At 64.1% G+C, this 54,838-nt stretch carries 41 protein-coding genes and 1 pseudogene (1 of these 42 running past the window's edge); 23 read left to right on the top strand and 19 right to left on the bottom strand.

Annotated elements, in window-relative coordinates; all coding sequences use genetic code 11:
• Nucleotides 1-2,474 carry the 3' portion of a PAS domain S-box protein gene (locus tag FJ424_RS22345; RefSeq protein ID WP_140655388.1) on the top strand. It extends 1,582 nt beyond the left edge of the window, so only the last 2,474 of its 4,056 coding nucleotides appear in the window; its start codon lies off the left edge, out of view; it ends in the stop codon at nucleotides 2,472-2,474.
• Between the two features lie 248 nt (nucleotides 2,475-2,722).
• Here the strand turns inward: FJ424_RS22345 and FJ424_RS22350 are convergent, their stop codons facing one another.
• Nucleotides 2,723-4,681: an acetoacetate--CoA ligase gene (locus tag FJ424_RS22350; RefSeq protein ID WP_140655386.1), complete on the bottom strand. Its 1,959-nt coding sequence runs from the start codon at nucleotides 4,679-4,681 to the stop codon at nucleotides 2,723-2,725.
• 265 nt (nucleotides 4,682-4,946) lie between these two features.
• Between FJ424_RS22350 and FJ424_RS22355 the strand changes: the two genes are divergently transcribed.
• A complete protein-coding gene (locus tag FJ424_RS22355; protein WP_140655383.1) occupies nucleotides 4,947-6,824 on the top strand; it encodes an AsmA family protein in 1,878 nt (625 codons plus the stop codon).
• 34 nt (nucleotides 6,825-6,858) lie between these two features.
• Here the strand turns inward: FJ424_RS22355 and FJ424_RS22360 are convergent, their stop codons facing one another.
• The 6 genes from FJ424_RS22360 to FJ424_RS22385 all read right to left on the bottom strand — a co-directional run bounded on the left by FJ424_RS22360 (nucleotide 6,859) and on the right by FJ424_RS22385 (nucleotide 13,919).
• A complete protein-coding gene (locus FJ424_RS22360) occupies nucleotides 6,859-7,677 on the bottom strand; it encodes an ABC transporter permease subunit (RefSeq protein WP_140643701.1) in 819 nt (272 codons plus the stop codon).
• Nucleotides 7,674-8,636 carry an ABC transporter permease subunit gene (locus tag FJ424_RS22365; RefSeq protein WP_140655380.1) on the bottom strand — a complete coding sequence of 321 codons (963 nt, stop codon included), beginning with the start codon at nucleotides 8,634-8,636 and terminating at the stop codon, nucleotides 7,674-7,676. The genes FJ424_RS22360 and FJ424_RS22365 overlap by 4 nt, the downstream gene beginning before the upstream one ends.
• A gap of 9 nt (nucleotides 8,637-8,645) precedes the next feature.
• Nucleotides 8,646-9,785, bottom strand: coding sequence for an ABC transporter ATP-binding protein (locus tag FJ424_RS22370; protein WP_140655377.1), 1,140 nt, complete (start codon nucleotides 9,783-9,785; stop codon nucleotides 8,646-8,648).
• 80 nt (nucleotides 9,786-9,865) lie between these two features.
• Nucleotides 9,866-10,963 carry a polyamine ABC transporter substrate-binding protein gene (locus FJ424_RS22375; RefSeq protein WP_140655374.1) on the bottom strand — a complete coding sequence of 366 codons (1,098 nt, stop codon included), beginning with the start codon at nucleotides 10,961-10,963 and terminating at the stop codon, nucleotides 9,866-9,868.
• Nucleotides 10,964-11,300: 337 nt separating this feature from the next.
• Nucleotides 11,301-12,266, bottom strand: a complete 966-nt coding sequence (locus tag FJ424_RS22380) for a DMT family transporter (protein ID WP_140655371.1) — start codon at nucleotides 12,264-12,266, stop codon at nucleotides 11,301-11,303.
• 210 nt (nucleotides 12,267-12,476) lie between these two features.
• The gene (locus FJ424_RS22385) at nucleotides 12,477-13,919 is read right to left on the bottom strand and encodes an XRE family transcriptional regulator (RefSeq protein WP_140655369.1); all 1,443 of its coding nucleotides are present in this window, start codon (nucleotides 13,917-13,919) and stop codon (nucleotides 12,477-12,479) included.
• A gap of 252 nt (nucleotides 13,920-14,171) precedes the next feature.
• Between FJ424_RS22385 and aceA the strand changes: the two genes are divergently transcribed.
• The 3 genes from aceA to FJ424_RS22400 all read left to right on the top strand — a co-directional run bounded on the left by aceA (nucleotide 14,172) and on the right by FJ424_RS22400 (nucleotide 16,432).
• On the top strand, nucleotides 14,172-15,461 hold the full coding sequence (gene aceA, locus FJ424_RS22390; protein ID WP_140655366.1) for an isocitrate lyase: 1,290 nt from the start codon (nucleotides 14,172-14,174) through the stop codon (nucleotides 15,459-15,461).
• Nucleotides 15,462-15,515: 54 nt separating this feature from the next.
• On the top strand, nucleotides 15,516-15,758 hold the full coding sequence (locus FJ424_RS22395) for a hypothetical protein (RefSeq protein ID WP_027168360.1): 243 nt from the start codon (nucleotides 15,516-15,518) through the stop codon (nucleotides 15,756-15,758).
• A 290-nt stretch (nucleotides 15,759-16,048) separates the two neighbouring features.
• Nucleotides 16,049-16,432: a response regulator gene (locus tag FJ424_RS22400; protein WP_140655498.1), complete on the top strand. Its 384-nt coding sequence runs from the start codon at nucleotides 16,049-16,051 to the stop codon at nucleotides 16,430-16,432.
• 17 nt (nucleotides 16,433-16,449) lie between these two features.
• Here the strand turns inward: FJ424_RS22400 and FJ424_RS22405 are convergent, their stop codons facing one another.
• The gene (locus tag FJ424_RS22405) at nucleotides 16,450-17,157 is read right to left on the bottom strand and encodes an HAD family hydrolase (protein WP_140655363.1); all 708 of its coding nucleotides are present in this window, start codon (nucleotides 17,155-17,157) and stop codon (nucleotides 16,450-16,452) included.
• A gap of 241 nt (nucleotides 17,158-17,398) precedes the next feature.
• Here FJ424_RS22405 and FJ424_RS22410 point away from each other — a divergent pair, with 241 nt between their 5' ends.
• The 3 genes from FJ424_RS22410 (at nucleotide 17,399) to FJ424_RS22420 (ending at nucleotide 21,277) form a co-directional block, all read left to right on the top strand.
• The gene (locus FJ424_RS22410) at nucleotides 17,399-18,832 is read left to right on the top strand and encodes a glutamine synthetase family protein (RefSeq protein WP_140647700.1); all 1,434 of its coding nucleotides are present in this window, start codon (nucleotides 17,399-17,401) and stop codon (nucleotides 18,830-18,832) included.
• Nucleotides 18,833-18,842: 10 nt separating this feature from the next.
• On the top strand, nucleotides 18,843-20,129 hold the full coding sequence (locus FJ424_RS22415; protein WP_140655361.1) for an FAD-binding oxidoreductase: 1,287 nt from the start codon (nucleotides 18,843-18,845) through the stop codon (nucleotides 20,127-20,129).
• 257 nt (nucleotides 20,130-20,386) lie between these two features.
• Nucleotides 20,387-21,277 (top strand): SH3 domain-containing protein, encoded by an 891-nt coding sequence (locus FJ424_RS22420; RefSeq protein ID WP_140655358.1) that lies wholly within the window; start codon nucleotides 20,387-20,389, stop codon nucleotides 21,275-21,277.
• Here the strand turns inward: FJ424_RS22420 and FJ424_RS22425 are convergent.
• Nucleotides 21,261-22,580: a Mur ligase family protein gene (locus FJ424_RS22425; protein ID WP_140655355.1), complete on the bottom strand. Its 1,320-nt coding sequence runs from the start codon at nucleotides 22,578-22,580 to the stop codon at nucleotides 21,261-21,263. The two genes, FJ424_RS22420 and FJ424_RS22425, sit on opposite strands and share 17 nt — an antisense overlap.
• 105 nt (nucleotides 22,581-22,685) lie before the next feature.
• Nucleotides 22,686-23,432, bottom strand: coding sequence for an SDR family oxidoreductase (locus FJ424_RS22430; RefSeq protein ID WP_095765639.1), 747 nt, complete (start codon nucleotides 23,430-23,432; stop codon nucleotides 22,686-22,688).
• A gap of 306 nt (nucleotides 23,433-23,738) precedes the next feature.
• Between FJ424_RS22430 and zwf the strand changes: the two genes are divergently transcribed.
• The 3 genes from zwf to edd are packed head-to-tail and all read left to right on the top strand — an operon-like array spanning nucleotide 23,739 to nucleotide 27,789.
• Nucleotides 23,739-25,208 (top strand): glucose-6-phosphate dehydrogenase, encoded by a 1,470-nt coding sequence (gene zwf / locus FJ424_RS22435; RefSeq protein WP_140655352.1) that lies wholly within the window; start codon nucleotides 23,739-23,741, stop codon nucleotides 25,206-25,208.
• Entirely contained in the window at nucleotides 25,190-25,906 is a 717-nt protein-coding gene (pgl, locus tag FJ424_RS22440) for a 6-phosphogluconolactonase (RefSeq protein WP_140655349.1), read from the top strand. The genes zwf and pgl overlap by 19 nt, the downstream gene beginning before the upstream one ends.
• A 59-nt stretch (nucleotides 25,907-25,965) precedes the next feature.
• Nucleotides 25,966-27,789, top strand: coding sequence for a phosphogluconate dehydratase (edd, locus tag FJ424_RS22445; protein ID WP_140655346.1), 1,824 nt, complete (start codon nucleotides 25,966-25,968; stop codon nucleotides 27,787-27,789).
• Nucleotides 27,790-27,842: 53 nt separating this feature from the next.
• Here edd and FJ424_RS22450 read toward each other — a convergent pair whose 3' ends face one another.
• From FJ424_RS22450 to FJ424_RS22465, 4 genes are all read right to left on the bottom strand, one after another.
• Nucleotides 27,843-29,489 carry a VWA domain-containing protein gene (locus FJ424_RS22450; protein WP_140655343.1) on the bottom strand — a complete coding sequence of 549 codons (1,647 nt, stop codon included), beginning with the start codon at nucleotides 29,487-29,489 and terminating at the stop codon, nucleotides 27,843-27,845.
• Nucleotides 29,490-29,577: 88 nt separating this feature from the next.
• Nucleotides 29,578-30,576, bottom strand: a complete 999-nt coding sequence (locus FJ424_RS22455) for a GlxA family transcriptional regulator (protein WP_140647709.1) — start codon at nucleotides 30,574-30,576, stop codon at nucleotides 29,578-29,580.
• A gap of 19 nt (nucleotides 30,577-30,595) precedes the next feature.
• Nucleotides 30,596-31,495 carry a bifunctional methylenetetrahydrofolate dehydrogenase/methenyltetrahydrofolate cyclohydrolase FolD gene (folD, locus tag FJ424_RS22460; RefSeq protein ID WP_140655340.1) on the bottom strand — a complete coding sequence of 300 codons (900 nt, stop codon included), beginning with the start codon at nucleotides 31,493-31,495 and terminating at the stop codon, nucleotides 30,596-30,598.
• A 218-nt stretch (nucleotides 31,496-31,713) separates the two neighbouring features.
• Complete coding sequence (locus FJ424_RS22465; RefSeq protein ID WP_140655337.1) at nucleotides 31,714-34,242, bottom strand: GumC family protein; 2,529 nt, start codon at nucleotides 34,240-34,242, stop codon at nucleotides 31,714-31,716.
• Nucleotides 34,243-34,441: 199 nt separating this feature from the next.
• Here FJ424_RS22465 and FJ424_RS22470 point away from each other — a divergent pair, with 199 nt between their 5' ends.
• Nucleotides 34,442-35,737, top strand: coding sequence for a lipopolysaccharide biosynthesis protein (locus FJ424_RS22470; RefSeq protein WP_140655334.1), 1,296 nt, complete (start codon nucleotides 34,442-34,444; stop codon nucleotides 35,735-35,737).
• Nucleotides 35,738-35,863: 126 nt separating this feature from the next.
• On the opposite strand, the gene FJ424_RS22475 is transcribed toward FJ424_RS22470, so the two are convergent.
• The 3 genes from FJ424_RS22475 to FJ424_RS22485 are packed head-to-tail and all read right to left on the bottom strand — an operon-like array spanning nucleotide 35,864 to nucleotide 38,747.
• A complete protein-coding gene (locus FJ424_RS22475) occupies nucleotides 35,864-36,787 on the bottom strand; it encodes a DUF6492 family protein (RefSeq protein ID WP_140655331.1) in 924 nt (307 codons plus the stop codon).
• Nucleotides 36,784-37,578: a WecB/TagA/CpsF family glycosyltransferase gene (locus FJ424_RS22480; protein ID WP_140655328.1), complete on the bottom strand. Its 795-nt coding sequence runs from the start codon at nucleotides 37,576-37,578 to the stop codon at nucleotides 36,784-36,786. Before FJ424_RS22480 ends, FJ424_RS22475 begins: the two co-directional genes overlap by 4 nt.
• A complete protein-coding gene (locus tag FJ424_RS22485; RefSeq protein WP_140655325.1) occupies nucleotides 37,575-38,747 on the bottom strand; it encodes a glycosyltransferase family 4 protein in 1,173 nt (390 codons plus the stop codon). The genes FJ424_RS22480 and FJ424_RS22485 overlap by 4 nt, the downstream gene beginning before the upstream one ends.
• A 170-nt stretch (nucleotides 38,748-38,917) precedes the next feature.
• On the opposite strand from FJ424_RS22485, the gene FJ424_RS22490 reads away from it, so the two are divergent.
• From FJ424_RS22490 to FJ424_RS22515, 6 genes are all read left to right on the top strand, one after another.
• Nucleotides 38,918-39,916, top strand: a complete 999-nt coding sequence (locus FJ424_RS22490; RefSeq protein WP_140655322.1) for a glycosyltransferase — start codon at nucleotides 38,918-38,920, stop codon at nucleotides 39,914-39,916.
• On the top strand, nucleotides 39,885-41,204 hold the full coding sequence (locus tag FJ424_RS22495) for an O-antigen ligase (RefSeq protein ID WP_140655319.1): 1,320 nt from the start codon (nucleotides 39,885-39,887) through the stop codon (nucleotides 41,202-41,204). The genes FJ424_RS22490 and FJ424_RS22495 overlap by 32 nt, the downstream gene beginning before the upstream one ends.
• 138 nt (nucleotides 41,205-41,342) lie before the next feature.
• A complete protein-coding gene (gene proC, locus FJ424_RS22500; RefSeq protein WP_140655317.1) occupies nucleotides 41,343-42,158 on the top strand; it encodes a pyrroline-5-carboxylate reductase in 816 nt (271 codons plus the stop codon).
• A gap of 321 nt (nucleotides 42,159-42,479) precedes the next feature.
• On the top strand, nucleotides 42,480-43,886 hold the full coding sequence (locus tag FJ424_RS22505) for a PTS transporter subunit IIC (protein WP_140647719.1): 1,407 nt from the start codon (nucleotides 42,480-42,482) through the stop codon (nucleotides 43,884-43,886).
• A gap of 188 nt (nucleotides 43,887-44,074) precedes the next feature.
• Complete coding sequence (locus FJ424_RS22510) at nucleotides 44,075-44,536, top strand: PTS sugar transporter subunit IIA (RefSeq protein WP_140655314.1); 462 nt, start codon at nucleotides 44,075-44,077, stop codon at nucleotides 44,534-44,536.
• 14 nt (nucleotides 44,537-44,550) lie between these two features.
• Entirely contained in the window at nucleotides 44,551-44,838 is a 288-nt protein-coding gene (locus FJ424_RS22515; RefSeq protein ID WP_140655311.1) for a PTS sugar transporter subunit IIB, read from the top strand.
• 7 nt (nucleotides 44,839-44,845) lie between these two features.
• On the opposite strand, the gene FJ424_RS22520 is transcribed toward FJ424_RS22515, so the two are convergent.
• On the bottom strand, nucleotides 44,846-46,186 hold the full coding sequence (locus tag FJ424_RS22520) for an NAD(P)H-dependent oxidoreductase (protein WP_140655309.1): 1,341 nt from the start codon (nucleotides 46,184-46,186) through the stop codon (nucleotides 44,846-44,848).
• 410 nt (nucleotides 46,187-46,596) lie between these two features.
• Between FJ424_RS22520 and FJ424_RS22525 the strand changes: the two genes are divergently transcribed.
• Genes FJ424_RS22525 through FJ424_RS22540 form a run of 4 tightly spaced genes read left to right on the top strand, consistent with a single transcriptional unit; the run spans nucleotide 46,597 to nucleotide 52,152 of the window.
• The gene (locus FJ424_RS22525; RefSeq protein WP_140647723.1) at nucleotides 46,597-48,045 is read left to right on the top strand and encodes a TolC family protein; all 1,449 of its coding nucleotides are present in this window, start codon (nucleotides 46,597-46,599) and stop codon (nucleotides 48,043-48,045) included.
• Between the two features lie 38 nt (nucleotides 48,046-48,083).
• Nucleotides 48,084-50,216, top strand: coding sequence for a type I secretion system permease/ATPase (locus FJ424_RS22530; RefSeq protein ID WP_140655306.1), 2,133 nt, complete (start codon nucleotides 48,084-48,086; stop codon nucleotides 50,214-50,216).
• A gap of 15 nt (nucleotides 50,217-50,231) precedes the next feature.
• Nucleotides 50,232-51,521: an HlyD family type I secretion periplasmic adaptor subunit gene (locus FJ424_RS22535; RefSeq protein ID WP_140655304.1), complete on the top strand. Its 1,290-nt coding sequence runs from the start codon at nucleotides 50,232-50,234 to the stop codon at nucleotides 51,519-51,521.
• Complete coding sequence (locus tag FJ424_RS22540; RefSeq protein WP_140655301.1) at nucleotides 51,511-52,152, top strand: ribbon-helix-helix domain-containing protein; 642 nt, start codon at nucleotides 51,511-51,513, stop codon at nucleotides 52,150-52,152. The genes FJ424_RS22535 and FJ424_RS22540 overlap by 11 nt, the downstream gene beginning before the upstream one ends.
• A gap of 86 nt (nucleotides 52,153-52,238) precedes the next feature.
• On the opposite strand, the gene FJ424_RS22545 is transcribed toward FJ424_RS22540, so the two are convergent.
• Complete coding sequence (locus tag FJ424_RS22545) at nucleotides 52,239-53,189, bottom strand: transglutaminase-like cysteine peptidase (protein WP_140655299.1); 951 nt, start codon at nucleotides 53,187-53,189, stop codon at nucleotides 52,239-52,241.
• A 322-nt stretch (nucleotides 53,190-53,511) separates the two neighbouring features.
• Between FJ424_RS22545 and FJ424_RS22550 the strand changes: the two are divergent.
• Nucleotides 53,512-54,838, top strand: a pseudogene (locus tag FJ424_RS22550) (hypothetical protein); the annotation flags it as partial.

Consider the following 54,838-nt stretch of genomic DNA (forward strand, 5'->3'; position numbering starts at 1 on the left):
TCGAGCAGCCACGCTCGGAACAGACCGAACAGCCGAAGCCTGAAGACCCCTTCCAGGGTGAAGTGCCGGCATTGACCATCGTGCCGAAGCCGGAGCGGCGCTTTGCCGACAAGGTGATAAGGCTGGCCGAGCATCGCCAGCCGGCCAACGACAAGCAGCCGGGAAGCGACACGCCGGCAAATCCGAGGAGCCTGTCGATCCTCGAGCGCAGCGCCTTCCGCGAGATCGGCGAGCGGCTGCGCAAGGACAGTTCCGCCCCTGCCGAGGAACGCGCCCCCGAAGCCGACAAGCAGCCAGATGCGGCCGCCGCCGGCGAGGGCGCGGCGACGGTGAAGGAACCGGCCAACGAAGCGAGGGCCGACGCAAACCAGCCGCTTGCGCCCGACACAGCGGAGGACGACGGTTCCGAGCGGGAAGCGAGCTTGGCATCCGCAGCGCAAGCCCCGGAAGCCGATGACGCGAAGGCCGATGCGGAGACCGCGGAAGCGGAGACCGAAGCGGAAGACCTGGAAGACCTGGCGCGGCTCGATGGCATCAATGGCGCCGCCGAGGCAGACGACACCGGCCAGGCCGAGACCTCGGCGGTTTCCGGCTCGCTGCTCAACTATGCCGATGGCGAGAAACCCACGGAAGACGCCGGCGTCGCGCCGGTTTCCCAGCCCGAGCAGACAGAGGGCACCCGTCAGGCCGACGAATCTGCTTCCACGGAACCGCGGCAGACGGTCGAACAGCCTGAGGCAGAGCCGGTCGCGGCCGGGCAGTCCGGCCCCGATGCGACGGCCAACGACGACAGCATGACCGCCGACGATTTCCGCGATGCGCAAGACAATGAGGATTGGGCAGGCTCCGACGCGAATACCGCGGCGGCGGAAGAACAGCCGGAAGAAGCGGCAGCGCCAGCGCGGACGCGCCTCGACGTGCCGCCGCTCAAACTGTCGGGTTTCGTACCGTCCGCTTTTTCGACCGGAGAGGAAGCCAGGGCGCCCGATATACCCATCCTCGCCAGGCTGCCGGTGCCGCTGCTCATCCATTCGGGCGACGTGCTGCATTATGCCAACGAAGCCTTCCTCGAACTCACCGGCTACGGTGCGCTGGACGATCTCGCGGATGCGGGCGGCCTGGGCGCGCTCTTCGCCGATCCATATGCCGAGGACACCGCGGCGGACGAAAGCGACCACTCGCTGAAGCTCAAGACCCGCAACGGCCAGGAATTCCCGATCGATGCGCTGCTGCGCTCAGTGCCGTGGCGCGGCGGCAAGGCGCTGATGCTGGTGGTGCGGCGTTCCGGCGAGGACGACGCGGCGCATTTCACCGCCGCCAATGACGAACCGGCGCTGCAGCCGGACGTGCCGGAACTGAAGTCGCGCATTGCGGAAATGCGCACCATCATCGACACCGCCACGGACGGCGTCGTGCTAATCGGCCGCGACGGCGACATCCGCTCGATCAGCCGGCCGGCGGAGGCGCTGTTCGGTTTCGACAGCGACGAGGTCGCCGGCAAGCCCTTTGCCTCGCTGTTCGCCATCGAGAGCCAGCGCGCGGCGCGCGACTATCTCGCCGGCCTTTCGGAGCCGGGGGTGGCGAGCGTCTTGAATGACGGTCGCGAGGTCATCGGCCGCGAGGCGCAGGGACGTTTCATTCCGCTGTTCATGACCATCGGCCGGTTGCCCAACGACAGCGGCTTCTGCGCCGTGTTGCGCGACATCACGCAATGGAAGCGTGCCGAGGAAGACCTGACGCAAGCGCGCGCGGTGGCCGAGCGCGCCTCCTCGCAGAAGACGGATTTCCTGGCCCGCATCAGCCATGAGATCCGCACCCCGCTCAACGCCATCATCGGCTTTTCCGAGCTGATGGTGGACGAGAAATTCGGCCCGATCACCAACGACCGCTATCGCGACTACCTGCGCGACATCAACCGCTCGGGCAACCATGTGCTCGACCTCGTCAACGACCTGCTCGACATCTCGAAGATCGAGGCCGGTCAGCAGGAGATGGATTACGAGGCGGTGTCGCTCAACGACACGCTGGCCGAGACGGTGGCGATGATGCAGCCGCAGGCCAATCGCGAACGCGTCATCATCCGCTCCAGCTTCGCCTCGCGGCTGCCGGAAGTGGTGGCGGACCTGAGAAGCGTGCGCCAGATCGCCCTGAACGTCCTGTCCAACGCCATCCGCTACACCCAGGCCGGCGGCCAGGTGATCGTCTCGACCGCTTACGAAGCCTCGGGCGATGTCGTCATGCGCGTGCGCGACACCGGCATCGGCATGACCCAGGCCGAGATCGAGCAGGCGCTGAAACCGTTCAAGCAGATCAATGCGTTGAAGCGCGGACGCGGCGACGGCACTGGCCTTGGCCTGCCCCTCACCAAGGCCATGGTGGAGGCGAACCGCGCCCGTTTCGCCATCACCTCGACGCCTGGCGAAGGAACCCTGGTCGAGGTCGCCTTCCCGTCGACCCGCGTGCTCGCGGAGTAACCTGCCGACGAGTCGCGCCAAAGAAAAAGGCGTCCTGGAGGACGCCTTGAGAAATGGGATGCTGTCACAACGGGGGCTTGAGCTGAACCTCAGGGACGAGGAACGGGATTTCTCCCTCAAGTTACACGCGACTATCGAGGTCGTCCCTTAACAAGTCCTTACCGGGTGCCAAAAAAATTTACGAATGTGTACCACCCGTGAAATCTAGGTAAATTCGCCGGACAGATTTCGTTAACCACGACATGCCGTCAGCTTGCAAGCTGCGGCAGGTCGCGGAACAGCTCCAGCGCCTCGGGATTGGCGAGCGCTTCCTTGTTCTTCACAGTGCGGCCGTGGACCACGTCGCGCACCGCGAGCTCGGTGATCTTGCCGGACTTGGTGCGCGGGATGTCTGTGACGGCGACGATCCTGGCCGGCACGTGACGCGGGCTGGCGCCGGTGCGGATCCTGGCGCGGATGCGCTTTTCCAGATCCTCGTTGAGGGTCACGCCAGCAGCCAGCCGCACGAACAGCACGACGCGCACGTCGTTGTCGAAATCCTGGCCGATGCAGAGCGCCTCGAGGATTTCCGGCATCTGCTCGACCTGGTTGTAGATCTCGGCCGTACCGATCCTGACCCCGCCCGGATTGAGCGTGGCGTCGGACCGGCCGTGGATGATCATGCCGTCATGGGCCGTCCATTCGGCGAAGTCGCCATGGCACCAGACATTGTCGAAACGCTCGAAATAGGCCGCGTGATATTTCTTGCTTTCGGGGTCGTTCCAGAAACCGATCGGCATCGACGGGAAGGCTCTGGTGCAGACAAGCTCGCCCTTCTCCTGCCGGATCGGCTTGCCGTCGTCGTCCCAGACGTCGACCGCCAGGCCAAGGCCTGGGGCCTGGATCTCGCCACTCCAGACCGGCTCGGTCGGCACGCCGAGCACGAAGCAGGACACGATGTCGGTGCCGCCCGAGATCGAGGCCAGATGCACGTCCTTCTTGATCCCGTCATAGACGAAGCGGAAATCCTCCGGCGACAATGGCGAGCCGGTGGAGGAGATGGTGCGCACGCTCGACAGATCGTGGCTCGCGATCGGCTTCAGACCGGCCTTGCGCACCGAATCGATGAATTTGGCCGAGGTGCCGAAATAGGTCATCTTCTCGGCATCGGCGAAATCGAACAGCACATTGCCGTCGGGGTAGAAGGGCGAGCCGTCATAGAGCAAAAGCGTCGCACCCGAGGCGAGGCCCGAGACCAGCCAGTTCCACATCATCCAGCCGCAGGTGGTGAAGTAGAACAGGCGATCGCCGTCGAGCAGGCCGGCATGCAGCCGGTGCTCCTTGGCGTGCTGGATCAGCGTGCCGCCGGCCGAATGCACGATGCATTTCGGGATGCCGGTCGTGCCCGAGGAGAACAGGATGTAGAGCGGATGGGCGAAGGGCAGCCGCTCGAAGCTGACAGTCCTGGCGGCAAAGGGCGAAAGCGCCTCTTCGAGCGCGGCTGCCTTGTCGATGGTGGCGGCGACATCGCTCGAGGTACCGAGATAGTCGACGATGAGCACCTTGCGCACGCTCGAGAGTTTCTCGGCCACGGCGCGCACCTTGTCGGCTACCTCGATCGCCTTGCCGTTGTACCAATAGCCGTCCGGCGCGATGAAGACGACCGGCTCGATCTGGCCGAAGCGGTCGAGCACGCCCTGCTCGCCGAAATCGGGAGAGCATGACGACCAGACGGCGCCGACCGAGCTTGCCGCCAGCATCGCCGCGATCGTCTCGGGCATATTCGGCATCATGGCGGCGACGCGGTCGCCGGCCTTGACGCCGAGCGACAGGAAGAGCTGCTGCAGCCGCGAAATCAGCGTATGGAGCTCGTTCCAGGAGAGCCGCCGCTCGACCTTGTCCTCGCCGCGGAAGACGATGGCCGGGCCGCCGCCGGTCTTCTGCAAAAGGTTCTCGGCGAAATTGAGCCTAGCGTCAGGAAAGAAGCTGGCGCCGGGCATCCGCTCGCCGTCGACGAGGTGCCGCTCGCCCTTGTCGCCGACAAGCCCGCAGAAATCCCAGACCAGGCTCCAAAAGGCTTCGCGGTCGTCGATCGACCAGCGATGGAGTTCGGCATAGCCGGAGAACGACAACTCGGCCTTCGCTTGCGCGGCCTTCATGAACGCGGTCAAAGGCGCTGCGTCGATCCGCTCCTGCGTCGGGGTCCACAAAGGTGTGTCGGCAGCCATGATCGCTCCTCCCAAAGCGCGTCGCGTTCGAGCCAATTAAGCTCATCGTCGCATCTGCCATCGTCCCAGAAACGGCGCGCGATTGCGGATCGGGATCGTGCAGACCGCTTATGCATATTGCAGCGCAGCAGAGCAAGATTTTGTTCGGACGAGCCACGGCTGTCGCTGCGCAAATGCCATCGCAAGGCCATAAAGACTTGAAAAGCGTCGGCGCTCGGTTACACCCGTCGGACGATTTGTCGGCAATGAAAGCATACGGGGCGAAATGCCATCATCTCTGATCCGGCGCGGGGTGTGGGCGATCGGCCTTGCCGTGCTTGTCATCACGCTCGCGGTCGCGGCGCTGCCGCTGATTGCCTCGACCCGCATCGTGCGCGACCGCATCGCCTGGGAATTGAGCGCCTGGAGCGGCTTCAGGGTGACGATCGACGGCTCGCCGCGCATCGAGGTGTGGCCGAAGTTCCGCGCCATTCTCAGCGACGTGACGCTGTCGCAATGGACCGAGACCGACGCGCCGCCGGTGGTCGAGGCCGATCGCGTGGAAGTCGATCTGTCCGCCATGGCGGCCTTGCAGGGCAACGTCGCCTTCTCGACCGCGAGGCTGGTGCGCCCGACGATCAGGGTCCAGCGCATGGCGAGCGGCTTCTATCTGCCGCCGCTTCCGACCGGGGGGCGCATCACGCGCTCGATCGATACCGCGCGCGGCGTGGTCACCGCCAACCCGCAGAAGCCGGATCTCGGCAAATTGCCGTCCGATCCGTTCGGCACCGTCGAGTTCCGCGATGGCCGCGTGGTGACTTCGGTCGACGGCAAGGACGCCGAAGTCCTGAGCAGCCTGAACGGCCAGGTGAACTGGGAGGCGATGAACAGCGAAGCATCGCTGACCGCGACCGGGATCTGGCGCGGCGAAAGCGTGCAGCTCGATTTCTCCTCGACGAAACCGCTGGTGCTTTTTGCCGGGGGAGCCGCGCCCGTCACCCTTTCCTTCAAGGCGGCGCCTGCGACATTCTCCTTCGACGGAACGGCCTCGATCTCGGACAATGCCTATCTGGACGGCCAGGCGAAGTTCGCCGCGCCGTCCCTGCGGCGCGTGCTGGAGTGGTCGCAGGCAGGCATCGCGCCCGGTGCTGCTATCGGCGCGGTCTCGATCGCCAGCAAGGTGAACGCGTCGGCGGGGCGTGCGAAATTCGAGAACACCACCGTCACGCTCAACAACAATCCGGGCATGGGAGCGCTGGATTTCTCCTTCGCCGAGGGCAGTCCGGTGATAGCCGGCACGCTCGCCTTCGACACGCTGGACCTGAGATCCTTCCTGTCGGCTTTCACGCCTGTCGCGCCCACCGGCGAGGCCGGCCCCGGCGACATCGACACCAGCTTCGCCGACCGCATCAACCTCGACCTCAGGCTGTCGGCGGCCCATGCCACGGTGGGACCGATCCAGCTTGCCGACGTCGCGGCCACCGCGCAGGTCAAGAACGGCCTTGCCGTCTTCGACATATCCGACGCGTCGGCCTTCAACGGCAACATCCAGAGCAGCCTGCGTTTCGACCGCAAGCCGGAAGGCACGCAGGTCGAGATGCGGCTCCTGGCATCGGATGTGGATACGGGAGCCTTTGCCACAGCGGCGGGAATGACGCGGCTGGTGCCGGCTGGCACCGGGACGGTGTCGATCATCCTCAAGGGACCGGGCAAGGCCTGGAATTCCATCTTCGAGAATGCCGACGGATCGTTCTCGGCGACTTTCGGGCCGGGCACGCTCAACGGGCTCGACCTGCCGGCCTTCCTCAAGCGCAACCAGCAAGGCGGCTTCTTCGCGCTCGACGACGTCGCCAATGGCTCGCTGCCGATCGACGGCGCCGAGATCAAGGCGAGCATTTCGAAGGGAGTTGCGCGCCTCGACAAGGCCGAGATCAATTCGCAAAAATACAAGATCTGGCTATCCGGCATCGCCTCCTATGTCGGACGCGGGCTGGCGCTTTCGGGCGGAGTGGTGCCCAACGGGCAGCCGGCACAGCAGCCCCAGGCCAACGGCCAAGCGGCCAGTCCGGCTCCCGCGCCGCCGAGCCAGTCGCTGTTCTTCGTCGGCGGCAACTGGAGCGCGCCGTTCATATCGCCGATCGCTCCCGGCGTTTCGGGCCAGTAGATGCGGGGGCGCAAAGCGCCCTCGCTCCTATCACTCAACCGCGCTGCGCGGCCTGCTCGTCGAGCTGGCGCTGGATCTCGCGGCGCTTGTTGGCGATCGAGGCGATGATGACGCCGATCGCCACCACCGCGATCAGGATGGTGCAGGCGGCGTTGATTTCCGGCGTCACGCCGAGGCGCACCTGGCTGTAGATCTTCATCGGCAGCGTGGTGGCGCCGGGACCCGAGGTGAAGCTCGCGATGACCAGATCGTCCAGCGAGAGCGTGAAGGCCAGCATCCAGCCGGAGATGATCGCCGGCAGGATGACCGGCAAGGTGATCTGGAAGAAGGTCTTCACCGGCGGCGCGCCGAGATCCATCGCCGCCTCCTCCAGCGAACGGTCGAAGGAGACCAGCCGCGACTGCACGACGACGGCGACGAAGCACATTGTGAGCGTGATGTGGGCGAGCGTGACCGTGAGGAAGCCACGGTCAAGGCCGACAGCGACGAAGAGCAGCAGGAGCGACAGCCCGGTGATGACTTCCGGCATGACCAGCGGCGCAAACACCATGCCGGAAAACAACACCCTGCCGCGGAAGCGCGTGAAGCGCGTCAAGGTCAGCGCGGCCAGCGTGCCGAGCACGGTCGCCACCGTTGCCGAGATGACGCCGACGCGCGCGGTCACCCAGGTGGCGTCCATCAGGCCCTGATTGTGGAACAGCGAGACGTACCATTTGGTCGAGAAACCGCCCCAGACGGTGACGAGCTTCGATTCGTTGAAGGAAAAGACGATCAAAAGCACGATCGGCAAATAGAGGAAGGCAAAGCCCAGCACGATCGAGGTGATGTTGAAGCGGCTCCAGGTCGAGTTCATCTGCCCTGCTCCTGTGCCTTGGCCTGCGCCTGCTGGAAGAACATGATCGGGATGGTCAGCACCAGAAGCAGGATGACGGCCACCGCCGATGAGACCGGCCAGTCGCGGTTGGAGAAGAATTCGTTCCAGAGCGTCTTGCCGATCATCAGCGTCTGCGAGCCGCCGAGGAGGTCGGGAATGACGAACTCGCCGACCGCCGGGATGAACACCAGCAGGCAGCCGGCGACGACGCCGGGCAGCGACAGCGGGAAGGTGATCTTCCAGAAGGCGCCGGCCGGCGGACAGCCGAGGTCCTGCGCGGCCTCGATCAGCGAATAATCCATCTTCTCCAGAGAGGAATAGAGCGGCAGCACCATGAAAGGCAGGTAGGAATAGACGATGCCGATGAAGATCGCCGTGTAGGTGTTGAGGATCACCAGCGGCTGGCTGATCAGGCCCGTGGCGAGCAGGACCTGGTTGAGCAGGCCCTCGGGCTTCAGGATACCGATCCAGGCATAGACGCGGATCAGGAACGAGGTCCAGAACGGCAGGATCACCAGCATCAGTAGGGTCGGACGGATCGTCGCCGGCGCCCGCGCCATGCCGTAGGCGATCGGATAGCCGACGATCAGGGTAAGTATCGTCGAGATTCCGGCGATGATCAGGCTCGTCACATAGGCGTTGAAATAGAGCGCGTCCTGGGTGAGCCAGGTGTAGTTATCGAAATTGAGCTCGCGGACGCCGGCGAAAAATCCCGAAACGCCGTCCTTGAAGCCGAGCACCGGCGTATAGGGAGGCATCGAGATCGCCGTCTGCGACAGCGAAATCTTGAAGACGATGATGAAGGGGACGAGGAAGAAGAACAGCAGCCAGAGATAGGGGATGATGATGACGAGGCGGTTGACGAAGCCTTTCGCCAGCCTCGTCGGCAGTGTTGTGGTTTCAGTCGATGGAGCGGCAGTCGCTGCGATATCCGTCATCTCAGCCTCCTACCTGGCCAGCACGACGCCGGCATCGGGCCGGAAGGAGACCCAGGCACGGTCGTTCCAAGTGAGCGGATCCTCGGTCACGCGCGAGGCGTTCAACGCGCTTGCCCGCACGATCTGACCGTCGTCCAGCCTGATGTGGTAGACGGTCATGTCGCCGAGATAGGCGACGTCGTAGACCTCGCCTTCGAGCGCGTTGACGGCATCGGCCGGCTTTTTGGAGGAAACCCTGATCTTCTCCGGCCGGATCGCGAAGACGATGTCGGAGCCGGCAGCGGCGTTGCTGCCATTGTCGACGACGATCTCAGCGCCGGTCGCGCCGGTGATGCGCGTGGTGCTTGCCGTGCGTTCGGCAACCTTGCCTTCGAACATGTTCACATTGCCGACGAAGTGCGCCACGAAGCGCGAGGCCGGCGCCTCGTAGATTTCCGCCGGTGTCGCGACCTGCATCACCTCGCCCTTGTCCATGATAGCGATGCGGTCGGCCATCGTCATGGCCTCTTCCTGGTCGTGGGTGACGACGACGAAGGTAAGGCCGAGTTCCTGCTGCAGGTCCATCAGTTCGAACTGCGTTTCCTCGCGCAGCTTCTTGTCGAGCGCGCCGAGCGGTTCGTCGAGGAGCAGAACCTTCGGCCGCTTGGCGACCGAGCGGGCAAGCGCCACGCGCTGGCGCTGGCCGCCCGAGAGCTGGTGCGGCTTGCGCTTGGCGAATTGCTCGAGCTTGACGAGCCTGAGCATCTCGGCGACGCGCTTTTCGACATCGGCTCCGGGCATGCCTTCCTGCTTGAGGCCGAAGGCGATGTTCTTTTCCACCGTCATATGCGGGAACAGCGCGTAGGACTGGAACATCATGTTGACCGGCCGTTTGTAGGGCGGGATGCCGCGCAGGTCCTGCCCGTCGAGCAGGATGCGGCCCGCCGACGGCTCCTCGAAGCCGGCGAGCATCCTGAGCAGGGTCGACTTGCCGCAGCCGGACGCGCCGAGCAGGGCGAAGAATTCGCGCTCGAAGATGGTCAGCGACAGGTTGTTGACGGCGGTGAAGTCGCCGAACTTCTTGGTGACCTTGTCGAACTGAATATACGGCTTGGCGTTCGGGTCGTTCCATGGCGCGAAATCCCTGCGGATGCTGCCAAGCGATTTCATGGTCCCCACTCCGTACTTTCTTAAAAATTCCCAAAGGAAAGCGACCCCGGCAGTTGGCTGCCGGGGTCGTGTCTCAATGCTTACTGGCCGGTGACGATCTTGGTCCAGGTGCGCGTGATGATGCGTTGTGTCTTGGGATCGTATGGCGCAACGGTATACAGCTTCTTCGTCGTCTCTTCGTCCGGATAGACCGAAGGATCTTCCAGGATCGCCTTGTCGATGAACTGCTGCGAAGCCTTGTTGCCGTTGGCGTAGAGCACGTAGTTCGACGACTTGGCGATGACTTCAGGCGTCATCATGTAGTTGATGAACTCGAGTGCGTCGGCGACATGCGGCGCATCCGCGGGGATCGCCATCTGGTCGAACCACATCTGGGCGCCTTCCTTCGGCACCGAATAACCGATCTCGACGCCCTGCTTGGCTTCCTCGGCGCGGTTGCGCGCCTGGAAGACGTCGCCCGACCAGCCGATCGCCATGCAGATGTCGCCGTTGGCCAAAGCGTTGATGTATTCGGACGAATGGAACTTGCGGATATAGGGCCGGACCTTCAGCAACGCTTCCTCGGCCTTTGAAATGTCATCGGGCGAGGTGCTGTTGGGATCGAGCCCGAGATATTTCAGCGCCGCGGGAATGATGTCGGCTGGGGAATCCAGCACATAGACGCCGCAATCCTTCAGCTTGGCCAGCTTGTCCGGATTGAAGAACACGTCCCAGCTGTCGATCTTGTCGGTGCCGAGCGCGGCCGTCACCTTCTTGACGTTATAGCCGAGGCCGACCGTGCCCCACATGTAGTTGACCGAATATTCGTTGCCCGGATCGTATTTGGCGGTGCGCTCGGAGATGACGTCCCACATGTTGGAGATGTTGGGCAGTTTCGACTTGTCGAGCTTCTGGAAGACGCCCGCCTGGATCTGGCGCGCCAGGAAGTTGGCGCTCGGCACGACGACGTCATAACCGCTGCCGCCGGCAAGCAGTTTCGTCTCCAGTATCTCGTTGGAATCGAAGGTGTCGTAGACGACCTTGATGCCGGTCTTCTTGGTGAAGTCGTCGATGATCGAGCTGTCGATATAGTCCGACCAGTTGTAGACATTGACGACGCGGTCTTCGGCATGGCCGCTTAAGGTGAAAAGCGTCAGAAATGCCGAGGTCGCCGAAAGCCATAGAGCTTTGCGGATCATGGTGTTCTCCTTTGGTGAGTGTTCCCTCGCCGGCTCGTCGCGGTATGGCGGGGCGGCATTGGTTTAAGACTATTGAGCTCTCCGGAGAGCGACAAGCGTGAACTGTCGACGCCAGGCTCGGTAGCGACATCAGGGTTCGAGACAGTTTGGCCTTCCCGGCGAGGCACCCGGGCGGCGTCAGCGGCATTGACCGCAGCGTATGCATAGCTATCACGATGCTGTCCGGTCCCGAGCGGGCCGGCGGAGACACTTGGCAAGATACGCCTGTCTTGTTGTTGCCGTAATTGCAGCCTGCCCGCCCGGCAACTGGGTTGTCAATGGGGAAGGCTGCCTATCGTCAATTGGGCGACGGCAGGCCGGTGACGCCGGGACGCGCCGGCCGCGTCTGGCGCTTGAACTCCAGGCCGATATGGACGAGCAGCGCCGTGACCACGACCGCGCCGCCGATGATGGTGCGCACCGACGGCACTTCGGAATGGACGAGCCAGACCCAGATCGGCCCAAGGATCGGCTCGAAGGTGCCGAGCAGCGCCGCGATCGCCGCCGGCACCAGCCGCGCGCCCATGGCGAAAAAGGCGAGGCCGACGCCAAGGTTGATGACGCCGAAGGCGAAGAGAAAGCCCATATCCCGCCCCGAAACCGCGAACGCCGAGGCCTGGGAAGCGGCGAAAGCGCCGGCGAAAAGCGCCGCGAGACAATTGGCCGGCACCATGCGCACATGGGCAAAGCGCCGGGTGATAACGGTCGCCACCGAGAACATGACCGCGATCAGCAGCGCCAGGCCGTCGCCGATCGGCGAGACGGCGCCGCCCAGGGATTCGGAGACCATGATGGCAACGCCGGCGATGACGGCGGCAATCGCGATCCAGGTCGCCGGGCTTACCCGTTCGCGAAACAGGAGCCAGGCAAGAAGCGCCGCCAGCAGCGGCACGCCGGCCTGCATCAAGAGGATGTTGGCGACGGTCGTGTAGGCAAGTGCCACCACGAAGCTGGTCGAGGCGGTGGCGAAGCAGAAGGCGACGCCGAGGCCGGGCAGGCCCATATGCCGGAAGAGGTTCAGGGTACCGCGCCAACCGTCGCGGAACAGCATGAAGGCGATGAGAAAGGCCACGGCCCACAGCGAACGCCAGAAAACCACGGTCCAGCTGTCTCCGACATGGATGAAACGGGCGATGGTGCCGCCGAAGCTCCACATAAGCGCCGAAAGAAAGACCAGGAGCATGCCGATCCGCTCCTCGCGCGGCGAGACGGCTGGCAAAGCGACAGGCGACGGGGCGACGGGGGACGGGGCGGTATCGGTCATGGGCATGACTTGTCAGCGAGTTGCGTTCGACACGATGCACCAAGGACAACAGGGATTCTGTGTCTCAAACGACGGGACTGTGTCTCAATCGCGTAGCGCAAAGTACAAAGCCATGCGTGATCCAGCATTCGCTCAAATGTAGGACAACCTCTCCGCGGTTTACTTCGACACAGTCAGACCCGAGACCGATGCGCAGGCTCGCGTGACATATCATCCCTGAAAATCGAAGGCGCTGAGGCCCGTCACCATCTCGTCGAGGCCGAGCGGGCGCGTCACCGGCGGCTCGGCGCGCGCAAGGCAGCCTACGCGCTCGCAAAGCCGGCAGGCGGGGCCTACCGGCGTGGCGAAGCCTTGCCCCGACTTGCCGGCGGCTCCGGCCGGCAGCGCCGCGCCGTAGACGATCTCGTCGCGGAAGCCGATATCGCAGCCGAGCAAGAGCGCGGTGCGCCGCGGCCGTTCGGAGAAGGCGCCTTGCGGACCTTCCAGCGTGCGGGCGATGCACAGGAACTCGGCGCCATCGGGCATTTCCAGCGCCTCGACCAGGATCTGGCCCGGCTGCGAGAAGGCCGCATGGACCGGAAGCTTGGGGCAGCCGCCGCCGAAGCGGCTCTGCGGGTAGCCCTGGCTGCCGCCCTTGCGGAAGCGGTTCCCGGCATTGTCGACTTCCAGCATGAAGAACGGCACGCCCGATGCGCCCTGCCGCTGCAGCATGGTCAGTCGGTTGGCCGCCTGTTCGAAAGAGACGCCGAAGCGGGAACGCAAGACGTCGATGTCGTAGCGGGCGCGAACGGCCGCCGCATGGAAAGCCTGATAGGGCATCATCAGCGCATGCGCGGCATAGCGGCCGAGCTCGAAGCGGGCGAGGCGCCGCGCCTCGTCGGTGCCGAGTTTCAGCGCCTGGAGCTCGCCCGCGATGGCCACCGACATGCGCATCAGGCTCGCCTCCATGGCGACTTCGCGCAGCTGGTCGAAAGGCGACAGCCGCTCGGAGAGGAACAGGCGCTGCGAATGGCGGTCGTAACGGCGGCGCCAGTTGGGCATGGTGGCGACCGGCAGCACCTTGACGACGATGCCATGCTCGCGCCTCAGCCAGGCCTTGAGCGCGCCGGACAGGTCGTCGCCGGGTTCGAGCACCGATGTGAAAGCTTCCGCTTCCTCCTCCAGCGAAGCGAAGTGGTTCGGCCGGCGCTCGAACACTTCGTGGACTTCATCGGCAGGCAGGCGCGTGCCGGACAGCGCGGTTGCCCTGCCCTCCTTGGCCAGAAGCTGGTTGAGGTCGGACAGGCGCTCAGCCTGTTCGCGGTAGGCGCGAAACAGTTTTACCATCGCCGCCGAGGCGTTCGGCGCGGTCTCGGCGAGATCGATCAGCTCCTGATCGCCAGGCAGTTCGCCGGCAAGAAGCGGATCGCTGAACGCTTCGCGCAACGCCGCGATCGAGCCTTTCGTCTCTGCTTGCAATTCATGCGGATCGACCTTGTAGACAGAGGCCAGCTTGAGAATGAGCTGCACCGTCAGCGGGCGCTGATTGCGCTCGATCAGGTTGAGGTAGGACGGCGAGATGCCCAGCCCTTCGGCCATCGCCGTCTGGGTCAGGCCTCTGGCGTTGCGCAGCCGGCGCAGCCGCGGACCGGCGAAGATCTTCTGGTCGACCATCCGTGCCATCCTTGACAAGAATTTACATGGATATCGAGTCCGGCATCCATTACGCCGTTTTTACAATCGTGACAAATTTACAGAGATGGCCTGTCAATGACAACACAGCTTTTCCTTTATTTTCAGTGCCGAATGGCGGTTTTTCTGGGCGCTTTTCGCGCTGCAATGTAAATGATGTCACACGCAGACATCGCAAGGCTATAGGATTGCGATGTAGCGCTGAAGCAGTTTCCAAACGATCCGGAGTGACCAATGACCGATTTTTACAACCTCGTCCCCTCCGCGCCGGAAGGCCGTTTCGACGGCATCGAGCGTCCCTATTCGCCGGAGGATGTGAAGCGGTTGCGCGGCTCCTTGCAGATTCGCCAGACGCTGGCCGAGATGGGTGCTAACCGGCTCTGGAAGCTCATCCACGAGGAGGACTTCGTCAACGCGCTGGGCGCCATGTCGGGCAACCAGGCCATGCAGCAGGTTCGGGCCGGGCTGAAGGCGATCTATCTCTCGGGCTGGCAGGTGGCCGCCGACGCCAACACCGCGTCGGCGATGTATCCGGACCAGTCGCTTTACCCGGCCAATGCGGCGCCGGAACTGGTCAAGCGCATCAATCGCACCTTGCAGCGTGCCGACCAGATCGAGACGTCCGAAGGCAGCGGGCTATCGGTCGAGACCTGGTTCGCGCCGATCGTGGCCGATGCCGAAGCCGGCTTCGGCGGCCCGCTCAACGCCTTCGAGATCATGAAGGCCTTCATCGAAGCCGGTGCCGCGGGCGTCCACTATGAGGACCAGTTGGCGTCGGAAAAGAAATGCGGCCATCTCGGCGGCAAGGTGTTGATCCCGACGGCGGCGCATATCCGCAACCTTGACGCGGCGCGCCTTGCGGCCGACGTCATGGGCACGCCGACGCTGGTCGTGGCGCGCACGGACGCCGAGGCGGCGAAGCTTTTGACCTCCGATATCGACGAGCGCGACCGGCCTTTTGTCGATTACGATGCAGGCCGCACGGTCGAGGGCTTCTACAATGTGCGGAACGGCATCGAGCCTTGCATCGCGCGCGCCGTGGCCTATGCGCCGCATGCCGACCTGATCTGGTGCGAGACCTCGAAGCCCGATCTGGCGCAGGCTAGGAAATTCGCCGAGGGTGTGCACAGGCACCATCCGGGCAAGCTGCTCGCCTACAATTGTTCGCCGTCCTTCAACTGGAAGAAGAACCTCGACGACGCGACGATCGCGAAGTTCCAGAAGGAGCTCGGGGCGATGGGCTACAAGTTCCAGTTCATCACGCTGGCCGGCTTCCACCAGTTGAACTTCGGCATGTTCGAGCTGGCGCGCGGCTACAAGGACCGGCAGATGGCCGCCTATTCGGAACTGCAGGAGGCCGAGTTCGCGGCGGAGGCCAACGGCTATACCGCGACCAAGCACCAGCGCGAGGTCGGCACCGGCTATTTCGACGCCGTGTCGATGGCGATCACCGGCGGCCGGTCTTCGACCACCGCCATGCATGAATCGACCGAGCACGCCCAGTTCAGGCCGGCGGCCGAGTAACGGATAGCAACCAGAGGAAACGCCCGCAGGGCATCTACATCGAGGAGAAGAGCAATGGCATCGATAAGCCGTGTCAAGGAAAGGGCAGAAGAACAATCGAGCGCGATGAGCGTCGACCAGCAGGCGACGATCCGCATGCTCGCCAACGATCTGCACCGACTCAACCAGTCGGTCATGAAGGCAGTCGAGGCCGGTGTCTCGGTGGAACTGGTCCGCTCGGCCAGGCACCATGGCGGCGACGGCAACTGGGGAGACCTTTTGATCCCGGTGATCGTTACCCAGCAGAGCCACACTTGACGTAACGTCAACAGTCTCGGCGATAGTCTCCCGCGCGCTATACGTTCGGGAGACTATCGTCTTTTTTCGGTTTGCCTTCACCGTCAAGTGGTACGACTTGCTCTGAATCTCGGATTTCTTGCTATATTTTCGACCTCGACCGTTTCAGCTTGACACCGGCCGCGATCTCACCCAATTGTGCCTCAGGTTTCAACCCTGCATTGAACCAGAGTGTCAGCCCGCCGATGTGTCCCCCCGACCGTGACGACCACTCCGAAAAACGCTCGAAACCGGCAGCCCGGACAGGCGCGATCGCTGCGGATTTTTCCAAAGTGCTCGTCGTCGGAAAATCGTCGATCAACCGCGTCGTGGTGTCGAAAATCGTCGAGAAATCGGGACTGAAGCCGATCTCGGAACCGCCCGAGGCTGCCGAGAAGACGCTGACCGGCCAACTGCCCGGCGCCGTCATCCTGGACGGCGGCCCGGACAACAAGGATTGCGACCGGCTGATGTCGGCCATCGACGCGCTGCGGCGCGCCTCCGGCAAGCCGTTGCCCGCGGTGATCCTGCTTTCAACCCGAAGTGGCACGCCGGAAAGTCTCGGCCTGTCGAGCGTGATCGATGCGGTGGTTGCCAAGCCGATTACGCCCGAGAGGCTGCAACCGGTGGTCGATCGCCTGGTCGGGCGCGGCTAAGGCCCCCCTAAAGCTGGTCAGCCTGCAGCGGCGATGCTTTCGATCAGCGCGGGCAGTTCGCTCAGGTTGGCGATCTGCCGGAAACGCGGCGCCGCGACCGGCGCTTCGGCGTGCTCGGCCGCCCAGGTCAAATCGTGCGGGACATAGATGCCCCAGCCGCCCGCGTCGATGGCCGGGATGACGTCCGACTTCAACGAGTTGCCGACCATCATGCTCCTTTGCGGTCCGTCGCCATGGCGGCTGAAGATGCGGGCATAGGTGGCGGCGCTCTTGTCGCTGACGATCTCGACGGCGTCGAAAAGCTCGCCCAGTCCCGATTGCGCCAGCTTGCGCTCCTGATCCATGAGGTCGCCCTTGGTGATCAGCACCAGGCGATAGCTGCCTGCCAGCTTCTCGACCGTCTCACGCGCATGCGGCAGCGGCTCGATCGGGTGGCTGAGCATGTCGCGGCCGGCAGCCAGGATTTCCGCGATCGTCGAGGCCGGAACGCGGCCTTCGGTAACCTCGATCGCCGTCTCGATCATAGACAGCATGAAGCTCTTTATGCCGAAGCCATAGACGCCGAGATTGCGCTTTGCGGCTTCAAGCAGGTTCGCGGAAATCCGGCTTGCGTCACCGTGCTCGGCAAGCATGGCGATGAAGCGCTGTTCGGTCATGCGGAAGAACTGCTCGTTCTGCCACAACGTGTCGTCGGCATCGAAACCTATCGTGGTAAGAGCGGACATTGCGACGTCATCCTCCTTCGAAACGGTGGTGTAGACGCGTTCGGCGGGCACTGCTAGCTCTAGCTGGGGTGCATGCTGAATTCATGGAAAGGCGAGCTGGAGCGTATCCTGGAAAGCTCCCAGGACAGCGATCAGATCCAGCTCGTCATGGCGCTTCGAGAACTCGCGTAAACCGCCTCCCCTTCCCTTTCCCCGTAGCGCCCGGCTATAGTTCGAAATCCGCAACACAATCTGGTGAATGATGCCGCCTGAAAAAAAGGAAGTCCGTCCGTCAAGCCGGGGGGGACGCGCCCGCACGCCTGCATTCCTGAAAAACCAGCGTGGTGTGAAGAACTGGAAGGAAGCCAGCGCCTGGCTCGAATGGCGCGGCATCGAGGACATCGAGTGCATCACGCCCGACCAGGCGGGCGTCGCCCGCGGCAAGATGATGCCGTCCAAGAAATTCACTTCCAACACCTCGCTGGCGCTGCCTTCGGCCGTGTTCATGACGACGATCTCCGGCGGCTATCCCGAGGACGGCAACGGCTTCCATTATCCCGAGGACGACGGCGACCTGAAGCTGCTGCCCGATCTTTCGACGCTGACCGTCGTGCCTTGGGAAGAGGATCCGACGGCCGCGGTCATCTGCGATCTCGTTCACCAGGACGGCCGCTCGGTCGAGTTCACGCCCCGCAACGTGCTGAAGCGCGTGCTGGCCGCCTATGACGAGCGCGGGTTGAGACCGGTGGTGGCGCCCGAGATCGAATTCTACCTGGTGCGCAAGAACCCCGATCCGGACTACCCGCTGACGCCGCCGGTCGGACGTTCGGGACGGCCGATCGGCGGCGGCGCCGGCTATTCGATCGCCGGCGTCAACGAATTCGACGAACTGATCGACGACATCTACCATTTCTCGGAACGGCAAGGCCTGGAGATCGACACGCTGATCCATGAGGAAGGCGCCGGCCAGCTCGAGATCAATCTGCGCCACGGCAATCCGATCGAGCTCGCCGACCAGGTCTTCATGTTCAAGCGCACCATCCGCGAGGCGGCGCTGAAGCACGAGATCTATGCCACCTTCATGGCAAAGCCGATCCAGGGGCAGCCGGGCTCGGCCATGCATATCCACCAGTCGGTCGTCGACAAGAAGACCGGCAGGAACATCTTTTCGGCCGAGGACGGCTCGGAGACCGATGCGTTCTTCCACTTCATCGGCGGCATGCAGAAGCATGTGCCGAACGCGCTGGTGATGTTCGCGCCTTACGTCAATTCCTATCGCCGGCTGACGCAGCAGGCTTCGGCGCCGGTCAACAACAAATGGGGCTACGACAACCGGACCACCGCCTTCCGCGTGCCGCGCTCGGATCCGGCGGCGCGACGCGTTGAAAACCGCATCCCGTCCTCCGACGCCAACCCCTATCTGGCGCTGGCGGCCTCGCTTGCATGCGGGCTGGTCGGCATGAGCAACAAGATCAAGGCGGAACCGCCGGTGCTGACGACCGCCAATGCGGATGAAATCGACCTGCCGCGTGGTCTTCTGGAGGCCGTCGGCCTGTTCGAGGACGATAAGGAGCTCGGCGCCATCCTGGGCAAATCCTTCGCCGCCACCTACACCGCGATCAAGCGCGCCGAGTTCGAGACCTTCATGGAAGTGATCAGCCCGTGGGAGCGGGAGTATCTCTTGTTGAACGTATAGGGCACTGATCATGCCCTATCAGTCTCCCATTTCCCCGGGCCGCTCGTGGTACGAGGATACGGCCGGGCCTCGGCCCGAATACCCTTCGCTAGATGGTGATCGCCAATGTGACGTCGTCATTATTGGCGGCGGCTTCACCGGCTTGTCGGCAGCGGCGCATCTCGCCAAAGCCGGCGCGAATGTCGTGCTGATCGAGGCCTATCGCTTCGGCGACGGCGCGTCGGGGCGCAATGGCGGCCAGCTCGGCACCGGCCAGCGCGCCTGGGCGGAGGAGTTGGAGGCCGAATTCGGTCTCTCGCGCGCCAGGGCGCTGTTCGACATGGCCGAAGAAGCCAAGGCGCATCTGTTCGACTTCGCTGCCGCCAACGCCATCGACATCGACTATATGCCGGGTCAGCTTTCGGTCGCGCACAAGCGGCGCTATGTCGACGACTACAGGCGCCACGCCGAGATCATGGCGAACCGCTTCGGCTACCCGCATGTCAGCTTCATGGACGCGGCGGAGACAGCGGAGCGGCTCGGCTCGACACGCTACTTCGGCGGCGCCCGCGACACCGGCACCGGCCACATCCACCCGCTGAAGCTGGTGATCGGCACGGCGAGAGTGGCTGCGGCCGCCGGCGCGCATCTCTTCGAGCAGACGCCGTCCACCGGCATCGCTTCCAATGGCGGCAAGGTGACGGTCACGACGCCCAGGGGCACGATCGCAGCCGACAGATGCCTGATCGGGGTCAATGCCTATGGCGGCAACCTGGAGTCGGTGAGCGCGGCTCACATCATGCCGATCGGCTCCTTCATCGGCGCGACCGTGCCGCTCGGCGCCGACTCCAAGGTACTGCCGGGCGGCGAGTCGGTCGACGATTCCCGTTTCGTGGTGCGCTATTTCCGCAAGTCGAAAGACGGCCGGCTCCTGTTCGGCGGCCGCGAGGTCTATGCCGTCAACGATCCGAAGGACATCCATATCCACATCCGAAGGCAGATCGCCGAACTCTACCCGGACCTCAAGGATGTCGAGATCACACATGGCTGGGGCGGCTATGTCGGTATCACGGTGCCGAGAAAGCCGTTCGTACGCGAAGTGATGCCGAAGGTGATTTCGATGGGCGGCTATTCCGGCCACGGCGTCATGCTGTCGAACTTCTTCGGCAAGCTCTATGCCGAGACCGTTGCCGGCAATCGCGACCGCTTGAAATTGATCGAGGATCTGAAAATTCCCGCCTTCCCGGGCGGTCGGCGTTTGCGGGCGCCGCTCTTGTTCCTGGCGCTGAACTGGTTCGCGCTACGCGACAGGATTTGAAGCCGGCAGGCCAGCCGAAGCCACCGATTCGAGGCTGGCGGCCTCCACGCGGCAGGTTGTGGAAGCCTTAACAGGCGCGCAGAATTTCGCAAATTGGCTCACTCATGCCATAATCAGCAGTAAAAGATGCAATTATGGGCGAAAATCCGGGGATTTCGCGGGCCTGCCCGCAAAGATTTCGGGACCGATGCCGATCGAAGCCAATCGTTACGGCAATGATCGAAAGAACGTCGGCCCGCTTGTTGGAGGTGGTTTGAGTGAACGAGCCCTTCAGTTTCGGCGCGCCGGAACGGCAGCGCTTTACAATGCAGTTCGGCTATAACGTACGGCCATCCTTCTGGCAGAAGGTACAGTCGAACGCGCATCTGGTCATTGCAGCGGTCGGCACCGCCGCGCTGCTCGGCGTGGCCGCGGTGGCGCTGTGGCTGTGCGTTCCGGGCAGTGACCGGCAAGTGACCGCGGCAAATGCCGCGCAGATCGTTCCGACAATTCCGGTGAAGACCACGAAAGTCGCTCCGGCGGCAGCGGCGGTCACTGTGGCGACGGCGCCGCAGGCCGCGCGCAAGGGGGATGCGGTAACGCCCACGACGGCGGCCCGCGAAGCCAACATTCCGGCCTTGGCATCAAACAACCCTCGCTGGACGGCTTCCGATGCCAAGACGCCACCTGCCCCGGCCGAGAACCAGCCAGCTCCATTCAAGCAGGCCGCCGACACGGCCCCCGCGCAATCGACCGATACGGCCTTTGCCGAGGCCAATGCCGAGAACGACGCTTCGGACGCGCTGTCGCAGGTCGCCGGTTCCGCCAGCGAGACAGCAGCGGCCGCGAAAAAGCCGGGCGACACGATGGACGGCGCCCAAACCGCCGCCATTCCCGAAGCCAAGCCGCAGGTTCCAGATCCGCAGCCGGCAGCGACGGACAGCTCGGCACAGCCTGAGCCGAAAGCTCAAAGAGCCAGCGCGGCCGCAAACGGGCGCGTCTTGAGGGCGGTGACCATGCGCTCAGGCCCGAAGAAAGGTGCCGCCGCAATCGCCACGGTGCCGGCCAAGGCATCGGTGCAGGTGATGAATTGTAAGAAATGGTGCGAGATCGTCTATAACGGCAAGCACGGCTGGGTCTACAAAAGCTACATCAAGACCGGCGCATAAGGCCCAATCCGCCAAGCAGCCGCCCGAGCCGACCTTTCCTGCGCTCAAGCCTGAGATCCGCGATGAAGGACTTGTGGTCTTCGAACGGCACTTCGTAGAGGCCGCAAGTCTGGCAGGCCTCTTTCTTGCCGCACGCCTGAATCCAGCACCTGATGTCGTGCGTCCAGGCCAGCGCGATCCTCTCCAGATGAAGATTGGATGAGCTCTTCAGCAGGATCAGTTCTCCGGGGACGGCGGTCTGCTTGATGTGATCGGAGACTTCCTTCGGGGTGCGAAGCTCCACGAAACGGCCGCTGTCGCGGTCGGCCTGGCTGGCGCGTGAGCGGTGGGCATTGTCGCCGGTATAGATGACCTCGTCGGCGACGTCGCGCGCGATACCGTAAGCAGTGCCATACTTTCTCGACGAACCGGTGTAGTCGGAAATCTGTCCGACGACGATCCGTTTACGAACGGCCGTCGCTTTGGCCATCATCTCGAACGCAATGTTCAGCGAATGCCAGGGCGCTTTGGCAGCATCGACGATGAACTGTGGACCCCGATCGGTCACCAGCACCGTGCAGCGGTTGGCCAGAGGTTCGAAGGATGCGGTCCTTGCGGCGATTTTCTCCGGTGGAGCACCAAGTTCCAGCGCCGTGACGACGGCGGCGGCTGCCGGCAGCCAGAAGTGCTCGCCGGGGAATGGTGTCTGCATGTGTATGTCGCCACCGTGCCATCGAAGCGAAAATCTGAGCAGGTCCGGATAGGCGGCATGGATGTCTGTTACACGATAGTCCGCGGCCTCGGACTGACCGAAAGTCGCGACGCGGCACCTTGCGCCCGAAGCCATGTCAAGCACATGCGGGTCGTCGGCGTTCAAGATCGCGAGTCCGCCGGGCTCCAACGCATCGACCAGCGCCCGTTTTTCCCGCGCAACAGCTTCCAGCGTCCTGAACTTGCCGACATGCTCCAGCCGGATCATCGTCACGAGCGCGACGTCCGGCTTCAGCATTTGCGCCATGCCTCGGATCGAACCGGGCTCATACGCGCCGGCTTCGAAGACGACGTAGTCGACTTCGCCCGCGCGTTTCATGCGCTTGTAGAGCGTGCGGACCAGTGCGTTGAGCGTGTTGGCCAGAACTTGCGTATGGACCGTGCCGTGACCGGCCAGGATATGCCCAAGCAAACTGGTTGCCGTCGATTTGCCGGAACTGCCGGTTATCCCGATGAAGACAGCCTTGCTTTGGGCACGCGCACGGTTTGCCCGATAGCGACGCAATCGCCAGCCCAGATCTTTGCGAATTTCACGCAGCCTGACCTTAACCACGCGCCAATTCCCCTACCCCGATCCGTTATCGTTTTGACGGACCATGAAGTCAAATGGGACTCGGCTTGACCGCGCATAAAGCTGGCATGCGCCACCTGAAGCGGCTCAGATGCAGCGGCCGCCGTCGACCTCCAGCGCCACGCCGGTGATGAAGGCGGCTTCATCCGAGGCCAGCCACAGCGCCGCGTTGGCGATATCGAGCGGCGTCGAAAGCCGGCCGAGCGGGATCGAGGCGCGGAATTTCTCGCGGATCTCCGGCGTGTCGGCGCCCATGAACTTCTCCAGCATGCCGGTCTCGCCGGCGACCGGGCAGAGGCAGTTGACGCGGATGTTCTTCGGCGCCAGTTCGACCGCCATCGACTTGGTGGCGGTGATCGCCCAGCCCTTGGAGGCGTTATACCAGGTCAGGCCTGGCCTCGGCCGAAGCCCGGCCGTCGAGGCCGTGGTCAGGATGACGCCGCCTCCCTGCCGGTCCATGATCGGCACGACGGCAAGCGCCGCGTGATAGATCGCCTTCATGTTGACCGCGGTGATCAGGTCGAAGGTTTCCTCATCGACGCCGAGCATGTCGCCGTTGCGATGGGTGAAGCCCGCATTGTTGACCATGATGTCGATGCGGCCGAAAGCGCTCTTGGCGGCATAGATCATCTCGTCGAATTCGGAGCGCAGGGAAACGTCGGTCTGGGTCCAGATCGCGCTCTCGCCGATCTCTTCGGCCACCCGCTCGGCGCCCCTGGCGTTGAGGTCGGCGACGACCACGCGCGCGCCCTCTTCGGCGAAGCGCTTGGCCATGCCTTCGCCGAAGCCCGACGCGGCACCGGTGATGACGGCGACCTTGTTTTCCAGACGCATGCTTTTCCCGCTCATTGGATTCCGCAGCTTGACGTGACTTTTCCACCTGCCGCCCGGCCCACCGCGAGCCAGGCTACATCTCCCTTAGCTTTCGTCACATTCGCGTTCTATGCTGCAGCCGCGAACGCTTCCGGAAGCCATGGCTTGCCCGACAGGCCTACCGGCGGCGTGAGTGTCGGGAAACATGTGGACCGATGCAAGTGCAAGCGATTGGTCCTCGCATGTGACACCATGGCACTGGAAAATTTAAATCGATTAGAATATACCAACCACGCTGCCGGCGCCCGGCATCAAATCGGACTGACCATGACCAGCCAGATCATTCCTGTCGATCCCTTCGACTTCATCATCTTCGGCGGCACCGGCGACCTGTCGGAACGCAAGCTCCTGCCGTCGCTCTACTACCGCCAGTGCGGCCACCAGTTCTCCGAGCCGACGCGCATCATCGGCACCTCGCGCGCCAAAATGACCGATGGTGAATTCCAAGCCTTCGCCAAGAAGGCGATATCGCAGCATGTGAAGCCGTCCGATATCGACGCCAAGGAGTTGGAGAGCTTCCTGGCCAGGCTTTCCTATGTCTCGGCGGACGCGACGACCGGCACCGGCTTCGACAAACTCAAGAAGGCAATCGGCGACAGCGACTGCATCCGCGCCTTCTACCTCGCCGTGGCGCCGGCGCTGTTCGGCGACATTTCGCACCAGCTAAAGGAGCACAAGCTGATCACGCCGAGCTCGCGCATCGTGCTGGAGAAGCCGATCGGCCGCGACCTCACCTCGGCGCGGGCGCTCAATGATGCGGTGGGTGACGATTTCCACGAAAGCCAGATCTTCCGCATCGATCACTATCTCGGCAAGGAAACGGTCCAGAACCTGATGGCGCTGCGCTTTGCCAACGCGCTTTACGAGCCGTTATGGAACTCGGCCCAGATCGACCATGTCCAGATCACGGTCGCCGAAACAGTGGGGCTCGAGGATCGCGTCACCTACTACGACAAGGCAGGTGCGCTGCGCGACATGGTGCAGAACCATATGCTTCAGTTGCTCTGCCTGGTCGCCATGGAGACGCCGTCGTCGATGGACGCCGACGCCGTCCGCGACGAGAAGCTGAAGGTGCTGAGGGCGCTGAAGCGCATCAACGGCAATGAGGCGCCCAAGCACACGGTGCGCGGCCAGTATCGCGCCGGCGCCTCGGCGGGCGGTCCGGTCAAGGGCTACGTCGAGGAGCTCGGCAAGGACAGCAACACCGAGACCTTCGTCGCCATCAAGGCCGAGATCGGCAACTGGCGCTGGGCCGGGGTTCCGTTCTACCTGAGGACTGGCAAGCGGCTCGCCACCCGCGTCTCGGAAATCGTCATTGAGTTCAAGCCGATCCCCTATTCGATCTTCGGCGAGAGCGCCGGGCCGATCTTCGCCAACCAACTGGTGATCCGGCTGCAGCCGGACGAAGGCGTCAAGCAGTACATCATGATCAAGGACCCGGGACCGGGCGGCATGCGGCTGCGCCAAATCTCGCTCGACATGAGCTTCGCGCAGTCCTTCCAGGGACGCGCGCCGGACGCGTATGAGCGACTGATCATGGATGTGGTGCGCGGCAACCAGACCCTGTTCATGCGCCGCGACGAGGTCGAAGCGGCCTGGAAGTGGATCGACCCGATCCAGAACGCCTGGGAAAGCGCCAGGCAGGAAGCTCAGGGCTACACGGCCGGAACCTGGGGGCCGTCGGCCTCGATTGCCTTGATCGAACGTGACGGACGGACATGGCACGAGAGCAATTGAGCGAAGTCCGTTACGGCTGGAACGGCTTTGCCGGTCGCCAGGACCTGGCGACGGCGCTTGCCGGGCAGATTGCCGACCGGCTGAGCGGCGCCATCTCGGAACGCGGCACCGCGCTGCTCGCGGTGTCCGGCGGCACCACGCCGGCGAAGCTCTTCGCCGCGCTGTCGACCGCGCCGATCGCCTGGGACAAGGTCACCGTGACGCTGGTCGACGAGCGCTTCGTGCCGCCGTCCTCGCCGCGCTCGAATGCCGGGCTGGTGGCGGCGAACCTGCTCCAGAACAAGGCAGCCGCGGCACGTTTCGTGCCGCTCTACCATGAGGCGGCAAGCATCGAGGACGCAGCCGCGGCGGACAGCGAAGCACTGCAGGCGCTGCCCTGGCCGCTCGACGTGGTGGTCCTCGGCATGGGCGGCGACGGCCATACCGCCTCGTTCTTTCCCGATGCCGGCAACCTCGAGGAATTGCTCGACCCTGCCTCGCGGCGGATCGTGCTGCCGGTGCACGCGGCGAGCGGCGGCGAGCCGCGGCTGACGCTGTCGATGGCGCGCATCGTCGCCGCCGGCTTCGTCGCGCTCCATATCGAAGGCGAGGACAAGCGCGCCGCGTTCAACGGCGCGATGGGTCGTGGCGCCGAGAAGCCCATCCGCAGAGTGCTCGAGGCGGCGCCGAGACCAATAGAGGTGTTCTGGGCACCCTGATTGCAACATGACGGCCCGACGGCGCTGGGAGGACGTTGCCGGGCTCGAAAGGACGGACCATGACAGCCAGACGCGATATCGAAGCCATCACGGAACGCATCCGCCACCGTTCGAAAGCAGGCCGCGAAGCCTATCTCGGCCGCATCGCGGAGGCTTCCAACCGTACCGCCAACCGCGCGGTGCTGGGCTGCGGCAACCTCGCCCACGGCTTTGCCGTGTGCAGCCCGTCCGAAAAGATCGCGCTCGGCGGCGACCGCGTGCCGAACCTCGGCATCATCACCTCCTACAACGACATGCTGTCGGCGCATCAGCCCTTCGAGACGTTCCCGGCGCTGATCAAGGAAGCCGCGCGGGAAGCGGGCGGCATTGCTCAAGTCGCCGGCGGCGTGCCGGCCATGTGCGACGGCGTCACGCAAGGCCAGCCCGGCATGGAGCTGTCGCTGTTCTCGCGCGACGTGATCGCGATGGCTGCGGCGATCGGCCTGTCGCACAACATGTTCGACGCGGCCGTGTTCCTCGGCGTGTGCGACAAGATCGTGCCCGGGCTGGTGATCGCGGCGCTCACCTTCGGCCATCTGCCTGCAGTCTTCATCCCGGCCGGGCCGATGACGACGGGCCTCGCGAATGACGAGAAGGCCAAGATCCGCCAGCTTTATGCCGAAGGCAAGGTCGGCCGCGCCGAACTGCTCGAGGCCGAGTCCAAATCCTATCACGGGCCGGGCACCTGCACCTTCTACGGAACCGCCAACTCCAACCAGATGCTGATGGAGATCATGGGCCTGCACACGCCCGGCGCCTCCTTCGTCAATCCCGGCACGCCGCTGCGCGACGCGCTGACGAGGGAAGCGGCGAAGCGGGCGCTGGCGATCACCGCGCTCGGCAACGCCTATACGCCGGTCGGGCGCATGATCGACGAGCGCTCGATCGTCAACGGGGTCGTCGGCCTGCACGCCACCGGCGGCTCGACCAACCACACGATCCATCTGATCGCGATGGCCGCCGCCGCGGGCATCGCGCTGACCTGGCAGGACATTTCCGACCTGTCGGAGGCGGTGCCGCTCTTGGCGCGCGTCTATCCGAACGGGCTTGCCGACGTGAACCATTTCCATGCCGCTGGCGGGCTCGGCTTCCTGATCCGCGAGTTGCTCGACGAAGGCCTATTGCACGAGGATGTGCAGACGGTGTGGGGCGAAGGCCTGTGGCCCTACGCCGTCGAGGCGCGGCTTGGCGACGACGGCGGTGTCGTGCGCGAGGCAGCACCTTCGCAGAGCGGCGACGAGAAGGTGCTGGCGCCGTTCAAGAAGGCGTTCCAACCGACGGGCGGCCTGAAAGTGCTGGGCGGCAATCTCGGTCACGCCGTGATCAAGACCTCTGCCGTGAAACCGGAACGCCGTGTCATTGAGGCGCCGGCAAAGGTGTTCGACAGCCAGCAGGCGCTGAACGACGCCTTCAAGGCCGGTACGCTGACCGGCGATTTCATCGCCGTCATCCGTTTCCAGGGCCCTAAGGCCAACGGCATGCCGGAACTGCACAAGCTGACCACGGTGCTCGGCATCCTGCAGGATCGCGGCCAGCGCGTGGCGCTGGTCACCGACGGGCGCATGTCGGGCGCCTCCGGCAAGGTGCCGGCGGCGATCCATGTGACGCCGGAAGCGGTCGAGGACGGGCCGATCGCCAGGATCCACGACGGCGACGTCATCCGGCTCGACGCCGATGCAGGCACGCTGGAAGTGCTGGTGCCGGGGACGGAATTCGCGCTGCGCCGCACGGCCGAAGCCGATCTCATCGGCAACGAGTTCGGCTTCGGCCGTGAGTTGTTCGCCGGCTTCCGGCAACTGGTCGGCCGCGCCGACCATGGCGCCGCCGCTTTCGGCAACGCCTGATCTTCTCGACTTCAATAAAAAAGGGCGGCTCGAGGCCGCCCTGATCGCAGTGCCTACTGGACGGTGAGTTCGTTGCGCTCGCCGGCCTTGATGGTGAAAGGCGTCTCCTTGTCGGCCTTGTCGGTGGTGAAGTTGGTCACGAGCACGTAGTCGCCCGCGGCAAGCGTGGTCTGCATCTTCTCGCCGTAGGCGTAGGTCGCCTGCTTGCGCTCGCCCTGGATGTTCTTCTTGGCCTCGAAGATCTTGAAGCCGTCCGCGCCGGGCGCGTCGACTGCCACGACACCGGCATTCAGCGTCACGTTGACATCGGTCATCTGTCCGACCGTCACGCTGAAAGGCTGCTCGGTGGACACGGCCTGCACGTCGACGCCCATCACGTAGTCGCCGGGCGGCAGGTCGAACTGGCTGTCGGGACCATAGGCGTAGGTCACCTGATCGCGGGTGCCATCGAGCTTCTTGGCCGCCTTGTAGACCTTCCAGGACACGTCCGCCCCGGCCTTTTCGCCGCCCTGAGTGTAGAAGGCGTTGGCCTTGGCCTTGCCGACGCCGACGATCATGTCCTTCTCGACCGTCTGCCCGGCCGCGAGCTGAATGGTTTCGGTGATCGTGCCGCTGCCGATCGTCACCGTGACCTTCTCCTCGCCGGCCGGGAGGATGACCTTGGTATCGCCGTATGTCGTCGTGTGGTCGCCCGGATAGGCGAATTCCAGTATAGCGCCGCCGGCGATGTCTGCCCCCGGGCTCGGCCGCGGATGAAGGATCAGCTTGCCGGCATTCAAGATGAAGAGCGGCTGGTAGGCCTGGCCTGCCTCGATCTTGATCTTCTGCTCCGCCTTGGCCTGTCCATCGGTCGCGACCACGACATAATCGCCCGGCTCCAGATTGCCCTTGTAGGCGCCGTATTCGGTGGTGACGGATTCGCCGCGCGTACCGTCGGACTTGGCCTTGTAGACCTCCCAGACATTGCCGTCGGTGATCGGATCATCGCCCTCGGCGAGCACTACGCTCGGCATGAAATTGAACTCCGGCTTTGCCGGCTCAGGCGCCGGGGCCGGAGCCGGTTCAGGCGTGGGAGCCGGAGCCGCGACGGTTTCGACGAGAGCTTCCTGCAGCGCTTTCTCGTCGGAGGCCTGGATGTATTTGCCGCCGGTGTTTTCGGCGAGGCAGGCGATCTGCTTGCCCTCGTCCGCGGTCAGGCCGAAGCCGACGACATCGGCGGTGAAGTCGACACCGCTTTCCTTCAGCTCCTTGCCGAGCGCGCAAGGATCGCCGCCGCAGGTCTCCAAACCGTCGGTGATCAGCACCACCGTCGCCTTGTCCTCGGTGTATTTCAGCGCCTCGGCGGCCTGCTTGACAGCGGCCGTGAGCGGCGTCTTGCCGAGGAATTTCATACTGTCGGCCGCCGACGAGATGGCGCTGGCGGAACCGGCTTGCGGCGGCACGATCAGCTCGATGTCGTCGCAGCTGCCTTTGGTGCGATGGCCATAGGCCATGAAGCCGATCTCGTCGTCGGCCGGAACCGACTGCAGCACCGTTCGCAGCGATTCACGCGCGATCTCCAGCTTCGGCTTGCCGTCGATCTGGGCCCACATCGAGCCTGATGCATCGAGGATGATGATGACCTTGTTGGCGGCAAAGCCGAAACTGGTCATCGACAAAAGCAGGAGCGCCGCAGCGACGCTCCGTATCAGTCCCGCCATGGAAATCTCCTGAGAGTAGCCCTCGTCCGCGTTGCGAAAGCTATTTGACGCGGCATTCGGAGACAAGTCCGATGGCCGGCGAAGTCACTCAATAAGTGGTGCGCCGCTCTTCCGATGGCGGACGGCCGAACTGCAGCCGGTAGCTCTGCGCGAAATAGGAATGCGAGGTGAAGCCGGTGGCGATCGCCACGTCGAGGATCGGCATGTTGGTCTGGCGCAGCAATTCGCGCGCGCGTTCGAGCCGCAGCCGCATATAGTAGCGGCCAGGCGTCACGCTCAAATGGCGCAGGAACAGGCGCTCGACCTGGCGCACCGACAACCCCGCCGACTTGGCAAGCTGCACCGCCGACAGCGGCTCGTCGAGATGGTCGGCCATCAATTCGACGATGCGCCTGAGCTTTTCCGACTTTCCGGTGAGGTCGCGCTCCGGTCCGACGCGCTGGCGGTCGCCGGCCGAGCGGATGCGCTCGTGCTGGAACTGGTTGGCGACGCCGTTGGCGAGGTTGGAGCCGAAATCGCCGCGCACGATCTCCAGCATCAGGTCGATCGAGGTGGTGCCGCCGGCGCAGGTGTAGCGCTTGCGGTCGATCTCGAAGACATTGCCGGTGCAGTTGATGTCGGGGAAACGTTCCATGAAGCCGGCGCGGTTCTCCCAATGGATCGTGCAGCGGTAGCCGTCGAGCTGCCCGGCCTCGGCCAAGAGATAGGAGCCGACCGAAAGCGCCCCCAGCGCGTTGCCGCGCCGGCCCCAGCTGCGCAGCGCCGCCAGCACCTTGCTCTTGCCGGGGAATTCGGTGGTGAGCCCGACCGAGACGAACAGGATGTCGACCGGCGGCATGTCGGCGACCGAATAGTCGATCTTCAGCGGCAGGCCGTTCGAGGCCATCACCGCGTCGCCATCGGCCGAAATCGTCGTCCAGCCGTAGAAATCGCGGCCGAGCAGGCGGTTCGCCGAGCGGAAGCAGTCGATAGCCGCCGCCAGCGAGAACATCGAGAATTTGTCGACCAGCAGAAAACCGAACTGACGGCCGCCCTGAACGGGATCGTTCGTGATCGGCCGTTCAACGGGAGCAATCAGGTTCGGCAATGCAAAGGCTTTCTCAAAATCAGAAGGACGGCCGCTTCAGCCCGGCCGCGAGGTAGGCGGAAGCTACAGTGTTCGCCATCAGCATGGCAATGGTCATCGGCCCGACGCCGCCGGGGACCGGGGTGATGGCGCCCGCGACCTTGGCCGCCTCGGCATAGGCGACGTCGCCGACCAGGCGGCTCTTGCCCTCGCCCTTTTCGGGCGCCGGGATGCGGTTGATCCCGACGTCGATCACGGTGGCGCCGGGCTTCACCCAATCGCCCTTGACCATCTCCGGACGGCCGACGGCGGCGACCAGGATGTCGGCGGTGCGGGCCAGCGCCGGCAGGTCTTTGGTCCGGCTGTGGGCAATGGTGACCGTGCAGTTGGCGGCGAGCAGCAGATTGGCCATCGGCTTGCCGACGATGTTGGAGCGGCCGACGACGACGGCGTTGAGACCGGACAGGTCCTTGCCGCGCACACGCTCGATCAGAAGCATCGAGCCTGCCGGCGTGCAGGGCACGAAGGCCGTCTCGAGCTCGCCGGTGCCGAGCTTGCCGACATTGATGAAGTGGAAGCCGTCGACATCCTTTTCCGGCGCAATCGTCTGGATCACCTTGCCGGCGTCGATATGGCCGGGAAGCGGCAGCTGCACGAGGATGCCGTGGATCGACTTATCAGCGTTGAGATCGCCGATGATCTTCAGCAATTGTTCCTCGGTGTTGTCGGCCGGAAGCGTATGCTGGAGCGAATGGAAGCCGCATTCCTTGGCGGTGCGCGATTTCGAGGCGACATAGACCTGGCTTGCCGGGTCCTCACCGACGATCACCACCGCAAGGCCAGGCTTGGTGGCTCCCTTGGCCGACAGCTCCGCGGTCAGAGCCTTGACCTTCGAAACCACGTCCTCGGCGACGCTCTTTCCATCAATCACTTCGGCCATCACCAACCCTCAGCTTCGCTTCGAGGCCGCATCGATGCATGGCCCCATTCCTCGATCGGCATTGTCGATCCACCAAAGCGAGACGCTTGCGGCCGAAATGCAGCGCGGCATTTTCACCAAAATTCGACAAGGCAATCCCGTCAAAGCGTCGTCGGATGCCGTAAACCCGAAACCGGCCGCTTTTATCGAACCGCTAGTCGTTTAAAAATACGGGCGCCTCAGAAATAGCGGCGACGCGTGCGGCTTTCGGTCAGCTCGCGCACCGCTTCGCGGAATTCGCGCAGGCTGGCGCGGATATCGTCGATCTCGCCCTGCTGATCGGCGGGGGGCTGGCCGGCGGGGGGTTGGTCGGCCTCGCCGGCGGCCGGCGATCGCGGATGATAAGGTGCCGCCGATGCCGAATAACGATCCTCGTAAGGATCGGTCCGGCCATGGTCCGGCCGGTACGAATAGGAATAGCCCTGCTCGTATGGCGGCCGGAAATTCTCCCGCGCCGATGGTTGAGCCCCAGAATAGCGCTCTTCCCGGCTGGGCGCGCGCCAGGCGCTTTCGGGCGGAACAGAGTCCATATCCACCGTTTCGGCCGGCTCGCGCCGCACGAAATAGCGAACCGCCGAGGCAAGCGAGCCGAAAAGCCCCGGACGGCCGGCATCATTGGCCGGTTCCGGCGGTGGCGCGACGGGTTGGACTGGAGCCAGCGTGGCTGCCGTCATCGCAGGCGGCACTGGAGGTGAGGCGGGCGGCGGTGCGTAGGACGCAGCTGCCGGCGGCGTGTAAGATGCGGCTGGGGGCGGCGTGAATGACGGAGCCGGCGGCGGCGTGAAAGACGCGGCCGGGGGCGGCGGCGTGAATGACCGAGCCGGAGGCTGGGCGACAGGCGGGGCCGGCGGCGTCACAAGCGGTGGCGGCGGCGGAGCGGCCTTGTTGGAACTGTTCTCCATCATTGGAGCGCGCTTATCGACGCTGCGGCGCGAGCGGTTATCGGCCGTCTCGCGCAGGCTCGCATAGATGCCGCGCAGCGCGCCCAGGCCGATGCCGGCGAACAGGCCGGCGAACAGGCCGGCCAAGGCCATCACCGCTCGCGACGGTCCCTTCGCCTGCAGCGGCGCATAGGCGTCCGAGATGACGCTGATATTGGCGGTGTTGATGTCCTTCTGCTCGCCGGTTTCCTTGGCGCGCAGCAGGAACTGCTCGTAGACGGATCGCTTGGCGGCGGCCTCGCGCTCCAGCTCGCGCAGCGAGACCAGATTGTTGTTGACGTCGCCGCTCTGCACCTTGGCCTGCGCCAGGCGCGACGACAGATCCTGCTCGAGCTGGACGGAGCGCTTCAGGTCGACCTGCAGGGAGGATGCGATGCGCTGCAGCTCGGCGCTGATGCGCTCGCGCGCGCCGGCGAGTTGGGCGTTGAGCGCCTCGATCTCCGGATGGCGGGGCCCAAGCCTGACCTCGGCGCGATCGGCTTCCTGCTTCAGCGCCGCATATTGCGAGCGCAGCTCGCTCATCATGTTGGAGTTGATTTCCTCAGGCAAGGTGCCGCTAAGGACCGAATTGACGTTCAGCGAGCGAGCCGAGGCGGCGCGGGCATTGAGCTCGAGCGTGCGGGCGCGGGCGACGGAAAGCTGCTCGTTGAGCTTGAGCATCTGGTCGTCGCTGATCAGGTGGCCCTGCGCGTCGACGAGGTCATGCGTCGCCCTGAAATCCTCGACCTGGCGTTCGGCCGTCTCGACGCCCTTGCGCAATTCGCCGAGCCTGGCGGTGAGCTCGTCGTTGGCGCGGCCCGCCGTGCTGGACTGGATCTCGCTGGAGATCTGCCTGAAGGCCTTGACCATGGTGTTGGCGATCAGCGCGGATTTCTCCGCGTTCTGCGTGGTGGCGCTGACCGAGACCACGAAGGTCTTGCCGCCGCGCTCGACATCGAGGCTGTCATACAGATTGCCGACCGCCAGCGCACGCTTGCGCGCTTCGTCCGCCGCGCCGGCATCCTGCCGCGACAGGATCGAGCGCAGCGTCGACATCAGACCGATGCCGCCCTTGCCCTGGCCGTTGAATTCGGGGTCGTTGGTAAGGTTGAGATCCGTGACGACCTTGTTGAGAACGGTGCCCGAAGTCAGGATGCGAACCTGGTTCTCGACGATGGCGAGGGTCGCATCCGAGGCGACCACGTTCTGCGTCAGGTCGCGATCGGTGAGCTTGAGGTCGCGCGGGTCGACAATGACGTCGGTCGTGGCCTCATACTTCTTCGGCGTCGACAACGCGATGGCGACGCCAAGCGCCGCGCCCAGGATGGTTGTCGACAGGATCAACGCCTTGGATCGCGTGACGCCGTGAACCACCTGCATCGGGTCGATCAGCGGTTTCCACTCCTCGGAATTGCCGCCGGCAGACGGCCGGCCTGCATGGCGAGGTTCGGAAGCGGCCTGCGGCTGGCGGCCTTCCGCAGTGGCCTCGTAGCCCTGCCCGAACGAAGCGGGCCGATTTCTTCCCGCCCGGTCGTCCCCGGTTTCGGCCATATCCGAATCCGGTTCCGCCTGATCGTGGTCAAATCCGCCGGTCTCGGCGGGACGCGGGTTCAACTTTTCTTCGCGCTCGGAACGCGCGGCGCGATGGCGCGCGGCTGCATCCTCGCGCCAGGAAGAATTGGCCCGGTCGCCGATCGAGACCGTCTTGTCGTCGCCACGCATGGCTTGGCCGAGCGCGAGCAGAGAACGCTCGCGCCTCCAGTCATCACGGTTATCCCTGTCGACCATTGTCCTGGAACTTGCTCTCTGCGGCTTGGGCGCGCGGATCGGCCAATCGTTAAGCCACGCTAAACAGGCATAGGAAACAAACGGTTAATTTTGCACCTCGGCGGGCAGAGTTTTTCGCCTTGCTCACGGCATTTCAGCGCCGCCGGGACGGGCGCCAGAACGCCGCGTTAAACTTTCCAGCCTATGTATCGCCCCCGACATGACCCAGGCCAGCGACATGCCGCAAAGGCGAAGCTTCGCGCGGATCGGCCACTTCGTGGCCACCCGCCGGAAACTGGTGTCCGACTATTTTTCGGCGATCAGCGGCGCCGGCGGTCGGCTGGTGTTCTCGCTGGCCTATTTCGTGGCTTTGGCCAACACGCTTTCGATCGCCGAGTTCGGCATGTTCGCGACCGCGTCGGCCGCCGGCATCATGCTGTCGCGCATCCTCGCCTTCGGATTCATTTCGGCGCTATACCGCACCGCCACCATCCGCCCCAACCTGATCGGCACATTCACCGCCGGTTTCCTGCTTCTCGGCGTCTTGTCGCTGCCGTTCCTCGCCGCCGCATCCTACATCGTCTACCTGATCTTCTTCGCCGGCGCCGTGCCGCTGTCGGCTTTCGCCGCGGTCGTCTTCGCGGAAGCGCTTCTGTGGCGACCGGTCGAAGTGGCGCTGATCGTCAACAACGGGCTCGGCAAATTCGGGCGGGCGGCCGTGCTCGCCATCCTGGCGACGGCGCTCAGGGCAGTCGGCGCGATCCTGTTCATGCTTGGCGCGCAGCACAGCATCGGCGTCTGGTCGCTGTTCTACATCGGCGCCAATGCCGCCTCGCTCATCGTCGCCTTCGTCTTCTTCTATCCGCGCCAGCGGCTGAGGCTGCGCGCCGAGCTTTATTTCAGGCGGCTCGCCGATTCCATCTATGTCGCCGGATCCGAAGTGCTGTTCTACCTGCAGATGGAATTTGACAAGCTCCTGGTGCTGTCGATCGGCGGGCCGCATCTGGCCGGCATCTACGCCATCATCATGCGGCTGGTCGATCTCACCGCGATCCCGATCCGCACCTTCTCGATGATGCTGGTGCAGCGCATGATGCGGGCGCCGGAGCTTCTGTCGCGGCTAGCGGTCAAGAGCGGGATCGAGGGTGGCGTGTTCCTGGTCTCGACGCTGGCGCTGGTATCGCTCGGCATCGTGCTGCATTTCTTCCCAAACGCGCTCGGCAAGAATGTCGCCGAGGCAGCGCCGCTGGTCGCGCTGGCGGTTTGCGTTCCCGGCCTGCGCAACCTCGTCGAATACCAGGCCGAGCTGCTCTTCGCGCGCGGCCAGACGGCGGTGCGGGCGATCAATCTCGGCCTGCTCGCCGGCCTGAAAGGGGTGCTGCTGACCTATGTGCTGACAACGATCCCCGACACGGCCAATCTGGTGCTGTCGCTCAACATCGTCTTCCTACTGCTCTATCTCGCCTCGATGCTGCTGACCTATTCGGCCATGCGCCGCCCGGCGAAGGCGATCTGATTCAGGTGAGGCCGGCCTGCAAACAGCGGCTCCCTGCGCTTCCGGTGCTCACGTACTTTAGTACGCTCCGCTCCGGTTCTCAGAAGCCACTGTTTTCGACTCGGCCTGACCTGAATCCCGCGCAGGCTAATCAAGGCCGATCAGGCGGCGGATGCGGCCGATATCGGTGCCGATGAAGGACTGCATGCCGATCGCCACCTGTTCCGGCGCCATGGTCTCGACGAAGCGGCGGAATTCCTCATCCGACAGCGGCTCGCCGTTCCAATGGACGCGGCAGAATTCCTCCGAACCATGGAAATGGCCGGCGCCCTCAAGCACGTCGTCGACATAGCGGCCATAGATCATGCATTCGGAGAACTGGCGCGCCGAACCGACGACGCCGATCCAGTCGCGGCCATGCACCTTCTCGATGCGCTCGCACATCGCGTTGACCGTCTCGCGGCGCCAGGCGATCAGCGTCGAGATGTAATCGTGGCTCGATTGATTGGCAGAATCGATGCCGAGCGCGGCACCGGCATTGCGCGACCAGATGCGATGCTCGTCATGTCCATCGTTCGACAGCACGCCGTCGCGCCGGAACAGCCGCACCTTGCCGTCGCGCCAGAAAGCGCCGGCGTCGAAGGGTTTCAGGAAGGCGACGTCGGAATCGCAGAAGACCAGCACGTCTTCCTTTGCCTGCCCGGCAATGGCGATACGGCGCAGCTGCTGCACATGCCAGCCGCGCAGCGGCTGCGTTTTGAAGCTCAGCCAGACGCGGCGGCGGAAACCGCTCAGCGGATCGTCGAACACGCGCAGCCAGCGCGGCAACAGGTCCCGCTCGTCGACGACGCTGCGACGGCTGCCTTCCAGCTGGCGAAACAGCGCGACGTCGCGATGCTCGGTGAGGATGTAATGATGCGCCACGCCGGTGACATGGCGGTCGATGGTTTCGCACAGAAGCCGGCAGCGCTCGAAATCGGGAGCGTAGCTCGCCGTGACGATCGCAGCCAGGGGCATGCGCGGCAGCGGTTCGATTGCGGTGGAGGTGCCCGGCACGAAGCGGCTGTTCACCGGCGCGCCTCCGCTGGCCCCGGCCCAAGCGACAGCTTCTGCCTGACGACGCGCCACAGGAACAGCGGATTGCCGACGATGTAGCGGCGCCACAGGCGGCCGGGCTCGATCCATAGGCGGAACAGCCATTCGAGCCGCAGCCGGCGCAGCCATAGCGGCGCGCGCGGCACAGAGCCGCTCATGAAATCGAGCAGCGCGCCGACCGCGACCGGCAGCGTGCAATGGCGGCTGTCGATGTGGCGTTCGATCCACAATTCCTGGCGCGGAACGCCCATCGCGACGAGGAGCACGTCGGGCCGCAGCCTGGCGATGCGCTCGAGGACCGCCGGCTCCTCGGCGGCAGAGAAGAAGCCGTCATGGATGACGACGAATTCGTGCTGCATGGCGAGCGTCGAAAGCTTCGCACACGCGGCTTCGGCATTGGCGCGCGTCGTGCCGAGCAGCGCCACCGTCAGCGGGTGCGACGAGGCCTGCAGGAAGGCCGGAATGAAATCGGTGCCGTTGAGGTTGCTGGGGAAAGGCGCGCCGTAAAGCAGCTTTGCCGCCATGTCGACGCCGACGCCGTCGGGGAGGATGAGGAAGTTTTCCAGCGCCTCGGCAAAGACCGGATCGGTGCAGGCAAGGTTGGCATTGTGGGCGTTGAGGAAGCTCACCTTGGTGAAGCGACGCTCGTCGATCAGCCTGGTGAGCAACGCGATGGCCTCGTCCCAGCGTATGGCAAGCACGGGAATGCCCAAAATGGTCTTGAGCGTGTCGAAGCCGAAGGCGGCGCGCGCGGTGTGCATGTTCATGCGGCGACCTCCTGCCTGACGGCGCCGAGCTTCTCCAGGCCAAGCCCGATCGCGGCATCGAGCGCCTTGAGCTGGCGGCGATGGAAGGCGCTGCCGTCGACGTCGCGGACATTGGCCGCGGCGGCCTGGAGAGCAGCGGCGAAGGCAATCGGATCGTCGGTCACCACGCAATTGTCGGGACGATAGCCGATGCCGCGCAGCGAGCGGCTGGTGGCGACGGACGGCAGGCCGAGCTCGAAGGTCTCGATGGTCTTCAGCTGCACCCCGCTGCCTGCGGTGCTGATCAGGGGAATGACGGCGGCGCCACGCACGAAGGCCTGCGCGTCAGGAACCCTGCCGACGAAGGAAACACCGGGATGCGGCGAGCTGACGCCGGCAGGCATGTGGCCTGCGATCCTGACGCGGAAATCCGGCTTCAGATGCGGCACGACCTTGCTCAAGAACCAATCGAGCCCGATGCGGTTCGGCTGCCAGGTCCAGGTGCCGATCAGCGCGGCGTCGCAATCGACATGGCGCTTCGCCTTGCTTGCGGGCTCCTGCGCGCGGGTCACCAGCGGCAGCACCGCCGAGCGTCGGTCGGAGGCGACGCCAAGTGCGGCGCGGTCTTCCTCGGCCAGCGTGAAAACAAAGCGCGCGGCGCCACAGAGACGCTCCTCAATGACCTTGAGGAGCCTGGCCTCGCGGCGGAACATCCAGCGCTGCAGCGCGCTGCCGGCCGCGGCGGCATTTTCCTCGGCCGAGCGATGCTCGACATTGTGCGCGACAAAGACGAATGGACGGTCGGCGAGAACCTTCTCAAAGGCACCGGCGAACTGCACCGAATTCAGGACATAGCCATCGAAGGGACCGGCGCGCTCGATGGCGGCGCGGACCTCGCCGTCCGAAACGACGTGCAGCTTGACCGAGGAAAAGGTAAGGCCTGAGACAACCGCCTTGCCCAGCCAGGCAAGCTTGCGCAGCGGCCAAGCGCTTTCGGTGCGGACCTCGACGGCGTCGAGCACGATGGTGTTCTGGGGATCGGACGGGGCCTTCCCTGGCCAGATGAAGCCTATCACCGTCACGCGCACGCCGGCCCGCCGCAGCGCGTCGATGATCGCGGCGTTGGCAATCTCGTAACCCGAGGCGAGGGCGCCATCAGGCACGATCGATGTGGCGAACAGCAGATGCATTTCACCTATCCTTGGCTGCAGCCGGTAGCAAAACGCGGTGAAGCCTTGATTAAATGGCACTGTCAAAGGCCGAAGACCCGACTTTTCCGACAGGCGGACGACAAGGTGATTAACGAAGCGTTATCACCGCGATGCTATCGAGGGCGCGGAACCCACGCTGCTGGAAACGGATGATCCCTTTGCCGTCCGACGCTTCTGTATCGATCGCGGGGCGGTCGCCGGGGCTTGCCGCCGAGACCGTCGAGGCGGTCGTGACGCTGCCGACCTTCAAGCGGCCGAAGCAGGTGCTGGAAACCCTGGCTTCGATCAAGGCGCAGCGGACCGGCAGGCGCTTTGCCGTCATCGTCATGGAAAACGAGGCCGAGGCGCGCGAGGGCGCCAAGGCGGTGTTGCCGCTGTTCGAAAGCGGCGAGATGCCAGGCATCGTGATCATCGCGCATGAGCGTGGCAATTGCAGCGCCTACAATGCCGGCTGGCAGACGGCGATCCAGCAGTTTCCCAATTTCAAGCACCTTTTGGTCATCGACGATGACGAGATCGCCGAGCCAGACTGGCTGGAGCGCATGTGCAACGCCGCCGAGAGCCTCGGCGCCGACATCGTCGGCGGCCCGCAAGTGCCGGTTTTTGCCGATCCGAGCCACGCCAGATGGGCCGGACATCCGGTCTTTGCACCACCCTATCGTGAAACGGGCCGCGTGCCGGCGCTCTATTCGTCCGGCAACCTGCTGGTGAGGCGCAACGTGCTTCAGGCGATGGGACCGCCCTTCCTCGATCTGCGGTTCAATTTCATGGGCGGCGGCGATTCCGACTTCCTCAGTCGCTCCGCGCAGAAAGGCTTCTTGCTCGGCTGGTGCGCCGAGGCAAAGGTCAACGAGACCGTTCCGGCCCGGCGCGTCGAGGCCGACTGGATCCGCGCCCGCAGCCTGCGCAATGGCGTGATCTCTACGCTGGTCGAAAAGAAGAAGCGGGCCGGCACGCCGCTTGCCGGCCCCAAGGTTTTCCTGAAGAGCCTGGCGCTGCTTGCGGCCTCGCCGTTGCGCGGCGCCGTCCGGCTGGCGCGCACCGGCTCGCTGACGAGCGGCCTCTACCCGGTCTATGTCGCGCTCGGCCGGGTGCTTGCCGAATTCGGATATGCCAATGAGCAATACCGACAGCCTGAGAAGAATTGAGCGCGCCCCGCTCAGCGCCGCCTTCACCAGGGAAGGTCTGGCGACGGCTATCGCCGCGCTGTTGTTCACCCTCATCATCGTCTCGTTCCGGCCCTTCCAGCCGGCAGGCGCGGAGCTGACCGGCGACGGCGGCGACATCGTCAACCAGCTCGGCTTCGGCTCGCTCGGCGCGGTCTCCATCTTCTCGCTGCTCGCCTTCGCCGATCCGCGCGTGGTGCGCTCGCTGGTGAGCCCGTCCTGGGCGCTGATGCTGGGCTTCTTCTTCCTGTCGGTGGTGCTCGCCACCGATCCGCCCGCGGCGATGCGCGCCGCCTCCTTCACCATGATCGGCATCATCACCATGGCGACGATCCTGGTGCTGCCGCGCGACGCCGACTCCTTCGCCAGGGTGGTGATCTTCACCGCCGTCGTGGTGATCGGCCTTTCGTATATCGGACTGATCGTCTTCCCGCATGAGGCGCTGCATACCGCCGAGTCGCAGGAGCCCGAGCATGCCGGCCTGTGGCGCGGCGTCTTCACGCACAAGAACATCGCCGGTCCGGTGATGGCCTGCTTCAGTTTCGCCGGGCTCTATCTGTTCCGGCGCGGCCAGCGCTGGTGGGGTGCCGGCATCTTCTGCGCGGCGATGATCTTCATGCTGCACACCGGCTCCAAGACGACCGCCGGGCTGATCCCGTTCTCGATCATGATCGTGGTGCTGCCCAGCCTCATTGGCATGCGGCTGGGCACGCCGATCCTGTTCGCGCTGGCGATCGTGGCCACGGCTGTCGGCACGCTCGGCATCGTCTTCATCCCGCCGGTGAAGCATCTGGCGGCGATCTATTTCCCGAACCTGACCTATACGGGACGCACGACGCTTTGGGAGTTCGCCGGCGAGATGCTGGCGAAGAAGCCATGGACCGGCTACGGCTATGAAAGCTTCTGGGGCACGCCGCTGCTGCTCAACCAGGATCAGCCCTTCGACCGGCCCTGGGATATCCGCACCATCGTTCACGGTCACGACGGCTATCTCGACATCGCCGTGCTGATGGGCATCCCGGCGCTCTGCGTCGCCGTCTACACCTTCCTGATCGCCCCCTTGCGCGATTACATGCGCATCCCGGCGCGCAAGGAAAACATCTTCCTCGGCGATTTCTTCATGATGGTGGTGCTGTTCACGGCGCTGAACGGTTTCCTGGAGAGCTTCTTCTTCCACCGTGGCGATCCCGTCTGGCTGTTCTTCGTGCTGGGCGTGCTTGGCCTGAGACAAGTCTCGCTGCGACCGATCCCGGTTCGCCCTTCAAACTAGTTGGTTACGCAATTCCGGACGGAAAACCGCTGGACACTTTTCCTGGAATTGCTTCGACCTGGCCGATCGATCTCCTGCCAACTGCCCTTTTCCGTTGCGGCGCAACCGTCTAAGGAGGGCCTTCTTACGGAGGTTTTCATGACGATCAGGCTGGTTCTCGCCGGTTGCGGCAATATGGGTTACGCCATGCTCTCGGGCTGGCTGAAATCCGCCAAGCTCGAGCCGCAAGCGGTGTTCGTGGTCGAGCCCAACGCGGAACTGCGCCAGCGCGCCGAACATCTGGGCTGCCGTGCCGCCGCCGACGCCGCCGGCATTCCGGCCGATGCCGTGCCCGATCTTGTCGTCATCGCTGTAAAGCCGCAGGTGATCCGCGAGGTGACGGCGCACTACAAGCGCTTCGGCGACGGCAGGACCAGCTTTCTCTCCATCGCCGCCGGCACGCCGGTCGCCACCTTCGAGGAAATCCTGGGCGAGCTCGCGCCGGTGATCCGCTGCATGCCGAACACCCCGGCGGCGATCGGCAAGGGCATGATGGTGGTTTTTTCCAACCCGCTGGTTTCCGACGACGTCCGCCGTTTCGTTGCCGAACTGCTTTCGGCGAGCGGCGTCGTGACGACGATCGACGACGAAGGCCTCATGGACGCCGTGACCGCCGTCTCCGGCTCCGGCCCCGCCTATATCTTCCACTTCATCGAGGCGCTGACGGTTGCGGCCGAGAAGGCCGGCCTGCCTGCCGCGACCGCCAAGCTGCTTGCCATGCAGACCGTCTTCGGCGCCGCCTCGCTTGCCGCCGAAGCAGACGAGGAGCCGGGCGTGCTGCGCCAGCAGGTGACCAGCCCCAACGGCACGACCGCCGCCGCGCTTGCCGTGCTGATGGGCGGCGACCGGCTGACGAAGCTCGTCACCGAAGCCGTGGAAGCGGCGCGGCTCAGGTCGATAGAGCTGGGGAAGTAGCACCCTAACACGATCCGGGAAACAGCCCAGCTTGGCATGCGCCCAGCCGGCCAGGCCGGATCGACGATTGCTATACCGGCTAACCGGTTCCCCCAACAATCGGTGGGTTTCCCTTTGGCCCAAGGATTGCCGATTGACTTTGGCATAGGCCACCCAGATAAAACTTTCGTTCGCTGACAGAAGCAAATGTTCATTCGCTCGACTGAACATGCCGGCCTCGTCGGCGAGTGGGGAGTGCCTCGGCCGGGAGGGCCGAGGCGTCATTGAGTTGCGGGCATCATTCATGCTTCGAGCCGAAGCCGATGCCCCTGGGGAGGTAGAATGGACACCATACTTGCAGGCTTAAAGGGAGCTATCGACACGCTCGGCGCGACAGTGCTCTTGCCGATCGTCATTTTCATCATCGCCGTGGTCCTTGGAGCCAAGGTCAGCAAGGCCTTCCGCGCCGCCATCACGATCGGCGTCGCGTTCATCGGCATCAACCTCGTGCTCGGCCTGATGTTCACCTCGATCGGCGACGTCGCCAAGGCGATCGTCACCAACACCGGCATCCATCGAGACATCATCGATGTCGGCTGGCCATCCGCCGCCGCGATTGCTTTCGGTTCGTCGGTCGGCCTCTGGGTCATTCCGGTCGGCATCCTGGTCAACATCGTGCTTCTGCTCACGCGCATGACACGCACGCTCAATGTCGACGTCTGGAATTTCTGGCATTTCGCCTTCGTCGGCTCGCTGGTCGTCGCCGCCACCAACAATCTGGCATACGGCATCATCATTGCGGCGCTTGTCGCGGCGCTTGCGCTGCTCTTCGCCGACTGGTCGGCGCGCGCGGTGCAGCAGTTCTACGGCGTGCCCGGCATTTCCGTGCCGCATCTCGCCTCGGCGCAGATCCTGCCGATCGCCATCGTCCTCAACTGGATCATGGACCGTATCCCCGGGATCAACCGCATCAACATCAGCACCGAGACCATCGAGCGCCGCTTCGGCGTCTTCGGCGAGCCGGTGATACTCGGGCTCATCATCGGCCTGGTGCTCGGCCTGATCGCCTTCTACAACGCCGGCGATCTCGGCACCGTGCTGGCCAAGGTGCTCGGCACCGGCATGACGCTGGCGGCGGTGATGCTGCTTTTGCCGCGCATGGTGAAGATCCTGATGGAAGGCCTGCTCCCGGTTTCGGACGCCGCGCAGGAATTCGTGCGCAAGCGCACCGGCGACCGCGAGCTGCTGGTCGGGCTCGACTCCGCCATTCTGATCGGCCATCCGGCGGCGATCTCGTCGTCGCTGATCCTGGTGCCGATCGCAATCATCCTGTCGATCATCCTGCCCGGCAACCGCGTCATCCTGTTCGCCGACCTCGCCGTCATTCCGTTCATCGTCGCGATGACCGCGCCGCTGGTCAGGGGCAACGTCTTTCGCATGGTCGTCATCGGCACCGTGACGCTGGCCGTCGGCTTCTACGTCGCCAACGCGCTGGCGCCGCTGTTCACAAGTGCTGCCGTCGCGTCGGGCTTCAAGCTGCCGGCGGATGCGCTGCAGATCACCTCCGTGGTCGACGGGTTCCTCTGGGTTCCTTATGTGATCATCGAAGCCATCCAGGGGCTCGGCGTTATCGGTATCGTCATCATCGCGGTGGTCATCGCGGCGCTGTTCCTGTTCTACCGCCGCAACCCGCTCGGCTGGGAACGCGCCGCCGGCGCCGAGGACGAGCCGGCCGAAGGCACTGCCTGAGCCGGTTTAGATCGTGATGGCGTTTCGTTGAATCGTCGTCACGATCCAACTTTTTGTTGGAGCATGATCTTTCTCCGAAAACCGGTTCCCACTTTTTCGGGATCATGCTCCAGCCTGAAACTGAAACGATCGTGCGCCCCGAAGCCGATACGGCGGGGCGCACGGCCCGCATCGATGGAGAGTAGCCCTTGTCGAATGGCCTGATCCAACTGCTGGACCCCGAGGCGGTCGTCCTCGGCTCCGACGCTTCGACCAATGAGGAGATCATCCGCATCCTGGCCTCCAGGCTGGAGGCGCTGGGCTACGTCAAGAGCAGCTACGCCGACGCCGTCGTGCGGCGCGAGATGACGATCCCGACAGGCCTGCCGCTGGAGCGCGCCGACAATGTCGCGGTTCCGCACACCGACCCCGAACATGTGCTGAAGCCGGGGTTGGCGATGGGCACGCTCAAGCGACCCGTCACCTTCGCCAATATGGAAGATCCCGACGAGAAGCTGCCGGTGGGGTTCGTGTTCCTGCTTGCCATCAATGACAAGGACAAGCAGATTGACACGCTGCAGACCGTCATGGCCACCATCCAGAATCCAGCGGCGCTGGATGGCTTGAGGACGGCCAGGACCTTCGATGACGTCCGCGCCATTCTCAGCTGACAAGAGGAAAGAACATGTCCAGACAGAAAACCATTCTTTTTGCCTGCGGCACGGGCGTCGCGACCTCGACGGCGGTCAATGCCGCGGTGACCGAGGCGATGAAGAAGCGCGGCCTCAGCTTTCACGCGCAGCAGGCCAAGGCCACGGAAGTGCCCGGACTGGCCGATAGCGTCGACTTTATCGTCGCCACCACGCCCATCTCGGCATCCGTGACCAAGCCGGTGATCAAAGGGCTCCCCTTCCTCACCGGCATCGGCAAGGACAAGGCGCTTGACGACATCGAGGCGGAACTGCGCAAATAGCAGCGGCTCAGCCCCACAGGGCTGGTGAAGCAACCTTCGCTCCGTAGAGCATGTCATCCTGCAGCCGGCGCAGGGCGTAGAGCCTCGTCGTCCGGTCCGGCGCAGCATTGTCCTCGGTCAACAACGCACCCTTCCTGACAGACTTCAGCACCTTGCCGCCTTCGAGCAGACCGACCGGCACGGCACGACTGGCGCGCGCATCGGCAATCGTCATGGTCCAGGAGCGGTAGCAGGTCTCGCCGATGGCATCGAAGGTCTCGCCCGCGGCAAGGTCGCGCTTGGCGACCGCGCAGACTTCGGCCACCGGCCTCGGCAGAGGCACCATGTCGGGCTTGCCGTGGAGCATGATGCGGGCGGCGGTGAGCAGCACCTCCAGCGAAGTCAGGTGAAAGGGCCGGAACAAGCCGTAATAGGGGCCGTGGCCGACATGGAGATCGTCCAAGCGCTCGACAACGCGCGGATGCATCGCCTCGACGATGACGAAGACGCCGGGCGCCACGCCCTTGCCGATCGTATAGTCGACGACGCCCTTCCTCGACAGGAGGCCGCCGTCCTCCCCTGGGATCAAAACCTTGGCCAGTTGATCGCGATCGGCCTTGGGGCCGTGCATGCCGGGGACATCCGGGACCAGGCCGGTGGCATTGGCGATGGCGCACATCTCGACCATGGTTTTCGAGCCATCGACGAACTCGACCAGCATGCGCGGGTTCATGTTGCGCCGCGCCGCCTCTTCCCGATAATCGTCCGGAACGGCGTCATGGTTGAGCGGATTGTTCTTGCCCTTGCCGGCCGCGACGATGCCTAGCCCAAGCGCCGAGGCGAACTCGATCAGTTCCATGCAGCTCGACGGCTCGTCGCCCGCGCCGACCGAATAGACGACACCCAACCGGTCGGCCTGATGCTTCAGGTAGCAGCCGATGGTCACGTCGGCCTCGACATTCATCATCACCAGATGCTTGCCATGCTGCATGGCCATCAGGTCGAAATCGGCAGCAACGCCGGGTTTGCCGGTGGCGTCGATGACGACGTCGATCAGCGGGTTGGTGACCAGCATCTCGTTCGAGGTGATGGCGATCCTGCCGCTCTCGATCGCCCGGGTGACCCGGGAGCCGGTCTCGGTCTCGGCCGCCATCGCCTCGTCGCCATAAGCGATGCGGATCGCCTCGCGGGCGGTGTGCGGGCGCCGCGTGGAAATGGCCGCGATCGAAATGCCCGGCATCAGCATGCCCTGCGTCACCAGATCGGTACCCATCTCGCCGGAGCCGATGACGCCGATGCGCACCGGCCTGCCCTCGGCGGCGCGCCGGGCAAGATCGCGGGCAAGCCCGGTCAAGGCGACATTGGTCATGCAAGAAAATCCACGGCTTTTTTGCTTCGGCCCGCAATACAGGGAACGATCCGCTTTTGCCAATCAAACCAGGCTGAAACGGCGATTTCTTGCGCATGCTTTGCAAGGCCGCAGCAGATTTTGCGGGAGCTTGTGCATGGCCGCCGCACGATTCGCCGTTTCTTTCCGGCCATTAACCATTGCAGCGCTCTTTGAACGGGAAAAGTCCGACGGCCGCCCCCGGTTTCTGTGCCATTTTTGCTACAGGTTTTGGCCCTAATGTCCGAAATCGTACTTTTAAGGGGTGTCTAATCCATTATATGCTCACAACCTCGAAAAATCTGATAGATACTGGCCGAAAGCTCCGGTGGCAGGCTTGGGCAAATAAGCGCCAATAAAAAAAATGGCGCGGGGATAGTCGCGGGGTAGAAATGACCAGGACGGGTAAAATTACCGTCGGCTGGCGCGTTGCGCTTGCTGTCACGGTGTCGATGCTGGCTTGTGGTAGCGCCAGCGCACTCACACTCAAAGAAGCCGTTGCCGTCGCTGTGGAATCCAATCCGGAGATTGGACAGGCGATCGAAAACCGCGAAGCGATCGAATTCGAGCTGCGACAGGCCAAAGGCCTTTATCTTCCCAGCGTCGATCTGGAAGCATCGACTGGCGTTCGCCGCCTGGACAACGATACACGGCGAGCACTCGACCAGGATCATGAAGCGCTTTATCCGAACGAGGCCGATCTCACGGTCTCGCAGACGCTTTATGACAGTGGCGCAAGGCGGGCCGAACTGAACCGCCAGGCCTCGCGGGTCGACGGCGCTTCCTTCAGGGTTCTGGAACGGTCCGAGTTCATCGGGCTCGCAGTCGTCCAGGACTATCTGGAATACATGCTGCAGGCTTCGATCGTGGCCGAAGCCAAGAAGAACCTTGGCTTCCATCAGTCCATCCTCGGCGACATCAAGCAAGGCATCGCGGGCGGCGCGCTCAACGACGCCGACCGGCAGCAGGCCGAGGAACGCCTTTATGCGGCCAAGGCGCGGATGCAGGAAGCGACCGAAGAACTCGAGGCGGCCAAGATCCGCTTCTTCAAGAATGTCGGCAAGCCGCTGACCAACGCGTCGCGGCCGGCCGATGTCGCAGCCGCCCTGCCGCGGTCGCTGGACGATGCGATCGGGCTCGCCAGGCAGAACAATCCACGCGTCCATATGGCCAACAGCGACATCGATGCCGCCGCTTCGCTGGTCGACGCGGCGCGGGCCAAGTACGGCCCGACGATCACCGCCGAAGGCGTCGCCCGGGGCGGCTATGACATCGACGGCGACAATGGCGACGCGAGCGACCTGCAGGCCCGAGTGGTGCTGCGCTGGAACCTCTATCGCGGCGGCATCGACAAGGCCAACGAACAGGAACAGATCCGCCGCACCAGCGAGCAGCGGCTTGCGATGCACCAGGTGCTGCGCGAAATCGAGGAAGCCGTGCGCACCTCGTGGGACCGCCGCTTCCGCCAGGCGGAACTGGCAAAGACGCTGCGGCAGCAGGCAGCCACCAATGAAAAGCTGGTCGCCTCCTATCGCGAGCAGTTCAAGGTCGGGCAGCGCTCGCTGCTCGATGTGCTCGATGCCCAGAACACGCGCTTCAACACCGCGACACTGGCCGACACGTCGTCCTACGCGTCGCTGTTTGCCCAGTACCGGCTGCTGGCCGCGACCGGCGAATTGCTGAAGACACTCAACATCCAGCCGGCCAAGCAGGCCGCGGCCTACGCCCGTGAGGAATTCGGTGTGCCGGCTACGGCCGATACCGAGACCTATGCGCGGACGCCGTCGGAGCAGAAGAACGATCTGCCGTTCGACATCCTCGCGCCGGTCAGGAAAAAGTAGCCGATGTAGCGTCGATCTTCGGTCCTTCGGGGCGGATCGTGAACCAGCAACCTAATATCCTATCGCCCAAGGAGGCTTTCAAAGCCTGCTTCTGCGCTGTCGCGGCCTATCTCGGCAGGCCGAGCGCGGAAACCGTGCTGTTCGCCGGCGTGCCGATTTCGGAGACGCGCATCGAGCCCGACGAAATCCGCCACCTGGCCGAGCGCATCGGCCTGGAGGTCCAGGATTTCAGCCATCGCGATTTCCTGCGTGGCCGCTTCGATCTTCCGGCCATCATCTTCCGCGTCAGCCAATTGCCGGTCGCCCTCCTGGCGGAAATGGAGGACGGGCAATATCTGACGGCGCCGCAGGAAAACGGCCGCACCACGATCGCCAGGTCGGAACTCGCCGAAAGCTACATCAGCGGCGGCACATCCTTCTCGATCACCTATGCCAACCAGGCCGAAGAGATGACGGTCGGCACCGCCGCGCGGATCGAAAGGCGCCACTGGCTGACCGGCACCATGGGGTCGTTCTGGCGCACCTATTCGAAAGTGGTGCTGTCGGCGGTCTTCATCAATCTTTTGGCGATCGCCTCGCCGATCTTCACCATGAACGTCTACGACCGGATCCTGCCCAACAAGGCGATCTCGACGCTGTGGGTGCTGGCGCTCGGCATCGGCGCGGCGATCCTATTCGACCTGCTTCTGAAAACGGCCAGGGCGTCGCTGATCGACTATGCCGGCCGCAAGGCGGACCTGCGTATCTCCTATCTGCTGTTCGAGAAAGTGCTGAATTCCTCGCTTTCGGCGCGGCCCGGGTCGACGGGCGAATATGCAAACCGCGTCACCCAATACGAATTCGTGCGCGAGTTCTTCACCTCGAACACGGTCAGCGTCTTCATCGATACGATCTTCGTCTTCGTCTTCCTGGCTGTCATCTACGCCATCGGCGGCTGGCTGGTGATCATACCGGCGTTGGCCTTCGTCATCTCCGTCATCGTCGGGCTGATCACGCAGCGGCGAATCGGCAAGCGGGTCGCGGCCTCGATGAACGAGGCCTCGCAACGCCAGGCGCTGCTGGTCGAATCCATTTCGACGCTGGAAACGATCAAGTCGCTGCGCGCCGAAGCCTATCTGCTGCGCAAATGGGGCGAGCACTCGAAGAACGCGGCCAACACGTCGGAGAAGATCAAGGAGCTCTCGGCGGCGGCGGGCAACATCACCGGCGCCATCCAGCAATTCGTGACGGTCGCCCTGGTGGTTGGCGGCGCCTATGCGTTCTCGGAAGGCCATGTCTCGACAGGCGCCATCATCGGCACTGTGATGCTGGCCGGCCGCGCCGTGGCGCCGCTCGGCCAGATCGCCATCACGCTTGCCCGGTTCCGGCAGGCCATGCTGTCGCTCAGGATCATCAACACGATCATGTCGCAGCCGGAGGACCGCCCCGATACGGTCGGTTTCGTCAACCGGCCGATCCGCAGCGGGGCGCTGGTCTTCAAGAATGTCGGCTTTGCCTATCCGGGCACGGAAAACGAGGTTCTGAGCGGGCTCAACATCGCGGTCCGGCCCGGCGAACGGGTCGGCATCATCGGCCGTATCGGTTCCGGCAAGACCACAATGGGCCGGCTGATCGGCCGGCTTTTCCTGCCGACGTCGGGGGAATTGCTGATCGACGGCATCGATATCCGCCAATACCATCCCTCGGAGGTCCGCGCCGCGGTCGGCATCGTCGCTCAGGCCGGCGACCTGTTTTCGGGAACCATCAAGGAGAACCTCTTGATGGCGGCGCCGGAAGCCACCGACGAGGAGATCATCGATGCGGCGAAGGCCGCCGGCGTCGACGACTTCGTCTCGCGGCATCCGCGTGGCTACGACATGAATGTCGGCGAGCGGGGCACCAGTCTCTCGGGCGGACAAAGGCAGGCGGTGGCAATCGCGCGGCTGCTTTTGACCAAGCCGAAGATCGTCTTCCTGGACGAGCCATCGGGTTCGATGGATCTCGCTTCCGAACGGCAGTTGATCAAGCAGCTCAAGGTGGCGTTCGACCGCAGCACGACGCTGATCGTGTCGACCCATCGCTACAGCATGCTGGAACTTGCCGAGCGCCTCATCGTCATCGACCAGGGCCGCGTCGTCGCCGACGGGCCGAAGGAACAAGTCATCCAGGCATTGCAGAAGGCAAATGCCTGACCGGAACGCATGGACATGCTAGCAAGGGAAGACCGGCCACCCCTATTCGCCTCGGCGTCCGTCTACATCGTCGGAGCGCTGTTCGTGTGTTTCACGGCCTGGGCGTCGTTCGCCGAGGTGGACGAGATCGCACGCGGCGACGGCAAGGTGATACCCGCTTCGAAGACGCAGATCATTCAGGCCAGCGAACCGGGCGTCGTGCAGGAGATCGCCGTCCAGATCGGCCAGACCGTCAAGAAGAACGACCTCATCATCCGTCTCGACAATTCGGGCAACACGTCGAGCCTTGGCGAAGAGAAGGCCAAGGCGCGGGCGCTGCAGGCGCGCATCGCCAGGCTGCAGTTCGAGCAGAGCGGCAGTGTCGAAGGGTCGTTTCCCTGCCCTGTGGAAATCCAGAAAGTCGCGCCGGAGATCTGCGACAACGAGCAAAAGCTGCTTGTGGCGCGCCGCGACAATTTCGAGGTCAAGCTGTCGGTTCTCAAATCGCGCCTCGACCAGCGCGAGAAAGAGCTGGACGAGGCCACCGCCAATGCCGACCGCCTGTCCAAGAGCCTTGCCGTCACCGACCAGGAAGCGGCGCTGGTCGAACCCATGGTCAAGAAAGGCCTGATGGCCAGGACCGAACAGATCCGCGTCGAGCGGGAACAGACCGACCTTCACGGGCAGTTGACCCTGGCCGGCGAGACCATCAAGAAGACCAAGTCGGCTATCACCGAGGCGCAGCTTCAGGTGAACGAATTGGGCCTGCAATTGCAGCAGGAGGCGTTGAGCGACCTGACGCAGGCGCTCGCCGATCTTTCCGTGGTCGACGAAACCATCCGCGGCGCCACCGACAAGGTGGCGCGCACCGACATCCGCTCACCGGTCGACGGCATCGTCAACACGCTCGACGTCAACACGCTCGGCGCCTTCGTGCAGCCAGGCGCGGTCGTGGCCGGCATCGTGCCGACCTCCGAAACGCTGCTGGTCGAGGCGCGGGTTTCGCCGCGCGACGTCGCCTTCATCCAGCCGAACCAGGAGGCGCTGATCAAGGTCACGGCCTATGATTTCTCGATCTTCGGCGGCATCGAGGGCAAGGTCTCCAACATCACCGCCGACAGCCTCGTCGACCAGAAGACGGGCGAGCCCTACTACCAGGTGCGGGTCGCCACCGAGAAGTCGACGCTGACAAGGAACGGCAAGACCTATTCGATCATCCCCGGTATGATCTGCTCGGTCGACATCAAGACCGGACGCAAGACGATCCTCAACTATCTTTTGAAGCCCATCAACAAGGCGCGTCAGGAGGCAATGAGTGAGCGATAGCGCCATCCATCCCGACACTTCGCGCGAACGGCTGCTGCCGGCGCTCGCGGCCGAGGATTTCGGCCCGGAATTCCGCGTCGTGGCGCGCGGCGGCGTGCGTCGCGGCATCCGGCTGGAGCGCGCCTTCTGGGTGTCGCTGAAGCAGATGGCCGAAAGCCGAAAATGCACGATCGGCATGCTGGTCGAGGAGATCGCCGAACACCATCCCGACCAGGGCAATCTCACCTCGGCGATCCGTGTCGCCTGCATGCGCGGCCTCGCCGAGGAAAGCATGGAATTGCGCAAGCTCGCTTCGATCCGCACGATCAACGCAATCCTGATCGCCTGCCCCTCGCCCGCCTTCGCGCTGTCTTCTTCGAAGAAGATCCTGGCCTTCAACACGCCGTTCCAGCAACTGGTCAGGCGTCAGTTGCCGAGCGCGCCGGGCGAGGATGGGCGCCAGGACCTGAAGCTGGCGCTCGACCTCAACGTTCCCGACATCTTCGCCCGCCTCGACGCCAATGGCGAAACGCCGGTCACCAGCGGCTTCGTGATCGGCGCGGGCGAGCGCCGCTATCGCGGCCAGCTCAGCGCCGTGCGCGCGCCTGTCACCGATCCGGAACTGCTGATGGCTTTCGTCTACAACGGGTAGGAAAATTCCAGGAACAAAGGCGCGTCGCGGCTTCCCTGGCGGGATCGAGCGGTTCTGCGTCCTGGTGGAACGTCGACCGCTACAGTCTACTGCCTCAGGCTCGAAGCCGCCGATGGTTCCGGCGAGCCTTCACCCGGAGCGACGGTCGCGAAGCCGCCGGTGATGTCGGCGATCTGCGCGCCGGACTTCGACCCATGGATCCAGGCGCGATCCGTGCTGAAGGAATAGAGCGGAACATAATCGGGCAGTTCGCTGTCACGCAGAACGGCGTTGCCGAGGCTGTCGAGGATGAAGGCGCCGCTTCCTGTGCTTACCGACAGGACGGCGTGGAAGAACTTGCGGCGGCGATCCTGGAGCACCACGAGCGACATGCTCTGCGCCGGGATCCCGGCCCTGAGCAGCGCCGCCATCTTGAGTATGGCGAAATCCTCGCAATCGCCGGCGCGATGTTCGAGGATTTCCGAAGGCTTCGCCCAATAGTCGAGCTTGCCGTAGACGACACTGTCCTTGCGATAGGCGATCAGGCGGTTGATGCTGCTGTTGACGAAAGCGAGCTTCTCGCGAAAACCCTTGTCGGCGGCAATGTTGATGATCTCGGCGAAAGCCGGGCTCTCGCGGTCGCAGACGCTGCCGGCGGTGCAATCGACGATGGCCTTGTAGACGGGAGTCCAGCGCGCCGCGACCGGAAAGTTGCGCATCGACAAAGCGACGGAGCCGAAGACGCCGGGGATGATCGCGGCGGTCTGGATCGGGTCGATGCCGGGATCAGCCTCGGCGCTCGAGCGCGCTTCAACCGCGTAAGCCGCTGCCGGCGCGTAGCCTGCCGAAACCTCCGCGATCCGGTAAGCGGTGGCCGCCCGCCAAGGCAGCGGCCGGGCCAGCGAAACACCGCCGAGGCTCGCCGGCGCAAGCACCTTTTGCAGGACCGGATCCGGGCCCGGATTCGCGCCGGCGGACGATGGATTTGCCAAACCGGCAAGGCCGATCGCCAGCAAGAGAACCTTGATCCCCGTCGGGGCTGCTTTTTGTATTTTCATAACGCCCACCTTTGACTGTGGACGCTACCAATCTTGTCTCAAATTATCGGAAAAGAAGGTAGGTAAATTTCCGCGAATCACTCTATTCTATTTTGCGTCAAATTTTATTCAAAATTATACTTCCATTTACCAAGGCGGAGGCGCGCGGCGCGGTCAACCCGCCTTCCTTAAGATCATGCATATCCAGATATATCATCGCGATTTACCAAGTGTAAAAAATGCGATTCTCTACATATTCGAGTATATGAAATAGGTTGAATGTCTGTTGCAAAGTCCAGGCCTGACATGTCTCTTTCCGGGAAATGCCGGAGGGGCTTTAGCTATGACAACCAATATCGAATTCGACGCCGTTTCAAATTCCTGGGACGAGCACACGAGTGCTGGTGAAAATCATATCTCGACGGGTGTCCAGGTCGCGCAGGCGACCACCGGCCAGGCTGCAAGCGAGCCGGTGCCGGTCGACGTCGGCAGCGGCGCGCCGGCGCAGGGCACGGCCAATACGCCAGCCGCGAACCAGCCGGCAGCCGATGCCAAGGCCCCTGCTTCCAACGCTCCCGCAACGGCGGCAAATGCAGCGGCAGGGAATATCCCCCATGAATATCACGTCGAGGCCGGCAACGTCGTAAAGCTTCCGGCCAGCGTGTCGATCGACAACATCAAAGTCGACGGACATGATCTCGTCCTCACGCAGCCCGACGGATCCCAGATCGTCATCAAGGACGCCGCACTGAACGTGCCGACCTTCATCCTCGGCGACGTCGAGGTGCCGCGCGTGGCCCTGATCGCCGCGCTCGAGGCAAGCCATGTCGATGTCGCCTTCGGCGCCGACGGCTCGATCTCGGCCGGCGGCAACGGCTCGCCGGGCAGCGCGGGCGGAAATTTCGAACATCCCGCCGGTGGGATCGGCGACGGCTTCGGCCTGACGTCGCTGCTGCCGCCGACGGACCTGGCGTTCGGCCAGCCGGAGCACCGCGAGCTATTCCCGGGATTGCTGCCGGACTCGACGCCGACGATCCTCGACCTGACGCCGTCGACCAGCGGCGGCGACACTATCGTCAATGAAAAGGGCCTGCCGGCGAGCTCCGGCTCGGAAGGTTCTGGCGAAGCGGCGGCGCCTGGCTCCGACGGCGATCCCTCCGAGCACAACACCGGCACCTTCACCATCAGTTCGCCTGATGGCATCGGCTCGGTGACCGTCAACGGCCAGGTGATCTCGGGCGCAGCCCTTGCCAACAGCGCCAATCAGCACGTCACCGTGACCACGCCGGACGGCACATTGACGATCACCGGATATGACGCCGCCACCGGCCAGGTGAGCTACACCTACATGCTGCTGCACAGCGTACAGCATCCGGACGGCGACGGTCCGGTCTACGACAACATGACGGTGACGGTCACCGACAGCGACGGCGACATCTCGCTTCCGGGGACGCTGTCGGTGCAGATCGTCGACGACGTGCCGACGGCGCACGCGGATATCGGCAACGTGCCGGCCGGCAGCCAGGCACCCATCACTGGCGATGTGTTCGTGAATGACGTATTCGGCGCGGACGGCAAGGATGCCGGCGGTGGCGTCGTCGGCGTTGCCAAGGGCGACACCAGCGCCAACCTGGACGATGCCACGTCCGGCAATCCGGCCAGCGTCGGCG

Origin of the sequence: Mesorhizobium sp. B3-1-8 (genome assembly GCF_006439495.1) — a bacterium.
GTDB lineage: Bacteria > Pseudomonadota > Alphaproteobacteria > Rhizobiales > Rhizobiaceae > Mesorhizobium.

Excerpts from the sequence above, each read along its gene's own strand:
- FJ424_RS22350 (WP_140655386.1), bottom strand. The coding sequence starts at position 4,681 with ATGGCTGCCGACACACCTTTGTGGACCCCGACGCAGGAGCGGATCGAC.
- FJ424_RS22355 (WP_140655383.1), top strand. The coding sequence starts at position 4,947 with ATGCCATCATCTCTGATCCGGCGCGGGGTGTGGGCGATCGGCCTTGCC.
- FJ424_RS22360 (WP_140643701.1), bottom strand. The coding sequence starts at position 7,677 with ATGAACTCGACCTGGAGCCGCTTCAACATCACCTCGATCGTGCTGGGC.
- FJ424_RS22365 (WP_140655380.1), bottom strand. The coding sequence starts at position 8,636 with ATGACGGATATCGCAGCGACTGCCGCTCCATCGACTGAAACCACAACA.
- FJ424_RS22370 (WP_140655377.1), bottom strand. The coding sequence starts at position 9,785 with ATGAAATCGCTTGGCAGCATCCGCAGGGATTTCGCGCCATGGAACGAC.
- FJ424_RS22375 (WP_140655374.1), bottom strand. The coding sequence starts at position 10,963 with ATGATCCGCAAAGCTCTATGGCTTTCGGCGACCTCGGCATTTCTGACG.
- FJ424_RS22380 (WP_140655371.1), bottom strand. The coding sequence starts at position 12,266 with ATGACCGATACCGCCCCGTCCCCCGTCGCCCCGTCGCCTGTCGCTTTG.
- FJ424_RS22385 (WP_140655369.1), bottom strand. The coding sequence starts at position 13,919 with ATGGTCGACCAGAAGATCTTCGCCGGTCCGCGGCTGCGCCGGCTGCGC.
- aceA (WP_140655366.1), top strand. The coding sequence starts at position 14,172 with ATGACCGATTTTTACAACCTCGTCCCCTCCGCGCCGGAAGGCCGTTTC.
- FJ424_RS22395 (WP_027168360.1), top strand. The coding sequence starts at position 15,516 with ATGGCATCGATAAGCCGTGTCAAGGAAAGGGCAGAAGAACAATCGAGC.
- FJ424_RS22405 (WP_140655363.1), bottom strand. The coding sequence starts at position 17,157 with ATGTCCGCTCTTACCACGATAGGTTTCGATGCCGACGACACGTTGTGG.
- FJ424_RS22410 (WP_140647700.1), top strand. The coding sequence starts at position 17,399 with ATGCCGCCTGAAAAAAAGGAAGTCCGTCCGTCAAGCCGGGGGGGACGC.
- FJ424_RS22415 (WP_140655361.1), top strand. The coding sequence starts at position 18,843 with ATGCCCTATCAGTCTCCCATTTCCCCGGGCCGCTCGTGGTACGAGGAT.
- FJ424_RS22430 (WP_095765639.1), bottom strand. The coding sequence starts at position 23,432 with ATGCGTCTGGAAAACAAGGTCGCCGTCATCACCGGTGCCGCGTCGGGC.
- zwf (WP_140655352.1), top strand. The coding sequence starts at position 23,739 with ATGACCAGCCAGATCATTCCTGTCGATCCCTTCGACTTCATCATCTTC.
- pgl (WP_140655349.1), top strand. The coding sequence starts at position 25,190 with ATGGCACGAGAGCAATTGAGCGAAGTCCGTTACGGCTGGAACGGCTTT.
- edd (WP_140655346.1), top strand. The coding sequence starts at position 25,966 with ATGACAGCCAGACGCGATATCGAAGCCATCACGGAACGCATCCGCCAC.
- FJ424_RS22450 (WP_140655343.1), bottom strand. The coding sequence starts at position 29,489 with ATGGCGGGACTGATACGGAGCGTCGCTGCGGCGCTCCTGCTTTTGTCG.
- folD (WP_140655340.1), bottom strand. The coding sequence starts at position 31,495 with ATGGCCGAAGTGATTGATGGAAAGAGCGTCGCCGAGGACGTGGTTTCG.
- FJ424_RS22465 (WP_140655337.1), bottom strand. The coding sequence starts at position 34,242 with ATGGTCGACAGGGATAACCGTGATGACTGGAGGCGCGAGCGTTCTCTG.
- FJ424_RS22470 (WP_140655334.1), top strand. The coding sequence starts at position 34,442 with ATGACCCAGGCCAGCGACATGCCGCAAAGGCGAAGCTTCGCGCGGATC.
- FJ424_RS22480 (WP_140655328.1), bottom strand. The coding sequence starts at position 37,578 with ATGAACATGCACACCGCGCGCGCCGCCTTCGGCTTCGACACGCTCAAG.
- FJ424_RS22485 (WP_140655325.1), bottom strand. The coding sequence starts at position 38,747 with ATGCATCTGCTGTTCGCCACATCGATCGTGCCTGATGGCGCCCTCGCC.
- FJ424_RS22490 (WP_140655322.1), top strand. The coding sequence starts at position 38,918 with ATGATCCCTTTGCCGTCCGACGCTTCTGTATCGATCGCGGGGCGGTCG.
- FJ424_RS22495 (WP_140655319.1), top strand. The coding sequence starts at position 39,885 with ATGAGCAATACCGACAGCCTGAGAAGAATTGAGCGCGCCCCGCTCAGC.
- proC (WP_140655317.1), top strand. The coding sequence starts at position 41,343 with ATGACGATCAGGCTGGTTCTCGCCGGTTGCGGCAATATGGGTTACGCC.
- FJ424_RS22505 (WP_140647719.1), top strand. The coding sequence starts at position 42,480 with ATGGACACCATACTTGCAGGCTTAAAGGGAGCTATCGACACGCTCGGC.
- FJ424_RS22515 (WP_140655311.1), top strand. The coding sequence starts at position 44,551 with ATGTCCAGACAGAAAACCATTCTTTTTGCCTGCGGCACGGGCGTCGCG.
- FJ424_RS22520 (WP_140655309.1), bottom strand. The coding sequence starts at position 46,186 with ATGACCAATGTCGCCTTGACCGGGCTTGCCCGCGATCTTGCCCGGCGC.
- FJ424_RS22525 (WP_140647723.1), top strand. The coding sequence starts at position 46,597 with ATGACCAGGACGGGTAAAATTACCGTCGGCTGGCGCGTTGCGCTTGCT.
- FJ424_RS22535 (WP_140655304.1), top strand. The coding sequence starts at position 50,232 with ATGCTAGCAAGGGAAGACCGGCCACCCCTATTCGCCTCGGCGTCCGTC.
- FJ424_RS22545 (WP_140655299.1), bottom strand. The coding sequence starts at position 53,189 with ATGAAAATACAAAAAGCAGCCCCGACGGGGATCAAGGTTCTCTTGCTG.